61 protein-coding genes and 1 riboswitch (2 of these 62 only partly in view) are annotated in these 55,408 nt (G+C 69.8%); of the genes, 26 read left to right on the top strand and 35 right to left on the bottom strand.

Translation table 11 applies throughout. The features are described 5' to 3' along the window. From JIG36_RS40545 to JIG36_RS40515, 7 genes are all read right to left on the bottom strand, one after another. Positions 1-211: the start of a LacI family DNA-binding transcriptional regulator gene (locus JIG36_RS40545; RefSeq protein ID WP_203381820.1), read on the bottom strand. It extends 806 nt beyond the left edge of the window; 211 of the gene's 1,017 nt are visible here — the first part of the coding sequence; it begins with the start codon at positions 209-211; its stop codon lies beyond the left edge, outside the window. Continuing rightward, positions 208-678: a VOC family protein gene (locus JIG36_RS40540; protein WP_203381818.1), complete on the bottom strand. Its 471-nt coding sequence runs from the start codon at positions 676-678 to the stop codon at positions 208-210. Before JIG36_RS40540 ends, JIG36_RS40545 begins: the two co-directional genes overlap by 4 nt. After that, entirely contained in the window at positions 675-1,646 is a 972-nt protein-coding gene (locus JIG36_RS40535) for an alpha-ketoacid dehydrogenase subunit beta (RefSeq protein ID WP_203381816.1), read from the bottom strand. Before JIG36_RS40535 ends, JIG36_RS40540 begins: the two co-directional genes overlap by 4 nt. After that, positions 1,639-2,580 (bottom strand): thiamine pyrophosphate-dependent dehydrogenase E1 component subunit alpha, encoded by a 942-nt coding sequence (locus JIG36_RS40530; RefSeq protein ID WP_236049169.1) that lies wholly within the window; start codon positions 2,578-2,580, stop codon positions 1,639-1,641. The genes JIG36_RS40535 and JIG36_RS40530 overlap by 8 nt, the downstream gene beginning before the upstream one ends. Positions 2,581-2,613: 33 nt before the next feature. Beyond that, positions 2,614-3,384, bottom strand: coding sequence for an SDR family NAD(P)-dependent oxidoreductase (locus JIG36_RS40525; protein WP_203381815.1), 771 nt, complete (start codon positions 3,382-3,384; stop codon positions 2,614-2,616). A 107-nt stretch (positions 3,385-3,491) separates the two neighbouring features. After that, a complete protein-coding gene (locus tag JIG36_RS40520) occupies positions 3,492-4,145 on the bottom strand; it encodes a hypothetical protein (RefSeq protein WP_236049168.1) in 654 nt (217 codons plus the stop codon). Further along, positions 4,145-4,525, bottom strand: a complete 381-nt coding sequence (locus JIG36_RS40515) for a hypothetical protein (RefSeq protein ID WP_203381811.1) — start codon at positions 4,523-4,525, stop codon at positions 4,145-4,147. Before JIG36_RS40515 ends, JIG36_RS40520 begins: the two co-directional genes overlap by 1 nt. A gap of 76 nt (positions 4,526-4,601) precedes the next feature. On the opposite strand from JIG36_RS40515, the gene JIG36_RS40510 reads away from it, so the two are divergent. Continuing rightward, positions 4,602-8,102 (top strand): CHAT domain-containing protein, encoded by a 3,501-nt coding sequence (locus tag JIG36_RS40510; protein ID WP_203381809.1) that lies wholly within the window; start codon positions 4,602-4,604, stop codon positions 8,100-8,102. Here JIG36_RS40510 and JIG36_RS40505 read toward each other — a convergent pair. The 9 genes from JIG36_RS40505 to JIG36_RS40465 all read right to left on the bottom strand — a co-directional run bounded on the left by JIG36_RS40505 (position 8,099) and on the right by JIG36_RS40465 (position 17,700). Then, the gene (locus JIG36_RS40505; RefSeq protein WP_203381807.1) at positions 8,099-8,932 is read right to left on the bottom strand and encodes a 5'-methylthioadenosine/S-adenosylhomocysteine nucleosidase family protein; all 834 of its coding nucleotides are present in this window, start codon (positions 8,930-8,932) and stop codon (positions 8,099-8,101) included. The genes JIG36_RS40510 and JIG36_RS40505 overlap by 4 nt on opposite strands. Positions 8,933-9,062: 130 nt before the next feature. Next, positions 9,063-10,268 (bottom strand): DUF1996 domain-containing protein, encoded by a 1,206-nt coding sequence (locus tag JIG36_RS54435; protein WP_203381805.1) that lies wholly within the window; start codon positions 10,266-10,268, stop codon positions 9,063-9,065. A gap of 73 nt (positions 10,269-10,341) precedes the next feature. Continuing rightward, positions 10,342-10,818, bottom strand: coding sequence for a UPF0158 family protein (locus JIG36_RS40495; protein ID WP_203381803.1), 477 nt, complete (start codon positions 10,816-10,818; stop codon positions 10,342-10,344). Positions 10,819-10,826: 8 nt separating this feature from the next. Further along, complete coding sequence (locus JIG36_RS40490; RefSeq protein WP_203381802.1) at positions 10,827-12,020, bottom strand: ABC transporter permease; 1,194 nt, start codon at positions 12,018-12,020, stop codon at positions 10,827-10,829. Next, positions 12,017-13,510, bottom strand: a complete 1,494-nt coding sequence (locus tag JIG36_RS40485; protein WP_203381800.1) for a sugar ABC transporter ATP-binding protein — start codon at positions 13,508-13,510, stop codon at positions 12,017-12,019. The genes JIG36_RS40490 and JIG36_RS40485 overlap by 4 nt, the downstream gene beginning before the upstream one ends. Before the next feature lie 8 nt (positions 13,511-13,518). Then, on the bottom strand, positions 13,519-14,511 hold the full coding sequence (locus JIG36_RS40480; RefSeq protein ID WP_203381798.1) for a sugar ABC transporter substrate-binding protein: 993 nt from the start codon (positions 14,509-14,511) through the stop codon (positions 13,519-13,521). Between the two features lie 22 nt (positions 14,512-14,533). Further along, complete coding sequence (locus JIG36_RS40475) at positions 14,534-15,862, bottom strand: lyase family protein (RefSeq protein WP_203381796.1); 1,329 nt, start codon at positions 15,860-15,862, stop codon at positions 14,534-14,536. A 119-nt stretch (positions 15,863-15,981) separates the two neighbouring features. After that, the gene (locus JIG36_RS40470) at positions 15,982-16,572 is read right to left on the bottom strand and encodes a class I SAM-dependent methyltransferase (protein ID WP_203381794.1); all 591 of its coding nucleotides are present in this window, start codon (positions 16,570-16,572) and stop codon (positions 15,982-15,984) included. A 228-nt stretch (positions 16,573-16,800) separates the two neighbouring features. After that, positions 16,801-17,700: a zinc metalloprotease gene (locus JIG36_RS40465; RefSeq protein ID WP_203381792.1), complete on the bottom strand. Its 900-nt coding sequence runs from the start codon at positions 17,698-17,700 to the stop codon at positions 16,801-16,803. Between the two features lie 65 nt (positions 17,701-17,765). Here JIG36_RS40465 and JIG36_RS52760 point away from each other — a divergent pair, with 65 nt between their 5' ends. The 4 genes from JIG36_RS52760 to JIG36_RS40450 all read left to right on the top strand — a co-directional run bounded on the left by JIG36_RS52760 (position 17,766) and on the right by JIG36_RS40450 (position 19,569). Beyond that, the gene (locus JIG36_RS52760; RefSeq protein WP_236049167.1) at positions 17,766-17,960 is read left to right on the top strand and encodes a hypothetical protein; all 195 of its coding nucleotides are present in this window, start codon (positions 17,766-17,768) and stop codon (positions 17,958-17,960) included. Positions 17,961-18,223: 263 nt separating this feature from the next. Further along, positions 18,224-18,715: a hypothetical protein gene (locus JIG36_RS40460; protein WP_203381790.1), complete on the top strand. Its 492-nt coding sequence runs from the start codon at positions 18,224-18,226 to the stop codon at positions 18,713-18,715. Between the two features lie 4 nt (positions 18,716-18,719). Continuing rightward, positions 18,720-19,076 (top strand): hypothetical protein, encoded by a 357-nt coding sequence (locus JIG36_RS40455; protein ID WP_307873106.1) that lies wholly within the window; start codon positions 18,720-18,722, stop codon positions 19,074-19,076. A 181-nt stretch (positions 19,077-19,257) separates the two neighbouring features. Further along, complete coding sequence (locus JIG36_RS40450; RefSeq protein WP_203381788.1) at positions 19,258-19,569, top strand: hypothetical protein; 312 nt, start codon at positions 19,258-19,260, stop codon at positions 19,567-19,569. A gap of 134 nt (positions 19,570-19,703) precedes the next feature. On the opposite strand, the gene JIG36_RS40445 is transcribed toward JIG36_RS40450, so the two are convergent. From JIG36_RS40445 to JIG36_RS40385, 13 genes are all read right to left on the bottom strand, one after another. Further along, positions 19,704-20,888: a Gfo/Idh/MocA family protein gene (locus JIG36_RS40445; protein ID WP_203381787.1), complete on the bottom strand. Its 1,185-nt coding sequence runs from the start codon at positions 20,886-20,888 to the stop codon at positions 19,704-19,706. Positions 20,889-20,917: 29 nt separating this feature from the next. Then, on the bottom strand, positions 20,918-21,964 hold the full coding sequence (locus JIG36_RS40440) for a substrate-binding domain-containing protein (RefSeq protein WP_203381786.1): 1,047 nt from the start codon (positions 21,962-21,964) through the stop codon (positions 20,918-20,920). A gap of 48 nt (positions 21,965-22,012) precedes the next feature. Further along, positions 22,013-23,029 carry an ABC transporter permease gene (locus tag JIG36_RS40435; protein ID WP_203381784.1) on the bottom strand — a complete coding sequence of 339 codons (1,017 nt, stop codon included), beginning with the start codon at positions 23,027-23,029 and terminating at the stop codon, positions 22,013-22,015. Continuing rightward, a complete protein-coding gene (locus JIG36_RS40430) occupies positions 23,026-24,648 on the bottom strand; it encodes a sugar ABC transporter ATP-binding protein (protein ID WP_203381782.1) in 1,623 nt (540 codons plus the stop codon). Before JIG36_RS40430 ends, JIG36_RS40435 begins: the two co-directional genes overlap by 4 nt. A 95-nt stretch (positions 24,649-24,743) precedes the next feature. Then, entirely contained in the window at positions 24,744-25,970 is a 1,227-nt protein-coding gene (locus JIG36_RS40425) for an ROK family transcriptional regulator (protein WP_203381780.1), read from the bottom strand. A gap of 245 nt (positions 25,971-26,215) precedes the next feature. Beyond that, positions 26,216-27,370: a YihY/virulence factor BrkB family protein gene (locus JIG36_RS40420; protein ID WP_203381778.1), complete on the bottom strand. Its 1,155-nt coding sequence runs from the start codon at positions 27,368-27,370 to the stop codon at positions 26,216-26,218. Between the two features lie 283 nt (positions 27,371-27,653). Beyond that, positions 27,654-28,463, bottom strand: coding sequence for an ABC transporter permease (locus JIG36_RS40415; RefSeq protein WP_203381776.1), 810 nt, complete (start codon positions 28,461-28,463; stop codon positions 27,654-27,656). A 127-nt stretch (positions 28,464-28,590) separates the two neighbouring features. Beyond that, on the bottom strand, positions 28,591-29,349 hold the full coding sequence (locus JIG36_RS40410) for an ABC transporter permease (protein WP_203381774.1): 759 nt from the start codon (positions 29,347-29,349) through the stop codon (positions 28,591-28,593). After that, positions 29,349-30,275, bottom strand: coding sequence for an ABC transporter ATP-binding protein (locus JIG36_RS40405; protein ID WP_203381772.1), 927 nt, complete (start codon positions 30,273-30,275; stop codon positions 29,349-29,351). Before JIG36_RS40405 ends, JIG36_RS40410 begins: the two co-directional genes overlap by 1 nt. 112 nt (positions 30,276-30,387) lie before the next feature. Beyond that, positions 30,388-30,915, bottom strand: coding sequence for a hypothetical protein (locus tag JIG36_RS40400; protein ID WP_203381770.1), 528 nt, complete (start codon positions 30,913-30,915; stop codon positions 30,388-30,390). Beyond that, positions 30,912-32,771 (bottom strand): DNA primase, encoded by a 1,860-nt coding sequence (dnaG, locus tag JIG36_RS40395; protein WP_203381769.1) that lies wholly within the window; start codon positions 32,769-32,771, stop codon positions 30,912-30,914. The genes JIG36_RS40400 and dnaG overlap by 4 nt, the downstream gene beginning before the upstream one ends. 11 nt (positions 32,772-32,782) lie before the next feature. Continuing rightward, the gene (locus JIG36_RS40390; protein WP_203381767.1) at positions 32,783-33,997 is read right to left on the bottom strand and encodes a deoxyguanosinetriphosphate triphosphohydrolase; all 1,215 of its coding nucleotides are present in this window, start codon (positions 33,995-33,997) and stop codon (positions 32,783-32,785) included. A 26-nt stretch (positions 33,998-34,023) separates the two neighbouring features. Beyond that, a complete protein-coding gene (locus JIG36_RS40385; protein WP_203381765.1) occupies positions 34,024-34,380 on the bottom strand; it encodes a VOC family protein in 357 nt (118 codons plus the stop codon). Positions 34,381-34,531: 151 nt separating this feature from the next. Here JIG36_RS40385 and JIG36_RS40380 point away from each other — a divergent pair, with 151 nt between their 5' ends. The 7 genes from JIG36_RS40380 to JIG36_RS40350 all read left to right on the top strand — a co-directional run bounded on the left by JIG36_RS40380 (position 34,532) and on the right by JIG36_RS40350 (position 40,139). Further along, the gene (locus JIG36_RS40380; protein ID WP_203381763.1) at positions 34,532-35,062 is read left to right on the top strand and encodes a DUF4388 domain-containing protein; all 531 of its coding nucleotides are present in this window, start codon (positions 34,532-34,534) and stop codon (positions 35,060-35,062) included. A 179-nt stretch (positions 35,063-35,241) separates the two neighbouring features. Further along, positions 35,242-35,589: a roadblock/LC7 domain-containing protein gene (locus JIG36_RS40375; RefSeq protein WP_236049165.1), complete on the top strand. Its 348-nt coding sequence runs from the start codon at positions 35,242-35,244 to the stop codon at positions 35,587-35,589. 18 nt (positions 35,590-35,607) lie between these two features. Next, positions 35,608-36,783, top strand: a complete 1,176-nt coding sequence (locus JIG36_RS40370; RefSeq protein ID WP_203381759.1) for a DUF4388 domain-containing protein — start codon at positions 35,608-35,610, stop codon at positions 36,781-36,783. A 37-nt stretch (positions 36,784-36,820) separates the two neighbouring features. Then, entirely contained in the window at positions 36,821-37,309 is a 489-nt protein-coding gene (locus JIG36_RS40365; protein WP_203381757.1) for a roadblock/LC7 domain-containing protein, read from the top strand. 71 nt (positions 37,310-37,380) lie between these two features. Then, entirely contained in the window at positions 37,381-37,752 is a 372-nt protein-coding gene (locus tag JIG36_RS40360) for a hypothetical protein (RefSeq protein ID WP_203381755.1), read from the top strand. A 68-nt stretch (positions 37,753-37,820) separates the two neighbouring features. After that, positions 37,821-38,894 carry a DUF2786 domain-containing protein gene (locus tag JIG36_RS40355; protein WP_203381753.1) on the top strand — a complete coding sequence of 358 codons (1,074 nt, stop codon included), beginning with the start codon at positions 37,821-37,823 and terminating at the stop codon, positions 38,892-38,894. 78 nt (positions 38,895-38,972) lie between these two features. Then, on the top strand, positions 38,973-40,139 hold the full coding sequence (locus tag JIG36_RS40350; RefSeq protein WP_307873105.1) for an MFS transporter: 1,167 nt from the start codon (positions 38,973-38,975) through the stop codon (positions 40,137-40,139). Positions 40,140-40,333: 194 nt separating this feature from the next. On the opposite strand, the gene dusB is transcribed toward JIG36_RS40350, so the two are convergent. Further along, positions 40,334-41,452 (bottom strand): tRNA dihydrouridine synthase DusB, encoded by a 1,119-nt coding sequence (gene dusB, locus JIG36_RS40345; protein WP_203381880.1) that lies wholly within the window; start codon positions 41,450-41,452, stop codon positions 40,334-40,336. A 54-nt stretch (positions 41,453-41,506) separates the two neighbouring features. On the opposite strand from dusB, the gene JIG36_RS40340 reads away from it, so the two are divergent. Both JIG36_RS40340 and JIG36_RS40335 read left to right on the top strand, forming a co-directional pair. Further along, positions 41,507-41,974 (top strand): hypothetical protein, encoded by a 468-nt coding sequence (locus tag JIG36_RS40340; protein ID WP_236049164.1) that lies wholly within the window; start codon positions 41,507-41,509, stop codon positions 41,972-41,974. Positions 41,975-42,014: 40 nt separating this feature from the next. Next, positions 42,015-42,497, top strand: a complete 483-nt coding sequence (locus JIG36_RS40335) for an XdhC family protein (RefSeq protein ID WP_203381751.1) — start codon at positions 42,015-42,017, stop codon at positions 42,495-42,497. A 9-nt stretch (positions 42,498-42,506) separates the two neighbouring features. Here JIG36_RS40335 and JIG36_RS40330 read toward each other — a convergent pair whose 3' ends face one another. The 3 genes from JIG36_RS40330 to JIG36_RS40320 all read right to left on the bottom strand — a co-directional run bounded on the left by JIG36_RS40330 (position 42,507) and on the right by JIG36_RS40320 (position 44,812). Further along, complete coding sequence (locus JIG36_RS40330; protein ID WP_203381749.1) at positions 42,507-43,886, bottom strand: glycine--tRNA ligase; 1,380 nt, start codon at positions 43,884-43,886, stop codon at positions 42,507-42,509. 79 nt (positions 43,887-43,965) lie between these two features. After that, positions 43,966-44,460, bottom strand: a complete 495-nt coding sequence (locus JIG36_RS40325; RefSeq protein ID WP_203381748.1) for a hypothetical protein — start codon at positions 44,458-44,460, stop codon at positions 43,966-43,968. Positions 44,461-44,470: 10 nt separating this feature from the next. Further along, positions 44,471-44,812: an antibiotic biosynthesis monooxygenase family protein gene (locus JIG36_RS40320; protein ID WP_203381746.1), complete on the bottom strand. Its 342-nt coding sequence runs from the start codon at positions 44,810-44,812 to the stop codon at positions 44,471-44,473. Between the two features lie 34 nt (positions 44,813-44,846). Between JIG36_RS40320 and JIG36_RS40315 the strand changes: the two genes are divergently transcribed. From JIG36_RS40315 to JIG36_RS40285, 7 genes are all read left to right on the top strand, one after another. After that, positions 44,847-45,101: a DUF6703 family protein gene (locus tag JIG36_RS40315; protein ID WP_203381744.1), complete on the top strand. Its 255-nt coding sequence runs from the start codon at positions 44,847-44,849 to the stop codon at positions 45,099-45,101. 77 nt (positions 45,102-45,178) lie between these two features. Continuing rightward, a complete protein-coding gene (locus tag JIG36_RS40310; RefSeq protein WP_203381742.1) occupies positions 45,179-46,096 on the top strand; it encodes a metal ABC transporter substrate-binding protein in 918 nt (305 codons plus the stop codon). Then, on the top strand, positions 46,096-46,875 hold the full coding sequence (locus tag JIG36_RS40305; protein WP_203381741.1) for a metal ABC transporter ATP-binding protein: 780 nt from the start codon (positions 46,096-46,098) through the stop codon (positions 46,873-46,875). The genes JIG36_RS40310 and JIG36_RS40305 overlap by 1 nt, the downstream gene beginning before the upstream one ends. 2 nt (positions 46,876-46,877) lie before the next feature. Then, positions 46,878-47,756, top strand: coding sequence for a metal ABC transporter permease (locus JIG36_RS40300; protein ID WP_203381739.1), 879 nt, complete (start codon positions 46,878-46,880; stop codon positions 47,754-47,756). Further along, complete coding sequence (locus tag JIG36_RS40295; protein ID WP_133872604.1) at positions 47,753-48,055, top strand: ArsR/SmtB family transcription factor; 303 nt, start codon at positions 47,753-47,755, stop codon at positions 48,053-48,055. The genes JIG36_RS40300 and JIG36_RS40295 overlap by 4 nt, the downstream gene beginning before the upstream one ends. Then, complete coding sequence (locus JIG36_RS40290) at positions 48,052-48,483, top strand: Fur family transcriptional regulator (RefSeq protein ID WP_203381737.1); 432 nt, start codon at positions 48,052-48,054, stop codon at positions 48,481-48,483. The genes JIG36_RS40295 and JIG36_RS40290 overlap by 4 nt, the downstream gene beginning before the upstream one ends. A 37-nt stretch (positions 48,484-48,520) precedes the next feature. Beyond that, positions 48,521-49,129 carry a hypothetical protein gene (locus JIG36_RS40285; protein WP_203381735.1) on the top strand — a complete coding sequence of 203 codons (609 nt, stop codon included), beginning with the start codon at positions 48,521-48,523 and terminating at the stop codon, positions 49,127-49,129. On the opposite strand, the gene JIG36_RS40280 is transcribed toward JIG36_RS40285, so the two are convergent. Both JIG36_RS40280 and JIG36_RS40275 read right to left on the bottom strand, forming a co-directional pair. Beyond that, a complete protein-coding gene (locus JIG36_RS40280; protein ID WP_203381733.1) occupies positions 49,095-49,631 on the bottom strand; it encodes a DUF6328 family protein in 537 nt (178 codons plus the stop codon). The two genes, JIG36_RS40285 and JIG36_RS40280, sit on opposite strands and share 35 nt — an antisense overlap. A 31-nt stretch (positions 49,632-49,662) precedes the next feature. Beyond that, the gene (locus JIG36_RS40275; RefSeq protein WP_203381732.1) at positions 49,663-50,484 is read right to left on the bottom strand and encodes an alpha/beta fold hydrolase; all 822 of its coding nucleotides are present in this window, start codon (positions 50,482-50,484) and stop codon (positions 49,663-49,665) included. A 104-nt stretch (positions 50,485-50,588) separates the two neighbouring features. Beyond that, positions 50,589-50,691: riboswitch (TPP riboswitch) on the top strand. A 66-nt stretch (positions 50,692-50,757) separates the two neighbouring features. Here JIG36_RS40275 and JIG36_RS40270 point away from each other — a divergent pair. The 5 genes from JIG36_RS40270 to JIG36_RS40250 form a co-directional block, all read left to right on the top strand. Further along, complete coding sequence (locus JIG36_RS40270) at positions 50,758-51,330, top strand: ECF transporter S component (RefSeq protein ID WP_203381730.1); 573 nt, start codon at positions 50,758-50,760, stop codon at positions 51,328-51,330. Positions 51,331-51,348: 18 nt separating this feature from the next. Beyond that, positions 51,349-52,779: an ABC transporter ATP-binding protein gene (locus tag JIG36_RS40265; protein ID WP_203381728.1), complete on the top strand. Its 1,431-nt coding sequence runs from the start codon at positions 51,349-51,351 to the stop codon at positions 52,777-52,779. 43 nt (positions 52,780-52,822) lie between these two features. Continuing rightward, the gene (locus JIG36_RS40260; protein WP_203381726.1) at positions 52,823-53,623 is read left to right on the top strand and encodes an energy-coupling factor transporter transmembrane component T family protein; all 801 of its coding nucleotides are present in this window, start codon (positions 52,823-52,825) and stop codon (positions 53,621-53,623) included. A 158-nt stretch (positions 53,624-53,781) separates the two neighbouring features. Next, the gene (locus tag JIG36_RS40255) at positions 53,782-55,362 is read left to right on the top strand and encodes a sensor histidine kinase (protein ID WP_203381725.1); all 1,581 of its coding nucleotides are present in this window, start codon (positions 53,782-53,784) and stop codon (positions 55,360-55,362) included. Beyond that, on the top strand, positions 55,359-55,408 hold the start of the coding sequence (locus JIG36_RS40250; RefSeq protein ID WP_203381724.1) for a response regulator transcription factor. It continues 601 nt past the right edge of the window; the window shows 50 of its 651 coding nt (coding positions 1-50); its start codon is at positions 55,359-55,361; its stop codon lies beyond the right edge, outside the window. Before JIG36_RS40255 ends, JIG36_RS40250 begins: the two co-directional genes overlap by 4 nt.

The following is a 55,408-nucleotide window of genomic DNA, read 5'->3' as shown; positions in this document are numbered from 1 at the left end:
CCAGGCCGAGCGTGCCCGCCTTGGCCGTCCGCAGGCTGCGCGCGGCCGAGTTGGGCCGGTAACCCAGGTTCTGGATCGCCTCGAGCACCCGCTCGCGCGTGTCGGGGCGGATGACAAGGCTGGGATCCGCGTTCACGACACGCGAGACGATGGCCTTGTCGACGCCCGCTAATCGCGCGACGTCCACGAGCGTCACGCGACGCGTCGTCATCCCCCGGCCCCTTTCGGCGGTTGCACCAGTTCGAGCGTGATGTCGTCCGGGTCGACGAAATAGCACGTGTAGCCGCCCCGGTTGATGCCCGCCGTGATCTCTTGCGGCGGGCTCACGAACCGCACGCCATTATCGACGAGCCGGGCGTGCTCGGCGAGAGCGTCCTCGACGCACATCGCCAGGTGGGCGGCGCCCGGGCGGTGGCGGTGGCCGGGGCCGAACGGCTCGCCGCGCGGGGTGCGGTATTCGACCAGCTCGAGGTCGTGGGTCGAGAGCCCGCGGGGCTGGCCCGGCACCCGCAGCTGGGCGATCCGCAGGTCGGCGTCGGCATAGCCGACCAGCCGGCGGGTGTAGTCGTTGTTCTGTTCCTGCTGGTGCACGAGCTCGAAGCCGAGCAGGTCGCGGTAGAAGGTCACCGACCGGTCGATGTCGGCGACCGTGAAGCTGAAGTGCCAGACGCCCTTCACCGGGTCATCGCCTTGAGCGCGGCGGCGATCTCGTCGGTCTGCGGCAGCACTTCCCGCGCGAGCTGGACCGCGGCCGGGATGCGGGTGTCCTTCGCGCCGACCCGTTTCGGCGGGGTCTTCAGCGGCACCCCCGACTCCGTGACCCGGGCGACCACCTCGGCCCCGAAACCGCCGGTCAGGTTCGCCTCGTGCACGACCAGCAGCCGGCCGGTGCGGCGCACACTGGCCAGCACCGCCTCGGTGTCGAACGGGTTGAGCCAGACCGCCTCGATGACGTCGGCGCTGGTGCCGGTGGCATCCACCGCGGCCTCGACCGACGAGGTGATCGCGCCCCAGGTGACGACCGTGATGTCGGCGCCGGCGCGGCGCAGGCGGTGACCGCCGATCGGGGCGACCGGCCCGCCGATCTGCACCTCGGCCTTGGCCCCGGCATAGAGCGTGCGGTTCTCGATGACCACGACCGGGTCGTCGCAGGTGACGGCGGACAGGGTGAGGTCGTACGCGTCCTGTGCCTGCACCGGCATGGCGACCCGGATGCCCGGGACGTGCAGCAGCAACGCCTCGAGGTTCTGTGAGTGTTGCGCGCAGGCGCCCGGGGCGTTGCCCTGCTGGGTGCGGATCGTCATCGGCGCGGCGAGGCGGCCCTCCGAGACATACCGCACGTTCGCCGCCTGGTTCACGATCTGGTCGAACGCCACCAGCATGAAGTCGGCCCACATGATCTCGACGATCGGTCGCCGGCCCATCATCGCCGCACCCACCGCCGCACCGAGCATCGCGGTCTCGGAGATCGGCGTGTCGAAGACCCTTTCCCCGTACGCCTTCCGCAGGCCCCGCGTCACGCCGAACACCCCGCCCGGCAGCGCGACGTCTTCGCCGAACAGCAGGGTCTCGGGCATCTGGTCGAGGCAGCGGGCGAGGGCCGCGTTGATCGCGCCGCCGTACGTGAGCTTGGCCGTCTCAGACATAGAGGTGCTCCCGGGCAGTCGACGGGTCGGCGAGGGGCGCGGCCAGGGCACGCTCGGTGGCGGCGGCTATCTCTTGACGCGCTTTTTCTTCCGCTTCCTGTTGTTTGTCGGGATTCAGTGCTTTCGCCAGCCTTACGATTGGTTCGTCCTTCTCGTCGGCCTCGAGCTCGCCCGGCGGCCGGTAGGTCTGAGCGTCACCGATGTAGTGGCCGGTGATGCGGCGCGTGTGGGCCTCGATGAAGGTCGGCCCGCGGCCGTGCTCGGCGGTCGTGATGGCCAGGCCGACCGCGGCCGCCACCTGGGCCGGATCGTTGCCGTCAAGGCGGACGGCCGGGATGCCGAGCGCGTGCGCCCGGGCCGACAGGTCGGGGTTGCGGACCATGTCGTTGATCGGGGTCAGCTCCGAGTATTTGTTGTTCTCGCAGACGAACACCACCGGCAGGTCCATGGCGGCCGCCAGGTTCATGGCCTCGGTGACGCCGCCCTGGTTCATCGCGCCGTCGCCGAACACGGTGAGCGCGACCCGCCCGCTGCCGTCGAACTTGGCCGCCAGCGCCGCCCCGACGGCGATCGGGGCGCCGGCGCCGACGATCGAGTTCTCGCCGTAGAAGCCGTACTCAGGCGCCGAGAAGTGCGCCGACCCACCGCGCCCGCCGTTGACGCCGGTCCGGCGATAGAGCAGCTCGGCCAGGATCTTCTCCGGCGGTACGCCCCGGGCCAGCGCCCAGCCGTGGCCCCGATAGGTGCTGAAGACCGCGTCTTGCGGCCGCAGTTGCCGGCACGCCCCGACCGCGACCGCTTCCTGCCCGTTCTCGAGGTGCACCGACCCCACGATGTCGCCCGCAAGGCGCAGCTCGAGGATCGTCTCTTCCAGGGCCCGGATCCGCCACATGGCGTGCAGATCGGCCAGCTGCTGGTTCATCTTGGGCTCCATCAGGTCATGTCTCGTGAATCAGGCGGGCCACGCCTAATCCATCTCCAGTCCGCCGTCGACGTTCAGCGCCTGCCCCGTCACGAACGAGGCGAGATCGCTGACCAGGAAGGCGACGGCGTGGGCGAGCTCGGCCGGGTCACCGACGCGCCCCAGCGGGGTCTTCCGGCCGACGTCGTCGAGGTATTCCTGCCCCGCGCCCGGGCCGAACTCGCGGTCGCGGTCGGCCAGAATCCCCGACCACATGTCGGTGAGGAACACCCCCGGGCAGACGGCGTTGACCCGGACCTCGGGCCCGTACGCCATCGCGGCCGACTTGGTGAGCGACAGCAGCGCGGCTTTGCTGGCCGCGTAGTCCATGGCGTTGGGCCGCCCCGACCGCCCGGCGACCGAGCTGAGCGTCACGATGCTGCCGCCGCCGTTCTGTTGCATTCGCTCGGCCGCGGCCCGCAGCGTGTGAAAAACTCCGGTGAGATTGACGTCGAGCGTCCGCTGCCACTCGGAGTCGCTGATCTCGGCGGCGGGCCGGGTCTTCATGACCCCGACCGCATTGACCAGAATGCTCAGCTCACGCCCGGCCACGGCCGCCGCCTGCTCCGGGAGCGCCCGGCAGTTCCCCGGCTCGGAAAGGTCGACCCCGATGGCCGGCACCTCGAGCTCGGCGGCCGCTTTGTCGAGCCTTTCCCCCGGCAGATCAGCGATGACCACACGGGCCCCGCTGCCGACCAGCGCCGCCGCGATGGCTTGGCCGAGCCCACCGCCACCGCCGGTGACGAGCGCAGCCCGCCCGTCAAGCTCCACCCGCATGCCGCCCGCCTAGCGTCGTTCAATCGTTTGACTGACCCTAGGCCGAGTGAGGCACGGCCGTCAAGAAATCCGATGACCGGGCGAGAGCCGGCGGGGAATTGCCGGAATCAGGAGCAGGCGGCGACGACTGCCATGTTGGCGACGCTTGCCGCCGGGATGACGACCGGCGCGCCAGCACCTGACACCTTGAGGCGAATCTGACCGTCGTCGGCCGACTGCAGCTCGCCGCACGACGTCGACGATCCGTGCTCGACCTTGAGATACGCAGGAGGCCGGGCCGGCGCGGCCGGCGCCCACCAGGTGGCTACAACACCGCCGATCAGGAGGCAGAGAGCGACAGCCACAAGCTTCTGGGCCCGCCGGATGCCATCTGCGGCATCACTGGCAATCGAGACCTCGAAGGCCGCGACCGAGGCGAACCGAGCCCGGATCGTCTCGAGCGTGACGGACTTGGGAATGCCGGCCTGCACTCCCAGCACCTGCCACAGACCCAGCACGGCGAGGATCAGACCGCCGCCCAACAGCAGCGTCACTGCCAGCCGCCACTCGGTGGTCATGGCGCTGGTCGAGTCCCGGCCCTTGACCACCACACCGGCCGTCACCAGGGTGACGAAAGCGCTGAGGCCGGTACGCCAGGTCTCGGCGCTCTTGCGAGTGACGCTCAGCGATTCCGCCGCCAGCTTGGCGAAAGCGTCCCGCTCGGCCAGGTCAGCCGCGCTGGGACCACGCTCGGGCAGGGTCGGCCGGTACTCGCTGGTCATCACTCACCGATCTTGTCGGAACGGGTCAGCTCGACCCGGAAGCTGACCCCACAACCGGTGACGCCCTCGGCCGCGCCGGGATGGCCGGTGCCGCAGCCACACGTGACGTCGACCGGGATTCGCAGGGGAGCGGCGGTCGGATCCGTCTCCGAGCCGCGATCGCCCGGACCGATGATCACCGTGGCGGTGTGAACCTGCCGGTCGTCGATCGGCCCGTCGCATCGGGGGCACGGCCCCCAGACCCGCGTGCTGATCACGTCACCGGCCACGCTGACCTCGTAGCTGAGCTTCTTGGCGGTCAGGCGGTGAAAGGCCTTCTCGGTCCACTCGAAGTCGGAAAGGGCACGCCACTGGACATTCATGTGCTCGCCGTCGGCCATCGCAGCCTTTCGCGTAGGGTGCCGCCCCCGTCACCTCGGGTACTGTAACGGGCCCGGGCGAGGGAGTGCTCTGGTCATGCGTGACGATGTGGCTGGTCTCGTGAAGGCGAGAGTGGACCGTTACGAGCAGGACGGAGACTCCACCGTCCTGACCGAGGCCGCGGCCGAAGAAGAGCTCCGCGAACTTTACGGCCGGCTCGACGAGCCCGGCGCGGCTCAGGCCGCGGTTGCCATGCACATGGCCCGGCACAACGCATTGCCCGATCTCGAGTTCGGTCACATCAGCGCGGCGATACGGCTCCTGCGAATTCTGTCCACTGTCGATCCTTCGGTTCCGCCGGAATTCAACGAGGCGCTCGAACAGTGGTCCGTGCGAGCCACCGGGTTCGCCGCCGAGGGACGGCAACTTCTCGTGGAGGCCGCCGCCGGCGATGAGGACAAGCTCGCCGAGTCGGTCCGAGCGCTGCGTAAGGCGTTTCATATCACCGTGGCTGTGGGCGGGGACGCCAACGAGGTGTTGGAGTGGCTGGCCAACGCGATGCGCTTCCGGCACCTGTCGACCGGCGATGCCCATGACCTGAATGCCCTGGTCGAGTATCGGCGTCAACTGGTCGCCATCGCTTCCGCGGATCATCCGAAGCGGCCGTTGCGGCTGCAGATCCTCGGCGAGGTCCTGCGCATGCGCTACCGGCTGCACGGACAGACAGCCGACTTGGCGGAGGCTGTCTCGGTCAACCGGGAAGCGCTCGACACCACGAAATCAGACCATCACCTGCTGCGAACACGACGTGCGAACCTGGGCGCGTCCCTCCATGACCGCTATCTGCTCAACGATCTGCTGGACGACTTGGACGAGTCGATCGAACTGACTCTGACATCGCTGGAGCCAGGCGAACCACATCGCGGTGACGATCTGACCGCCCGGCTTGTCGCGCGTTATGACAGAAGCGGCTCTGTCGCCGACTTGGACAGCGCCGTGAAAGCCCAACGCCACGGCTTGGCGGCCGCGACTGACCGTAACCGGGCACCCCATCTCAACAACCTGGGCACCGCCCTGTTCCGCCACTACGAACGCCTTGGTGACCTCTCCTCCCTGGACGAGGCGATCAACGTCGAGGAGCAGGCGCTCGTTCTGTACGAGCCCGATGATCCAGAACGAGCGAGGGCGGTTGCCAATCTGACGGCCTCACTGCGGCTGCGCTACCAGCGAACGCGCACCGAGTCCGACCTTGACCGGGGTATCGACGTCGGCTCGGAACTGTTGTCCGGCGCGGAAGAAGCATCACTTCTGGCCCTGAGCACCGTCGCTGTCCTGCATGCGGCTCGCTACGAGCGGTACTACCACGAGGCTGACTTCGATCGGGCCGAGCTTCTGTCCGAACGCGCGGTCGCCCTTGTGCCCAAGGAGCATCGGCTGCGGCCGGTAGTGCTCCAGAACTCCATGGCGGTGATGCGCTGCCGCCTTGACGGCTCGGGCGCGCCGGCCAAGGCGGACGAGATCATTCGCCGTGGCCGGGAGGCGGTGCGGCTGACGTCCCCTCAGGAACTGACTCGACACGTTCTGGCGACGATCCTGGCCCAGTGCCTCATCGAGAGGTACGGCGTGTACGAACACGCGGAAGACCTGATCGAGGCGATGAGACTGCTGGAGGAGACAGTCATTCACGCCCCGGCCGCGAGCGCGGTCCGGCCCCGTGCGCTCACGAACCTTGCTGCCGCGTATCACTGGCGGGCCAGAACTGGCGGATCTGCTCGCACCGGGCCCGATCTTGATCGGGCCGTTGCCCTGAGCCGGGAAGTGCTCGGGATCGCCGGCGGAACAGACCGGGAACAGCTGGCCAGAGGAGCTCTCGCCGCCCATCTGGTGGAGCGCGGAACTCACCGCCCCGATCGGAGGGAAGACCTTGTCGAGGCCGTCGGTGAGCTGCGGATCGTGGCGGAGGACCCCGCTGCTCCGGTAGCCGGCCGGATCGACGCAAGCGGACGACTCGGCCGTGTGGCCGCCTTTCTCGGTGATCAGCAGACAAGCACGTGGGGATATGAGCGAGCCATCGAGCTGCTGCCGACGATGGTCTGGCACGGGCTGACCTGGACGGCCCGCCATCGACTGCTGAAGGAGGAACCGACCCTGGCCTGCGACGCCGCAGCCAGCCTCATCCGCTCGGGAGAAGCCGAACGCGCGATGGTGCTTCTGGAGCAGGGCCGCTCAGTCGTATGGAATCAGATCCTCCGCATGCGGAACGACTTCGCGCAGCTCTCCGAGGTTGCTCCCGACGAAGCGGTCGAACTTCTCCGCATCCGCGAGCGCCTGGATCTGACGAGTGACGACGTGACCGGCAGCTACGGCCCACTCGGCCCGTTGCCACCCGAGACTCGGCTGGAGCGCGCACGGGAACGCGCAGAACTCGCGGTCGAGTGGGATCGCCGCGTCCGGAGCATCCGACGGCGGCGACTCGTGCCGGACTTCCTCGAGCCGACCGGCTATGCCGCGCTGGCCGAGGCCGCCGCCGGCGGGACGGTCGTCGTCGTCAATGTCAGCACGCTCGGGTGCCACGCGATCCTGGTCAGAGAGGACGCTCCGCCCGAGGTTCTGGATCTCGCACCACTCACTCTGAGCGAGGTGGCGGACCAAGCGGTGTCCTTCGGCAACGCTCTGCGGGGAACGGCCCGGTCGGACCGCTCGTTCCTGGAACGCGACCGCGACCGGCACATCATGCTGGACGTGCTCGAGTGGCTGTGGGACCGGATCGCCCGGCCTGTGCTCGACCGGTTGTCCCCGCCTGCTTCCTCCGATCTCCCACGGATCTGGTGGTGCCCGACCGGCTACCTCAACCTGCTCCCCCTGCATGCCGCCGGGCGCCACCACCGCCACGCCCGGGCTCGGCCGAATCCGACCAAAGACACGGTCCTCGACCGGGTGGTCTCCTCGTACACGCCGACGTTGAGCGCACTGGTGAGGGCCAGGTCCATCGAGAAACCGTCGGCCCCTCCCCATCAGGTGGCGGTCGGCATGCCGGAGACCAGAGACCGGACTCCGCTCCCTCGCGTGAACGAGGAGCTGTCGATGCTCCGCAGGCATTTTCCATCGGCCGATCATCTGATCGGGCCGGATGCGACGATTGACCGCGTACGTGCGGCCTTACCCTCGGCCGGTTGGGCGCACTTCGCCTGCCACGCCGAACAGGACGGGAACAACCCGGGCGAGGGTGCGTTCCTGCTCTTCGACGGCCGGCTGACCATGACGGATCTGGCATCGATCAAGCTGCCGGCGGCGCAGTTCGCCTACCTGTCGGCCTGCGATACCGCCTTCGGCGGCGTTCAGCTGCTCGATGAGGCGGCTCACCTCGCGGCGGCCACCCAGCTCGCAGGCTTTCCCCACGTCGTCGCCTGCCTGTGGCGAGTCCCCGACGACGCGGCCTCGAACTTCGCCGCTCAGATCTATGACCGGCTCGCATCCGGAGGTGCGCCGGATCCGGCCGGCTCTGCTCACGCTGTGCACGAGGCGATCACCACGATTCGGGCCTCTCACCCCGGTGACCCCTGGTTATGGGCACCCTACGTGCACTTCGGCCGCTAGCGGCCGGGCACGACTCCGAAGAGGTCAGGAGGAGGGGGACTCATGGGACGCCAGGGTTCAGCGGGCTGGATGCGCTGAGCCTCGGGAGCCTCGATCGTCGCGAGCAACTCGAAGGCGAAGGCCGCAGCATGCTCGGCCGCAATCGGCTGCCGGGCACGATCCTGCTCAGGTTCCTTGTCAGCGGTCAGATCGGAGATCCCACGGACCACGATGGCCGGCACATCGCCGTTCGTGTGGGCCGCGAACAGGAAACCCCAGCCCTCCATCTCCACGGCCAGGGTATCGCCGCAGTGGGTCTGCAGAAGAGCATGCGTCTGGGTATTGCTGCCCGCGATGACCTGCTCTCCCGAAGCTATCGGCCCGACATAGGCCTTGGGCCTCTCGGACGACTGCAGGCGCTTGTGCCAGAGATCGCTGCGCCGGACGGTACGAGCGCGTTGTACCAGGGGATAACCGCATCCGAAGGTCTTGATGCGGGGTTGGAAGGTCTCCGTGACCTTGCTTGATTCGTAGCCGTAGACGTAATCCGCGGCAACCACATCACCGACGTCCACATCCTTCACACCGCCGGCGACCCCGACGAACATCGCGATACTGGGCCGAAAGGCATCCAGGGCCCGGCTGGTTTCGATCGCCGCGATGTTGTTGCCGGTGCCGGTCTCGGCCAGCACCACAGTCCAGTCGACGTCATCCGTCGCGAAGCGACCAGCCTCATACACCGTCCCGGCCGGGTGGACCAGCGTTCCCAGATCGGTGAGGAAGGATCGCACCGCCATGTACTCGACACCGATCGCCGTCAGGACAACGGCCGTTCGAACATTGGTCTGCAACCGGACCTCCCCAGCTCTGCGGCCGCGGACAGCGACGAGCCGTCTCCACTTTGCCGGTATCACGGCAGGGTCAGCAAGCCGTACGTAGCCGTATCGAGTGGATGTTCCGAGGTGGGCCGAAGCGCACGCCTCAGCGGTAGTAGCCGTCGTTGTCGCAGGTCTTGCGCTGGAGGATGCAGTTCTTGGTGCGCTTGTTCATGGCGTCGGCGTCCCACATCACGAAGGCGTCGCCGTGCATGGAGGACGCGCTCTTGCCCTGCGGGTCGGACGACAGGTAATAGCCGGCGGCTGTGCCCTTGGCCCCGTACTGGATGTCGAACGTGATGGCGGGAATGCGGACCGGGTGGCTGGACGGGCAACCCGCCTCGTCGCCGTACTTGACGTGGTCCTTGTGGTTGGGGCTGTCCAGGTTCTTGCCGTCCCAGCAGTCCGGGAACTGCATCATGAAGTGCAGCGTGGCCGGCTCGCCGCAGATGGGCCAGTTGCCGTTGGTGCTGCGGGCCACGCCGTCGAGGTCGCCGGGGCCGTAGAAGGCGCAGTAGAACTGGCCCTGGGCGCCGCGCGGGGTTGGCACCTTCTTCTTGGCGTCGCCCGCCACCATGCGCAGGCCGTTCGGCATCGGCATGATGTCCTTCGAGTTCTGGCGCAGCGAGCGGTAGTAGACGCGGAAGCCCGTGGTCTCGACCGGCTTCTTGGTCGCGTTGTCATAGAGCGTCGGCACCCAGTACGCCGAGTGGTCCACGACCGGCTTGCAGGTGGAGGCGGTGAACTTCGTCAGGTCACCGGCGGTGGTGTACGCGTCCACGGCCTTGTTGCCGACGAACGAGTGCATGTGCGAGGCCCCGGGCAGTCCGGGCAGCACGATCGGGTCGTCCGCGCGCCGGTGGCTGTATTTGCAGTCGGCCCGGAACTCCGGCAGGTCACCCACCCCGGCCGGCACCGGGTCGGTCTTGCGCGCCTTGAAGGCGTCGGCCTGCTTCTTGTACGCGGCCTGGTCAACCGGAATCCAGCCACCCTTGGCGACCGGCTGAGCGGTCGCGGGCCGGCTGGAAGCAGACGCCGAGGGTGCCGGCTTCGCGGCCGCCGAACTCGAAGCGGAACTCGAGGCAGCGCTTGAGCTGGAACTCGAGGCGGGACTCGGAACAGCGGCGGTAGCCGTCCCCGCCACCGGCGCGACAGCCGTCGACGGCGGCGCGTCCTTCGCCCCGGCCAGCGAGACAGCCGCCGCCGCCCCGACGACGGCCACCACAGCCACGCCGGCGCAGACCACGGCCGCCACCCGCGAGGGCCGCCGCCGGTGACGAGGCTGTGGCAGGTCGTTCGTCGAGTTCGACACAGGTCGCTCCTCATCCGAGGTTCTTGATCACCGGATGAGGAGACGTGAGGCCCGCGCCCCGATAACAAAAATCCTAGGGAACGGCCGGATCGGGATGGCTCTCCAGGAAGTCCATCGCCTCTTTCTCGTCGACCAGCCCGTTGTCGCTCAGCCAGTCGACGGCACGCCGGGCCGCACGGTTGTCGCGGAAGGCCCGCCACGCCGGCACGAGTTCCGGGAAGCGCTGATGGATCTCGTTGTTGAAGCGGCGGAACGCACCCCTCCCGTCGAGGGCACGCACCAGCCGATCCGAGGCGTGCTGGTCACTGACGGCCCGCGCGAAGTCGGCCATGTCACGGAACCAGACCCGTGAGGGCAGAGGATCGATCAGGATCAGGTTCGGGTCGCGATCGTCCAGGTCGACCCGGTTCTCGCCATCCAGTCCGCCGTCCGGCGTCCAGAGCGCGAGTTCCCCCGTACGGGAATCGACGAGTTGCCGCATCTCGTAAGCGCTCTGGTCCTGAAGCGCCATCGCCAGCATCTCGAGGTCGACCTGATCGATCCGCAGCATGGGCAACCCTAACTGACCAGCACCTTCTCCTCGGGTTTGGCGGAGGCGGGCGGGTCGCCCTTGCCCCGGCGCAACGCCAGGCGGAAACGCCGCCGTTCGCGGCCGCTGGTGGCTGTGTAGAGCGACGCGGCCGCGACCAGCACGGTGCCCTGGACCACATTCTGGTAGTTGGAGCCGATGTTCAGCACGTTGAAGCCGTTGCTCAGCGTGAACAGGATCAGCGTGCCGACCACGGATTTCGCGACGTAACCGGAACCGCCGAACAGGGACGTGCCGCCCAGCACCGCGGCCGCGATGACGGTGAGTTCGCCGCCGGTCAGCACCGTGGGGTCGACCGAGTTGAAACGGCCCGCGTAGAGGACGCCGACCATGGCCGCGACCGTGCCGTTCACGACGAACGCCACCATCTTGTAGCGGTCGACGGCGATGCCGGACAGCCGCGCCGCCTCGGGGTTGCCGCCGACCGCGTACAGGTTGCGGCCGACCACCGTGAAACGCAGCACCAGCGCGGTCAGGACGGCCAGCACCAGCATGATCCAGACGGGTGCGGTCTGGGTGAGCATCAACGGCCGGAACACCGCCAGCAGGATCAGCGCCAGACCCGCGAACCAGAGGCCGGCCGTCGCCACGATCGACGATCCGCGGCGCACCAGGACAACAGCGCCGGCGATCAGCAGCACGCCGATCACGATGGCGACGGCGATCGGCAGGGTCCAGCGGGCGGTCGCGAGGTCGAGCAGGGTCGTGTCGGTCGCGGTGATGCTCTGCCCGTCGAGGATCGCCTGCACCACACCGCGTACGGCGGTGAGTGTGCCGAGCGTGACGATGAACGCGTTCACCCCGAGTTTCTGGACGAGCACCGCGTTGACCAGGCCGACCAGAGCCCCGGTGACCAGGGCCGCCAGCAGCGCGACCACCGGCCCGTACGAGTCGATGGTCTTCAGAGCCACCGTGCCCGCGAGCGCCGCCGTGGACGCCACCGACAGGTCGAAGTTGCCGCTGATCAGCACCACCGTCATGAAGATGGCGAGGATCGCGATGAGCGCCGACTGGTCGAGGATGTTGCTCAGGTTGACGCTGCTCAGATAGCTCGGGCGGCCCTGCACGGCCGACGTGATGGTCAGGATCGCGACGAGCGCGATGAACGCATATACGACGCCGGCCGCCCGGGGCGCCAGCGAGCGCCGCCACGAACTGTTCATGCTGGTAACCCCTCCTTCAAGCCACTGGCGAGCGCCGTGACCTCGTGCAGATCGGTGTCGGCCGCCGTCAGGTCGGCGACGATCTCACCGCGCCGGATGACCAGGATCCGGTCACAGGCGGTGAGCAACTCCTCGAACTCGCTGGACACCATCAGCACACCGCGACCGTCGTCGGCGAGCCGCCGCACCAGCTGGAGGATGTCGGCCTTGGCGCCCACGTCCACGCCGGCCGAGGGCTCGTCGAGCAGCAGGACACGCGCCGGCCCGTACACCCATTTGGCGAACACGACCTTCTGCGCGTTGCCGCCGGACAGCTCCCCCACCGGCGAGTCGGCCGACCCGGCCACGATGCCCAGGTCGTCGACGGCCTTCAGAGCCAATTGCTTCTCCCGTACGGCCTGAGGCAGCAGCCGCCGCCACGACATGCCGCTCAAATAGGGCAGCGAGATGTTGCGCCAGATCTCCCAGTCGCGGATGAAACCCTGGCGAGCGCGGTCTTCGGGCACGAGCGCCAGACCCGCCCGTACGGCGGCACGGGGCGAATGGCGTACGGAAATGTCATCGACCCGCACCTCGCCCGTGCTCGCCGGGTCGGCCCGGTAGATCGCCTCGAGCAGTTCGGTGCGCCCGCTGCCCAGCAGCCCGGCCAGCCCGACGACCTCACCCTCGTGCACAGTGAGGTCGACCGGTCCGAAATGCCCGGGCGACGCCAGGCCGCGGACCCTCAGAACCGGCGCCCCGACGGCCCGCGCGGCGGGGGCAGCCGCCTCGAGCCGGGCCAGCCGCTTGCCGACGATCGCCGTGACCAGGCTCTCGACGGTCACGTCGGCGGTCGGCGAATCGACCACCACCAGGCCGTCGCGCAGCACGGTCAGGTGGTCGGTCAGCGCCATCACCTCGTCGAGGAAGTGTGACGTGTAGACGAACGTGGTGCCCGCGTCGCGCAGCCGCCGCACCGAACGGAACAGCACCTCGCGCTCGGCCGGCGACAGGGCCGCGGTCGGCTCGTCGAGCAGCACCACGTCGGGGTCGCGGGCCAGCGCCTGGAGGATCGCGACCATCTGCCGGGCACCCACGGAAAGCTCGGAGACCAGCTCGTCGGGGTTCAGCTCGTAGCCGACCCGTTCGCAGAGAGCCAGCAGTTCGGTGCGGCGGGCGGCGGCGTCCCACCGCTTCGTCTCGCGGCGGCCGAGGAACACGTTTTCGACCACGGTCATCGCGTCGACCAGCGGGGTGTGCTGGTGCACGGCGGCCATGCCGGCCTCGAGCGCCTGGCCGGGTTGCGACCAGTCGACCGGCTCGCCCTTCCACTCGACCGTGCCCGCGCTGGCCTGCTGCCAGCCGGACAGGATCTTGATCAGGGTGGACTTGCCGGCGCCGTTGGCGCCGATCAGGCCGTGGACCGTGCCCGGCTGCACCCGCATCGAGACGCCGCGCAGGGCCCGGGTGCCGCTCGTGTACGTCTTCTCGACGTCACGAACGGCGAGCACGGGCGACGTCACCATTGCGGCGTGCAGGAGTCGACGTTGGCCTTGGTGACTCCGGGGGTGTCGTAGAACGTGGTCTTCGGGTCGCCGGTCAGCTTGCCGGTGACCGCGTCGTGCAGCATCTGCACGGCCATCTCGCCCGAGTCGTACGGCTTGTAGCAGACCGTGCCGAGCAGCGTGCCGTCCTTGACCGCGGCGATGCCGGCCTCGGAACCGCCGACGCCGATGATCTTCGCCTGGGAGTTGGCCGACTTGACCGCGGCCGCGCAACCGACCGCCATGTCGTCGCTGATCGCATAGATCAGGGCCAGGTCGGGGGTGGCGGCCAGGATGTTCTGGCAGGCCGACTGCCCGTCCTGCTTGGTCCAGTTGCCGGGCTGCGTCGCGACCACTTGGAAGCCGCCCTTGGCGTCGAGCGCGGCCTTGAACTTCTCGACGCGCGTGGTGTTCTCGTCGAAGCCGGGAGCACCGGTGATCACGGCGACCTTGCCGCCGGTGACCTCCTTGACCGCCAGGTCACCCGCGGTCTGCCCCGCGCCCTGCTCGTTCTCGGTAACGATGAACTTCAATTTACTGTACGGGTCGGAGACGTCCCGGTCGGAGCCGACGTATCCGTGGGCGGTACCGACCGGGATGCCCGCGTTCGCGGCCTGGTCGACCAGGGCCTGGCCGGGGCCGGGCGCGAGCGGCACGAGGATGATGCCGTCGACCTTCTGGGCGATGAGGTCCTGCACCTGGCTGGCCTGCTTCTGCTGGTCACCCTGGGAGTCGAGCGCGACCAGCTTGATGCCCAGCTCGTCGGCCTTGGCCTTGGCGCCCTTGGCCAGCGCGGCCGGGAACGTGACTGATTCCTGCTGGTTGGCCAGGCCGAAGGTGAGCTGCTTGGCCGGGGCGGACGCGCCGGACGCGGCGCCTTCGGACGGGGATTCTGTGTCGCAGGCGGCGACGCCCGCGAGAAGAAGGCTCAGGCCCGCGGCGGCGGCCAGGCTCCGGGAAAAGTGCATCGGGGGTGCTCCTCTGTAAAAGTCAGGCGCGCCACTCGGTGAGGGCGGCGTCGCAGATCTTGCGGGCGGAACCGACGTAGGAGGACGGCTCGGGAAGGGTCTCCGCGATCGTGGACCAGGTGACGTCCCCGACCTTGGCGCGCACGGCATCCCGCAGCGACGACCCCTCGGACCGGGAGTCGCGGACCGCGCCGTACACCAGCTCGTGTGCTTTGTCCCGGCCCAGGGAGGCGGCCAGGGCGATCATGTAGGCCTCGGCCATCAGCCGGCCCCCGTCGGCCCGCAGGTTGGCTTGCATGCGCTCGGGGAAGACCCGCAGCCCGTGGGCGATGGTGGCGGCGGCCCGCAGGGCCCCGGCGGCGGCGGTGAGCGTGGCCGGCACGGCCTGCCACTCCACCTGCCACTCCCCCGCGGCCCGCTCGTGCCCGGCCTCGATGGCCCGCAGCACGGCCTGGGCGTTGGCCTCGGCCATCACCCCGAATCCGACCGCCAGCTCGGACGAGATCGGGTTGGCCTTCTGCGGCATCGTGGAGGACGCGCCGCGGTACATCCCGTCGGCCTCGGCGATCTCGCCGACCTCGGTGCGGGAGAGGTCGACGACCTCGCGGCCGAGCCGCACGCAGGTGGCGGCGGCCAGGGCGGCGGCCTGGGTGAGCTCGCCGATCCGGTCGCGCGCGACGTGCCACGACGCGACGGTGTCGGCCAGGCCCAGGCGGGCGGCGAGGTCGCTGCGTACGGCGTCGGCGGCCGCACCCAGCGCGGCCGAGGTGCCGCCCGCGCCGAACAGCGAGACGACCGAGACGGCATCCCGGGCGCGGGTGAGGCGCGCCCGGTGCCGGGTCATCTCGCCGAGGAAGACGGCCATCTTGGCGCCGAAGGTGGTGGGCACGGCCTGCTGGGCGTGGGTGCGGCCGGCCATCACGGTGCCGGCGTGCTCCTCGACCAGCGCGGCCAGCCCGTCGCCGACGACGCCGGCCAGGTCGAGCAGGCGGTTCGCGGCGTCGCGGACCTGCAGGGCGAGAGCACAGTCCATGATGTCCTGCGTCGTGGCGCCGTAGTGCACGAACGCGGCGTCGCCGTCCTCCAGCGCCTCGCAGATCATCCTTACGAGGGGAAAGATCGGATAGCCCACATTGGCCGACTCGGCCCAGAGCCGGGGCAGGTCGACGACGTCGAGCCGGCAGGCCTGGGCGATGCGCTCGCCGGTGGCCGCGTCGACCACCCCGGCCGTGGCCAGCGCCCGGCCCAGCTCGGCCTCGACCAGCAGCCAGTCGGAGACCGCGCGCTCCTGCGAGAAGACGGCGGCCATGGGTTCGTCTCCGCCGAGCTGGGTCAGGAGGTCAAAAGCCACGGCTGTGCTCGCTCTCGCTCAGTTGTTCAATCGTTTGAACGAGAGGAGAGTATGACGCAGCGCACGGTTCGGGCAACCGTTTGAACGAGCCGTATTTTTTCGGGCGTGTTACCGGGGTGTCACTGGGCGCTCAGCACAGCGACCAGGAACTCGGACTCCGGCGTGAACGGGCGCAGGTCCCACGTCGCCAGCAGCAGGTCGGCGGTCAGCCCCACCTTGCCCGCGTCGGCCAGGAAGTCGTCGAAGGCGTACCCGCGCCCGGCCCCGAAGCCGACGACCAGGCGGGCGCCCTCGCCCAGGTGGCGCCGGACCCGGCCGAGAATCTCGACGCGGGTGCTGGGCGCCACGAAGGTCATGACGTTGCCGGCGCAGACGATCAGGTCGAACGTGCCCGGCAGGTCGAGCTCGCTCAGATCGCCGACCAGCCACTCGGCCTTGGGGTGGTCGGCCCGCGCGGCCTCGATCAGCGCGGGGTCGAGGTCGACGCCGACAACGTCGTGCCCGGCCGCGGCGAGGTGACCACCCACCCGGCCGGTGCCGCAGCCGGCGTCGAGAACCCGGGAGCCGCGGGCCACCATGGCGTCGATGAGACGGGCCTCGCCGGCCAGATCGGCCCCCGATTCGGCCATCTTCCGGAAACGGTCGATGTACCACTGCGAATGGTTCGGGTTCTCGCCGGTCAGCTTGAGCCAGCCGTTCTGATCACTCATTTCGAAAATGCTAACCGCCAGGACTTTTCCCGTACGGCGGGTTCGCCGCCCTTCATTCCCTGCGCTCCCCACTCCGTACGGCGGGCTCGTCGCCCTTCGTTCTCTGCGCGCCCCACTCCGTACGGCGGGTTCGCCGGCCTTCGTTCTCTGCGCGCCCAGCTCCGTACGGCCTCCTGAGCGCGCCCCGTCGTGGCAGCGCGCTCTGTCCGCGTGGCCGTGGCTGTGCTTTCAGCGCAGCAGCTCGACGTTGGCCCACGGAGGCCCGTAGAGCTTCTGGGCGCCTTCCCGGTCGAGGTCGGTGATGCGCAGCTCACGGGAGCCGACGCCGCCGCAGAAATAGTGCATGACCGATTTCGGGTCGTACGCGGTGAGGTCGATCGTGTCTTTGTTGTCCTCGTTCGGGCACACCGCCGGGGCGCCACTGCTGATGTGTTCGTGGCGGAAACCGAGAACGTGCCCGAGCTCGTGGCGGAGCACTCCGACCTGGTCGAAGGAAAGGCCACCCGAGAAGTACGACGGGTCGATCAGCACCCGGCGCCGGGCCGGCGGATAGGTCGGGAAGAAAGCGGCGGCGATGAACTGCCCCTGCGCGTCGACGTAGCGGACGCTGAACACCAGCGACGGGTTGATCTCGTTGGCCGGCGTGCTCGGGTCGGGGTGCCCGTCGTGCTCCGGCATGTACTGGAAGGTGATCCCGCAGACGCCTTCCCAGGCCGCGGCCGCCGCGGCGACGCTGTCGCGGGCCTTCTCGTACTGGTCCTGCTGCGGGAAGCTGGACCGGATCACGCAGTACCGCAGCACGACGTCGGGCGCCCACCGGATGAGCTTCTTCCCCCGCGAGATCCCGATGAGCGCGGGCGGCGGTTCGATGATCGCGTTGGTCGACAGCGACATGAGCGCGTTGTCGCCGCTGCGGGCCTGCTGGAGCGAGTAGATGAGAAACTCGTCCTCGTCGTAGAGCAGGTCACCTTCGAGCAGGTGGAAGGTGCGCCCGTCGTCCAGTTTGACCTGCGGCGTGGTGCCGGTCAGGCGTGCGAATTCGTCGCTGCCTTGTGCGGCCTGCCGCAGTTGCGGTACCTGTTCCAGAATCTCAGCAGCCAGGGTCGTCGATCGGATCTCCTCGGTCACGGGGCACCTCCTCGGTGACTGTGTGCTTTGTTGTCCTTACGCTAGGACCGACCGAGGGAGGGTCCATGTCAGACCCGCAAAGCCGACAGTCGAACCGACCGGAAGACGACCCGGCGTTCCTCCGTTGGCGTGACACCGTGCGCCGTTTCACCCTGGACGGCGAAACCCTCTACCTCCCCACCGGCGACATCCCGATGACCGCCGAGGAGCTGAAAACCTACTGGCTCCACCTCAACGACAAGCCCACCCCCGGCTCGTGACAGCACGCCCGAGAGGCCACGGCTCCAGCGATTCCCCGGAACCGAACGGTCGCGGCGCCGGAGGATCGTCGGATCCGCCCGATCGAGGTGGCGGCGGGCCGCCGCGCGCACACGGTCCAGGCGATGACGACAGCGTCTCCGGCCAGCAACGACATACGGGGCTGGTCCTCCAGAACGGACGCCTGCCGGCGGCCCGCGCGAGCGGGAGCCCGCAGTCGGGTGGGACCGGCGCCACGCCCGACGACGTCGAACTGGCCGCCGCCATGCGGAGATACGACCAGCTCGGCGAGTCTCCACCGAAGTTCGAATTCGCGCAGAACGACAACACCTTCAAGAGCAAGGGTGCCCACACGCTCCTGCACCACGGACCCGACGTTCCCATGCGCCGCAGCCCGGATCCGGAGACGCTGACAATCGAGGGCAGGATCTTCGGCGACCCGCCCTGGGGCCATTCCGAGAGCCGGTCCTACCGATGGACCGACCACTCGACCATGAACCGCGAGGTCAACCGGTACGTGCGGGAGAACTGGGAGGCCATCCGCAGCGACCTCGCCCTGACTGGACGGCACAAGGATGGGTTCGACGCCCATCACCGCGTCGGCGAGGGCTTCTACAACAAGGGAATGCACGGCGCGGGGCCACGGGAAGCGGTCTACGGGGTGACCAGTCTGGTCATCGTCCGGATCAAACTTGTCGCCGGCTCGGATCCGCCGCAGGTGTTCGTCGACTCGGCTTATCCGTCCGGATTACTGTAGGCACGTGGACCAGGCGAATCTTCCGGAACCGTTGCGGGCTCGCATGGCGGAGATCGAAGCTCGCCCTTCGCTGCAGAAGGTGCGCGATCTACTGCAGAGCTACGTCATGGGTGCGGACGGCATGCCGGCGATCCGGGCCGAGTTCTCGGAAGCCGCACAGATCACCACCCGCTTCCTCCGGCAGGATCTCGAGGCTCTGGAGTTCGTTCTCACCGCCGATCTGCCGGAGGGAACGCTGCTCCGCCTGGTCGAGGACGACGCCAACCGGGGTCTCGACCATGACCCGACCGATGCCGGTGCCGCGGTGTTTCTGCGCGAGGTCGCCGACACTCTGCGATCGGTCGTCGAGACGGCGCGATAGCGGGAACCGGGCCAGGCGTTGCTGATTGTCACCGAACCAGGACGCGGGGCGGTTGCGGTGAGATGGACGAGCCGTGTGACGGTGCTGGTAGTGAGGCTGCCGCGGTGGGTGGCTGAATGTGATCACCCGGGGGTGTGAGACCGGTAATCACTTCGCCACGTAGTCGTGTCATCGTCAGCTAGTGAATGATCAGGGGCGGGTGCCCGCCTATCTGGACGAGATCCGCGTCCTGATGGACGAAGTGATCGCGGCCGGGCATCCGGCGGCACCGGCCGCTGAGATCATGGCTGCGCTGCACGACCACCTCGAGACCGAGGAATTCGCTACCAGCCTGTATCTGCTGTGGGGGCTGCTCGGCGAGAGCGAATGGCACCACGAACGGGCCGCCGATGCCGCCCGCGAGTGGCTGGCTCTCGACCATGACGACCGGGCGGCCGTTCGCCAGTACTACGACCACTGGCTCTACGACGTGTGCGGCTACCAGCGGCCCTGAAGGCCCAGACCGGCCCGGAAGGAACCCCGGGCCGGCAAAGATTCCGTCGCGGACCGGCCGGCGCGGGGCGCAACCGCGCCGTTCCCTCGCCGGCCCGCGACGGAAGACTCGTCGGACCGAGACCCGAAAGGCCGTCAGACCGGCTCGAGCGCCGGCTCCACCGAGGTCCACTGGGCCGACTCGGCCGAGCGGCTCACGGCGTCCAGCACCAGCTGCACCTGCAACGCGTCGGCGAACGACGGCGTCGGCTGCTCGCCGGCCGCGATCGCCGCGATCAGGTCGCGGACCTCGTGGGTGAAGGTGTGCTCGTAGCCGATGCCGTGACCCGGCGGCCACCAGGCCGAGATGTACGGGTGGTCGGCCTCGGTCACCAGGATGCGGCTGAACCCCTGCTCGGGTCCGGGCAGTTCGGCGTCGTAGAACTCGAGCTCGTTCTGCCGTTCGAAGTCGAAGACGAGCGAACCCAGCGACCCGTTCAGCTCGACCCGCAGCGCGTTCTTGCGGCCGGTCGCGAAGCGCGTCGCCTCGTACGTGGCCACCGCTCCCCCGTCGAGCCGGGCCAGGAACAGCGCCGCGTCGTCGACCGTCACGTCGCCCAGGCCGCTGCCGTCGCTGGACGCCGCCAGCCCGGTCGAGCCCGAGGTGAGCGGCCGCTGCTTGATGAACGTCTCGGTCAGCGCCGACACGGTGGTGATCGACTGGCCGGTGACGAACTGGGTCAGGTCGATGATGTGGGCGCCGATGTCGCCCAGCGCCCCCGAGCCGGCCAGTTCCTTGCGCAGCCGCCAGACCAGCGGGAACTGCGGGTCGATGATCCAGTCCTGGAGGTAGGAGGCGCGGACGTGCCGGATGGTGCCGATGCGTCCGTCCTGCACGAGCTGCTTCATCAGGGCCACGGCGGGCACCCGGCGGTAGTTGAAGCCGCACATCGCCCGTACGCCGTGGGAAGCGGCCTGTGCGGCCGCCGCCGCCATCTCCTTCGCCTCGGCCACCGTGTTGGCCAGGGGTTTCTCGCAGAGAACGTGCTTGCCCGCGGCGAGCGCGGCCAGGGCGATCTCGGCGTGGGTGTCACCGGGGGTGCAGATATCGATCAGGTCGATGTCGTCCCGGGCGATCAGCGACCGCCAGTCCGTGGTGTGCTCGTCCCATCCGAGTTTCGCGGCGGCGGCCGCCACCCCTTCCGGGGAGCGGCCGCTGACCGCGGTCATCCGTGCCGACAGCGGCAGGTCGAAGGCGTGGTTGACGGTACGCCACGCCGTTGAGTGCGCGGCTCCCATGAACGCGTAGCCGACCATGCCGACCCGCAGCTGTTCCGACATCGAATCTCCTTATCGAAAGCCCGGCTCGGTCAGAAGCCGAGCTTGGCGTACGCGTCCGCGTTGTCCTTGGTGATCGTCTCGGAGGCGAGGGTGATCTCCTTGGGCACCTGCAGCTCGACCAGGTCGCTCATGCCCTTGCCCTGCCCGATGAGCCGGGCGAGCGAGATGGCCGAGGACGCCATCGACGGGCTGTAGGTCACGGTCGCCTTGAGCACCGAGTTGTCGGCCTTGATCGCGTCGATGGCCGCCTTCGAGCCGGCCCCGCCGACCATGAAGAACTCGCTGCGGTTGGTCTGCTTGATCGCGGCCAGCACGCCGATGCCCTGGTCGTCGTCGTGGTTCCAGAGCGCGTCCATCTTGGGCAGCGCCTGCAGCAGCGCGGTGGCGGCGGCCTGGCCGGAGTCGGCGGTGAACTCGGCCGGGCGCCGGTTGGCCACCTTGAACCCGTACTCGGCGAGCGCGGTCTTGAAGCCCGCGCTGCGCTCCTGGGTCAGCTCGAGCGAGTCGATGCCGGGGATCTCGCCGATGATCGGGCTGGCGATGTTCTTGGCCTTCATCTGCTCGCCGATGTAGTGGCCGGCGGCCAGGCCCATGCCGTAGTTGTCGCCCTTGATCTGCAGCCGGAAAGCGGCCTGGGACGGGAACGCCCGGTCCAGGTTGATCACCGGGATGCCGGCCTTCATGGCCTCGAGACCGGCCGAGTCGAGCTCCTTGCCGTCGTGCGGCAGCATCACGATCACGGTGGGCTTCTGGGCCACCAGGGTCGAGATGGCGGCGCGCTGGGCGGCCGCGTCGGCGCCGGCCTCGACCGGCTTGAACTCCACATCGGGGTACGCGGCGGCCTGGGCCTTGGCGTTGTTGGTGATCGCGGCGATCCAGCCGTGGTCGGCGGCCGGGGCGGTGAACCCGATGACGACCTTCTCGCCGGCCGCGGCGTTGGGGTTGGCGCTGGCGTCGGTGTTGGTGTTCACCTGCGCACTGTTGTCGGGTTCGTTGCTCGTGCAGGCGGTGAGGAGGGCACCGGCACCGACGGCCGCGCCGCCGAACAGAATGCGCCTACGGGACAAAGCGGACATGATTCCTCCAAGGGGTACCCGGACCGAGCGAAGCCCGGGCGAAAGAGATCAGCGCTTGAACAGTTGAGTGAGCGATTGGAACCGGAACTGCTGGATCAGGACGGCGGCCACGATGATCCCGCCCTTGACCATGTTCTGAACCTCGGTGGGGAGGTTGTTGATCGCGAACAGGTTGGTGATGGTGGAGAACACCAGCACGCCGAAGAGCGCGCCGACGATGGTGCCGCGACCGCCGCTGAGCAGCGTGCCGCCGATGATCGCAGCCGCGATCGCGTCGAGTTCGTACAGGTTCGCCATGGCGGCCTGAGCACTGGTCGCCTGGGACGTGAGCATGATCGCGGCGATGCCGCAGCACAGGCCGGACAACGCGAACAGCAGCATGGTGTGCCGCTTGACGTTGATGCCGGCGAGCCGGGCCGCCTCGGGGTTGCCACCGACGGCCACCGTGCGCCGGCCGAACGTCGTGCGGTTGAGCAGCACCCAGCCCGCGATGACGACGACGGCCAGGATCCAGACCAGCAGCGGGATGCCGAGCGGACGGGTGCTGGCGATGTCGTTGATCGTCGAGTTGGTCGAGATCTGCGTCTGCTTGCCGGAGATCTGGGCGGCGAGTCCCCGGGCGGCGACCATCATCGCCAGTGTCGCGATGAAGGACACCAGTTTCCCGTACGCGATGAGGACGCCGTTGATGAGCCCGACGACGGTACCCACGATGATCGCCGTGAAGATCATGCCGCCGGCGCCGTAGCTCTGGGTCGCCAGCGTCGTGGACCACACCCCGGCGATGGCGACGATCGCGCCGACCGACAGGTCGATGCCGCCCCCGATGATCACGAAGGTCATGCCGACCGTGACCACGCCGATCGCCGACGCCTGCTGCAGGATCGTCAGGAAGTTGTTCTTGACCCAGGTCGGGTCGCTGTAGAGGTCGGGCTTGGTGATGATGCCGACGATGATCAGAAGGATCAGCACGCCGACGAGGCCCAGGTTGCGCAGGGCGTTCTCGTCGAGCTTGCGGCGTTCCGGCTTGGTGGGCGCCTCCGGGGGCGCCGTCTGGGTTGTCATGCTGGCTCCCCTTCCAGAATGGACTCAGTCGTGAGCGATCCCGACATGACGAGGTCGAGAACGGTGTCCTCGTCGATCTCGGGCGCGGGCGCCTCCCGGATGATCCGGCCCTCCCGCATGACCAGCACGCGGTCGGCCAGGCCGAGCACCTCGGGCACCTCGCTCGACACGAGCAGCACCCCGACGCCACGTTCGGCCAGGTCTTGGATCACCTGGTAGAGCTCGGCGCGGGCGCCGACGTCGACGCCGCGGGTGGGTTCGTCGAGCAGCAGCAGCTTGGTGTCGTCGAGCAGCCAGCGCCCGACCACGACCTTCTGCTGGTTCCCGCCCGAGAGCGTGCGCACCGGGCGGGTGACGTCGCGGGGCCGCAGCTCGAGCAGGTCGGCCGTCTTCTCGGCGGCCTTGCGCTCGCCGCCCGCGTCGGTGAAGCCCACCTTGGCGAAGCCGCTGAACGACGCGAGCGTCATGTTCTTGTAGATCGGCTCGTCGAGCAGCAGCGCCTGGCTCTTGCGTTCCTCGGGCGCCATGCCCATGCCCTTGCGGACGGCCCGTCCGACACCGGTGATGCGCTGGCCGTCGAGCGTGACCGTTCCGGAGTCCGCGCGGCGGGCGCCGAAGATGGTCTCCAGCAGTTCGGACCGGCCCGAGCCGACCAGTCCGGCGATGCCGACGATCTCGCCCGGCGCGACTGTGAGGCTGGCGTCGGCGAACTCGCCCTTGCGGCTCAGCCCTTCGACGACCAGGAGCGGTTCACGCTTCTCGGCCGGGCGGCGCGGCGGGAAGACGTACTCGATGGTCCGGCCCGTCATGCGGCTGACCAGATCGCGGGTCGGGGTGGTGCGCGCGGGCAGGTTGGCCGCGGTGGTGCGGCCGTCCTTGAGCACGGTGACCCGGTCGCCGATCTCGCGGATCTCCTCGAGCCGGTGGGAGATGTAGATGACCGCGATCCCCTGGGACGTGAGCCCCTGGATGATGCGGAACAGGTTCTCCACTTCGTCATGAGCGAGCACAGCGCTGGGCTCGTCCATGACGATCAGCTTGGCGTCGTGCGAGAGCGCACGGGCCATGCTGACGATCTGTTTGCCGGCGGCGGGCAGGTCACGCACCGCCGTCCGTGGCGGGATCTCCGGGTGGCCGAGGCGGGACAGGATCTCGCGGGTCTTCTGGGCGGTGGAGCGCCGGCGGGTGAAGCCGAACCGGGTGTCCTCGTGACCGAGGAACGCGTTTTCGGCCACCGACAGGTCGTCGACCAGGTCGAGTTCCTGATAGATGGTGGCGATGCCGGCGCGCATGGCAGCCTGCGGTGTGGCCGGCGCGAACGGCTGGCCCAGCCACGTGATCTCCCCGCCGTCGGCGTGGTGCACACCGGCCAGGGTCTTGATCAGGGTGGATTTGCCGGCGCCGTTCTGCCCGAGCAGACAGTGGACCTCACCGGCGCGCACCTCGAGCTGAACACCGTCCAGAGCCCGTACGCCGGGAAAGGTCTTCACCACGTCGGTCAGTCGCAGGACCACGTCGCCGGGGCCGTCACCGCCGTCGTCGCCGGCCGGTGGGGCGGGCACGTCGCCGCCGGTCTTGAGCGCGAGGCCGCCGTTCTCCGTGGTGTCCGACCTGGTCATGGTCTCTGCGGGAGGCGCGCTCTCCGCCGTGGCGGAACTCGCTGTCGTAGGGGGCGGATCGGCCGGAGCGTGGCCGTCGCGTGGGGTGGGAATGGTCATGATGCCTGCTCGAATGCCGTGTCGCTGGCCAGCACGGCGGCGCCCGTGACGCCGGCCCGGCTGCCCAGCTCCGAAAGGACAACGGGGAGGTTGCCGGTCGCCAGGGGAAGGGACCGGCGGTAGACCACACTGCGGATCTCGGCGAGCAGCACATGCCCGAGCTGGGCCAGGCCCCCGCCGATGACGATCATCGAAGGGTTGGAGAAGGACACGAGCGTGGCCAGCACACCGCCGACGCGGCGGCCGCCCTCGCGGATGAGACGGATGCAGGTGACGTCACCCTCGGCGGCGCCGTCGGCGACGTCGCGGGCGGTGATCGTGATGGCGGGCTCGGACTGTTCGTCGTCGTCCTGGTTCTCGGCCGCGTTCATGGCGGCGGCCAGACGCTCGGCCAGGGCCGGCGACTCACCGGAGCGGGCGGCCGCGATCGCGTCGCGGGCCAGGGCCGACCCGCTGAACAGCGCCTCGAGACAGCCGGTGTTGCCGCACGAGCAGACCGGACCGTTCGGATCGACCTGGATGTGCCCGATGTCGCCGGCGCAGCCGTCGACCCCCCGATAGACCGTGCCACCCAGGTGGATCCCGCAGCCGATGCCCGTGCCGATCTTGACGAACAGGAAGTCGTCGACCGAGTGCGCGACGCCGCCGTGCCGTTCGCCGATCGCCATGATGTTCACGTCGTTGTCGACCACGGCCGGGCACCCGTGTTCCCGGGCCAGGAGCTCCCGTACGGGATACCTGTCCCATCCCGGCATGATCGGCGGCGACACCGGCACGCCGTCACGGAAACTCACCGGGCCGGGAACGCCGATGCCCACCGCGTCGAGCTTCTCGTACGCCCCGTCGGTGCGAGCCTTGTGCAACAGCTCATTGACCCGGTGCAGTATGGTCCGCGGCCCCGAGCGGATGTCGGCGGTCTCGCGGTAGGTCGCCACCGGCTCCAGCCGCCCGTTCACCACCTCGATGTCGATCGAGCTGGCGCCCAGGTCGACCGCGGCGAAACGGAGTCGCGGGTCGAGCTCGACCAGGGTCGACCGGCGGCCGCCGCGGGAGGCGGCCATGCCGGCCTCGGCGATCAGGCCCGCCGCGACCAGTCGCTCGACCTCGGCCAGAAGCCGCGGCCGGGTCAGCTCGAGTCGGTCCCCCAGCTCGGCGCGCGACACCGGTCCTTCATCGCGCAGCAGGCGCAAAACCCGCAGGTGGGGGGCATCGGCCACGTGCACAGAGACCTCCGGAGGCGCTTAACACCGGAGTAACCCCGCGGTGTTGTGACCGTCACAGTAGGCGCGTTACGCCTCCGGAGTCCATACCTTCTTGAAGATCACCGCCAACTTTTGTCTATTGGAGCAAAAGTTGAGTTCGTTATCGGCCGTTGACCTAGGCGTGGTTCGGTTCCCGCCGATGGTTGGTTCCGGCCCCAACACAAAGACCCCGGCCGCTCCGGGCCGGGGTCCTTTCGTTCTGCCGGTCAGCCTGAGCTGAGGCCGTGCTCGCTGCCCTTCTTGAGCTTGCGGTCGTCGCGCAGCTCGAGGAAGGGCTCCTCGGACGGGTCGTGGCCGGCCGCGATGGCACGCCCACGCTCCAGCTCGGCGTCGAGCTCGGCGCCCAGCAGGATCGCGATGTTCGAGATCCACAACCAGACCAGGAAGGCGATGACACCACCCAGGGTCCCGTACGTCTTGTCGTAGTTGGCGAAGTTGCCCAGGTAGATCGCGAAGCCGCCGGAAGCGACGAGCCACAGCAGGACGGCGAAGATGCCACCCGGGCTGACCCACCGGAACCCACCGGTCTTGGCGTTCGGCGAAGCCCAGTAGAGGATCGCGAACATCAGGCTGACCAGCAGGACGAGCACCGGCCACTTGGCGATGTTCCAGGTCAGCACGGCCGCGTCACCCAGGCCGATCCGCTCGCCGACCACCCGGGCGAGGTCACCGGTGAAGATGACGATGAACGCGGAGACGATCAGCATGAGACCGATGACCGCGGTGACGCCGACCCGGATCGGCAGCGTCTTCCAGATCGGGCGCCCCTCCGGCACGTCGTAGACGGAGTTGGAGGCCCGCATGAAGGCGGCGACATAACCGGACGCCGACCAGAACGCCAGAACCAGACCGATGATGGCCGCGAACCCGGCGCCGCCGGTGCCCTTGACCTGGTTCAGCACCGTGCCGACAAGCTCTTCGATCTGGTCGTTGTTGGCGATCTCGCTGACCGTCTGCTGCACCGTCGCCTGACCGTCGTTGCTGAGCATGCCGAGGATCGACACCAGCACGACCGCACCCGGGAAGATCGACAGCACCCCGTAGTAGGTCAGCGCGGCCGCCCAGTCCGAGACGTTGTCCTCGGAGAACTGCTTGAACGTCCGCTTCAACGCGGCGAACAAGCCCTTGCCCCGCAGCTCCATCGGGCTGTCCGGCCCTTCGTCGGGCGACACCGCGTCGACGTCCTTGGGCTTGTCGCCCGGCGTCCGCGTGGTTCGGGCCGCTTCGAGGTCGTAGTCTTTCGCACCCCGAGCCCGCGCCCCGGCCGACTCCGGATCCGGCGCCGGGCGCTCCCCGGCCGCCGTCTGCCCGGCGGCCGCTTTCTGGTCGTCCTCGTCGTGCTTGCGGCGAAGCAGCTTCATCGGGTTCCTCCAGGCGCACAGCGTCCACGTCTCGGTCCGCTTCCGCGCGTCAGCCCCAGTCCCGCCACGACGTGCGACAACGTCCCAGACAGGTGATGCCCGCCACGGGCCACCCCTAACCACGATCCCCTCATTCGGGAACGCCCCCGTTCACAACCCTCGCCACCCGCGAACCGGCAGCCGCGCGCGAAGCGACCCAACCGCCGTCCGCGAACCGACCACCGTCTCCGAACCGGCAGCCGCGCGCGAAGCAACCGCCCACCATGGGTGGAGCGACGGCGCGTCACTTGCAGAGCTGTTTCTCCATGCGGCGGCCGGCGACGGTCAGGCCCAGCGCGACCAGCGCCATCAGGTAAGCCACGTCGAGCAACTGCACCCAGCCCGTGGTGCCGGTGCTCAGAGCACGGATCAGGTCGACCGAGCGGTACAGCGGCGTGGCCTCGATCAGCCAGCGGACGACCTCGGGGTAGGCCGTGGGCGGGACGAACGTGCCGGAGAACAGGAACAGGGCGAACTGGCCGGCCGCGATGAGGTCGAAATCCTGCCAGCTGCGGATGATCGTGGCCACGGCCATGCCCAGGGCGCCGAAGGCGAGGCCCACCAGCAGCGTCGCGGGCAGCATGGCCAGCGCCCGCGACCAGGTCGTCAGGCCCATCAGCGTCATGATCACCACGAAGGCGGCCGAATAGATCACGCCGCGGACCATCGCCCAGGCCAGCTCGCCCAGGGCGATCTCGATGGGGCGTACGGGGGTGGCCAGGATGCCCTCGTAGAGCCGGACGAACTTCATCTTGCCGAAGAAGTTGAATGTGGTCTCGGCCAGCGCGCCCGTCATGGCCGACGCCGCCAGCATGGCCGGGGCCACGAACTCGGCGTAACCCACCACCTCGCCCCCGGGCAGCGTGATGTCGCCGATCAGCGCGCCCACGCCGACGCCGATCGAGAACAGGTAGAGCACCGGCTCGAGGAAGCCCGAGACCATGACCACCCAGTAGGCCGAGCGCAGCGTCGAGATGTTGCGCTCGGTCACCGACGCCGCGCGGCGGGGCGTCCCCTCGAAGGCCAGCAACCGCGGCATCACCAGCGTCACCATGACCTGACCACCACCCCGCGACGGAAACGGACGAAGGGCAGCGGCCGCAGCATCACGACCTGACCACCGACCCACGACGGCGACAAACGCAGCACAGCGGCCGCGGTATCACTCGGCGTCACCATGGTCAGATCACCAACCTGCGACGGAAACGGGCGTGGGCCAGCCACCAGCCGGCGACGCACCAGGCCAGCAGCGCGCCCACGTGGACCAGGCCGAGCGCGCCCGGGTCGAGGCCGAGCATGGCGTCGCGGCTGAGCTCGACGCCGTGCCACAGCGGGAACACGTAGGCCACCCAGCGCAGCAGCAGGGGCAGCGACTCGACCGGGAAGAACACCCCGGAGAACAGCGACATCGGCAGCACCGCGAACCGCATCAGGATGATCAGATAGCTGTCGCTGGTGATGCTGGCCGCGTACGCCATCGTCGGCGCGGCCGAGGCCAGGCCGACCAGCAGCGCCACCACCAGCGTCATCGGCGCCCACCACGAGTGCAGCGTGCCGAAGGCGGCCGCCACGACCAGGAACGCGGCCGCGGTGAGCAGCACCCGGAACAGCATGAACGCGAGATGCCCGCCGACGATGTCGGCCACCCGCAGCGGCGCCGCGGCCTGGGCGAAATAGACCTTGAGCCATTCGAAATAGCTCAGCACCGGCCAGGTGGCCTCGCCGAACGCCGCCTGCATGGCCGTCGACGCGATCAGCCCCGGCACGATCCAGTCGATGTAGGGCACACCGTCGACACCACCGCGGACGTAAGCCCCCACGCCGACCCCGAAGCCCAGCAGCGTGAGCAACGGCATGACCAGCGTCGACAACGCGCTCGACCGCCAGGTGCGCCGATAGTTGACCAGATGATATTCAAGAACCGAGAGCGCGGGCGTCATCAGTCGACCAGCGTCCGGCCGGTGAGGTGCAGGAAGACGTCTTCCAGGCTGCTGCGCCGCACGAGGACGCTCGCCGGGCCCAGGGAACGGCGGTTGACCTCGTCGGTCGCGTCATCGCCGTCGGCGACGTAGAGCAGGATGCGGTCGGGCAGGACCTCGAGGCGCTCGCCGATGCCGGCCAGCTTTTCCGCGTATGCCGACTGGTCTTCGGTGTTGAAGCGCAGCTCGACGACCTCGCGCGTCGAATATTGCTCGATCAGCGCCCGCGGCGACCCCTCGGCGACGATGCGGCCGCCGTCCATCACCACCAGCCGGTCGCAGAGCTGCTCGGCCTCGTCCATGTAGTGGGTGGTGAGCACCAGCGTGACGCCCTGTTGCTTGAGCCGGAACAGCCTCTCCCACACCAGGTGACGGGCCTGCGGGTCGAGGCCGGTGGTGGGCTCGTCGAGCAGCACCATCTCGGGCTGGTTGACCATCGCCCGGGCGATCGTGAGCCGTCGTTTCATGCCGCCCGACAGCGGCTCGACCTTGCTGTCGGCCCGTTCGGAGAGCTGCACGAACTCGAGCAGCTCGTCGGCGCGGCGACGGGCCTCCTTGCGGGGGATGCCGAAGAAACGGGCGTACGTAGTCAGGTTTTCGCGCACGGTCAGCTCGATGTCGAGGTTGTCGAGCTGAGGGCAGACGCCGAGCTTGCCGCGGATCTTCGGGCCGTCACGCCGCGGGTCCATGCCCAGGATCTCGAGCACGCCACCGGTCGGCGGGGACACACACCCGATCATGCGCATGGTCGAGCTCTTGCCCGCGCCGTTGGGCCCGAGGAAGCCGAACGCCTCGCCCCGCCGCACGTCGACGTCGATGCCGTCGACCGCGGTGAAGTCGCCGAACCGCTTCACGAGGCCGCGCGCATGAATCAGAGAGTCACCCACGAGCCCGACCCTAGACAGGGGGTACGACAGAAACGACCGGATTAGCGCGCCGCTACGAAGCTGAGGCGAGTCTGCGGAACAGCCGCCGGGCGGACCCAGGAAACAGGCGCAGCTAGTCGGGCGGCGCCATCGTGCCCTGCGCGGCGGCGACCAGCTCGTCGGTCAGCTCGACCACCGCGGGCAGGTTCACCGGCGTGCCCGAGTCGTAGCGCACCGCCCAGCTCAGCCCGTTCTGCCCGGCCACCCGGCGCCCGACCACCCGCACCCCGCCCGCCCCCGAGGGCAGCGGGTGGTGCGTCGTGTAGGCCACCGACTTCGTCACCCGGGTGCGCACCTGGTCGGGCAGCTCACCCGGCGAGAGCAGCAGGAACGTGGCGATCGGCCCGTCGACCAGGACCGTGTAACCGTCGCGCTCCTCGGCCAGCTCGGCCGGTGTGAGCCGCAGCTCGCGGCCCGACCAGGCCGCCTTGTGGATCTCGTGCCAGCCCAGGAAGGCCGGGCCGGGCAGCCACAGCCCGTGGTTCGTCGCGACCACGGCGGTGTCGTCCGTGACCAGCGACCACGCCACCACCCGTTCCTCGGGCGCGAGCGCGGGCTTGAGGGCCGCCGGGAGCGACGGCTTACGCCGAAGGAAGTTCACAGTCCACCTGCCGCCTGCTCACGCAGGGCGCGTGCCTGCTGTTCGAGCGAGAAGAGCTCGCCGGCCAGGGCGAGGTACGCATCTTTGTTGGCCACCGGGTTGAGCCGCTGCACCTTGGACTTGAGGTCGCGGATGCGGGTCGTCACCGCGCCCGCCTGCAGGCGGGCCAGCGTGATCTGCACGTAGGTCGGGTCGACCTGGCCGTCGACCCGCAGCGGCTCGACCGCCAGCTGCGAGATCATCCCCTGGCCGGCGAGGTCGGTGCAGCTGTCGCGCACCTTCTCGATCCAGACCACCCCGCCGCTGGTCACCGAGGCGGCGCCGCCCGCGGCCTCGACCGCGCCGCGCACCGCCTGATAGACCGGGTCGGCGTAGTTCTCGGCCCCGACCACGTCGAACATCGGGCCGGCCAGCACCGGTTCCTGCAGCGCCAGCTTCAGCGACTCGCGCTCGACCAGCCGCTGCGGCGCCTCGGTGGCGGCCGGGGCGGGCCGCGAACCCTCGTCCGCGTTGCCGCGCATGGCCGACGCCACCGCCCGCTGCACCGGCTCGAGATCCATGCCCAGGTCGCCGGCGAGCTTACGGGCGTACTCGGGCCGCTTCTCCCGGTCTTTGATCTTGGCGACGAGCGGAGCGGTGCGGCGCATCGCCTCGACCCGGCCCTCGACCGTGTCGAGATCGAATTTGCGCAGCGTCTGCCGCAGGGCGAAGTCGACCAGCGGTTCCCGTCCGGCGATCATGTCGCGGACGGCCAGATCACCCTTGGCCAGCCGCAACTCGCACGGGTCCATGTTGTCGGGGCTGACCGCGATGAACGTGCGCCCGACGAAGCGTTGATCCTCCTCGAAGGCGCGCAACGCCGCCTTCTGGCCCGCCGCGTCGCCGTCGAACGTATAGATGATCTCGCCGGTGAAGCTGTCGCTGTCCATCAGCAGGCGGCGCAGCACCCCGATGTGGTCGATGCCGAACGCCGTGCCGCACGTGGCGACCGCGGTCGGTTCCCCGGCCTCGTGGCAGGCCATCACGTCGGTGTAGCCCTCGACGATCACCGCCCGGCCCCGCTTGGCGATCTCGCGCTTGGCGTGGTCGATGCCGTAGAGCACGTGCGACTTCTTGTAGAGCGGCGTCTCGGGCGTGTTCAGGTATTTCGGGCCGTCGTCGTCGTCGAACAGCTTGCGCGCGCCGAAGCCGATCACGTCACCGGACAGGTCGCGGATCGGCCACAGCAGCCGCCGCCGGAACCGGTCGATCATCGAGCCCGAGCGGGCCGGCTTGACCAGTCCCGCGGTGTTCAGCTCGTCGGCGGTGAAGCCCTTCTGCCGCAGGTGCTTGGCGAGCGCGTCCCACGAGTCGGGGGCGAAGCCGCAGCCGTAGCGCTCGGCCGCGTCACGCCCGAAGCCGCGCTCGGCCAGGAACTGGCGGGCCTTGCGCGCGCCCGGGGTGCCGAGCTGGTCACGGTAGAAGTCGGCGGCGGCGGTGTGCGCCGCGAGCAGCCGCTGCTTCTGCCCGGTCTGTGGCCGGGGCCCGCTGGGGGCGCCGGTCTCGTCGTAGCGCAGCTGGATGCCGGCCCGCCCGGCCAGCCGCTCGATCGACTCCATGAACGAGAGGTGTTCCGCGTCCATGAGGAACTTGATCGCGTCGCCACCCTGACCGCAGCCGTGGCAATAATAGACATTTCGGGCAGGAGCTACCGTAAAGGACGGGGTCTTCTCGTCGTGGAACGGGCACAGGCCCTTGAGGTTGCCGCCACCCGCGGGCCGCAGCGTCACCGACTCGCTGATGATGTCGGCGATCGACGTGCGGTCGCGGACCAGTGCGATGTCTTCGTCCTTGACCCTGCCCGCCACGGCATACATCCTGCCTCGTCTCAGGCGGGCGCTGCCACCAGGGTCCGGTGCCAGGTCACGGCGGCCGTGTCGGTGAGCGACGCCACCTGGTCGATCACGACCCGCAGCGCCTCGGCGTCACTCTCCGCTGCCTCGTAGAGAGGGGCAAAAACCGGGTCAAGTGCTTGCGGCGTACGGCTGAGAGCCTGCACCAGCTCGACGAGGATCACCCGCTGCTGTTCGTACCATTCCTCGGCCGCCCTGGTCCGCATCACGTAGCGCAACGCCATGCCCTTGAGCAGCGCGCACTGATTACGCACGGTTCGCGGCACGATCAGGTCGGCGGCGTACCGGCGTACGGGATCGGTGCCGAACCGACTCTGGGTCGCGCCGATCGCCGAGGCCACAAAACGGCCGGTCAGCACGCTGGTCATCCGTTTGAGGCCGACCTGCGAGCGATAGCTGCCGTCATAATCCGCGACCTCCGTCACCACCGGGTCGGCCAGCAGCTGGTCGAGCGCGGCGGCCAGCTCGTCGACCGGTTCGTCGGAGTAGGCCGCGGCGACGTCGGCGCAGAGGGCCGCGCGCTCGTCGGCGTCGTCGATGAGCGGCCGCAGCGCCAGGTAGCCGCCGTGCACCCCGTCCTCGACGTCGTGCACCGAATACGCCACGTCGTCGGCCCAGTCCATGACCTGGGCCTCCAGGCACTTCCGCTCGCCATGGCCGGCCGAGCGGATCCAGTCGAAGACGGGACGGTCGTCGGCGTACACCCCGAACTTGCGGCGTCCGGGCTGCCTCGCCCACGGATATTTGCAGCTCGCGTCGAGGGAGGCCCGGGTCAGGTTGAGCCCGGCGCCGGGCACCTTGGCCTCGAGCCGGGTCAGCACCCGCAGCGTCTGGGCGTTGCCCTCGAACCCGCCGCACGGCTCGGCCACGATGTGCAGCGCGGCCTCGCCGTTGTGGCCGAACGGCGGGTGGCCCAGGTCGTGCGCGAGCCCGGCGACGTCGACCACGTCGGGGTCGCAGCCCAGCCGCTCCCCCATCTCACGCGAGATCTGCGCCACCTCGAGCGAGTGGGTGAGACGCGTACGGAGGAAGTCGTCCGAGCCCGCGGTGTGCACCTGGGTCTTGGCGGCGAGCCGGCGGAACCCGGCCGAGTGCAGCACCCGGGCCCGGTCGCGCTGGTAGGCCGTACGTCCGTAGCCACTGTCTTTCGCCGGTTCGGAGATCCACCGCTGGGCGTCGAACGCCGTCATGAGATCACCTTAAGCGGCGTACAGACCTATTCGCGCTTGGACGACAGGACGCAGAACTCGTTGCCCTCGGGGTCGGCCAGCACCACCCAGGTGACGTCGTCGGACTGGCCGACGTCGGCGTGCCGGGCGCCCATGTCGAGCAGGCGCTCGACCTCGGCCTCCTGGTCGTCGGGGCGCAGGTCGATGTGCAGCCGGTTCTTCACGGTCTTGGCGTCCGGCACCGGGACGAAGATCAGGCCGGGGAGCTGATCGGGGGTGCGGCGGATCTCCACCTCGTCCGGCTGCTCATGCACGATCTTGTAGCCGAGCGCCTCGGCCCACCAGCGAGCGAGCCGCGCGGGGTCCTCCGCGTCGACGACGATCTGCTCCCATTGGCTCGGCATCCATGTCTCCTTCATCGAAAAGCAGCGATCATGTTACGCGCTCATAGCAATGCTTTCCCGTCGGAAACAGCGCACTGACGGTCCGCCGACACTCCTCGATGCCACTGAGGATGACGGCAGGTCCTGTCCCGCCCGCCTTTCGGGGGATGCTGTGATTCCAGGCTCACCGGCCACCGCGAACCTACGACGCCTGCTGACCGAGCTCGGTGAGTCGGCCCGCACCGGCGCGTTGCACATCGACGGACGTCCGGGTGGCGTCCTCTATCTGGTCTCCGGACGGATCGCGTACGCGGAAACGCCGGTCTGCCCCGGTCTGGGGGAACGGCTCGTCGCCTCGGGGCGGGTCTGCGTCTCGGCCTGGCAACGGGCGCTCGACGAGGGCCGGGGCGCGCACCGGGTCGGCCGGCTGCTGCTGCGCGACGGCCTGATCGGGCAGAACGAGCTGGCGCTGCGGGTGGTGGCGACGATCGCGGACGCCACGCTCGAGCTGCTGCAGTCGGCCGAGGCGCCGGTGCGCTTCGTTCCCGGCGAGCGGCACTGGCTCGGCCCGGTGACCGGGGTCGACCTGGGTGCGCTGGGCCACGTCACGGCCCGCCGATTGCGCGCGGGTCCGGGGCATAACAGCAGCCCACAGGCCCGCGCGCCGAGGCCGTCGACCATGACGCACATGGGGTGCGACTAGCGATCGCGGTGTGGTCAGAGGATGGCCCACGGTGACGACGGAGCCCCGTGATCGCGCGAGGAACCGCCGGAACCGACCGGAGGCTCGCCGGTGACCGCGGCAACGAGGCACGGCCCGGCGGGAGCAGCGCAGCGCTGAGGAGAGATGTGCCCGGCGTCGATCACTGTCTACAGGAGGCCATGGCGATCCCTGGCGCGGTCGGCGCCAGCATCGTCGACTACACCACCGGTTTCCCGGTCGCCACGACGGGAGCCGCACCCAATTCCGATCACGAGGCCGCGGCGGCCGGCACGGCCGACGTGATCCAGGCGGCGAACAGCCGATCGCTGTTCGTCTCGGCCATGCCGCACGACCTGCTCGAAGACCTGATCATCACGACCGCCGGCGGCTACCACCTGCTGCGGATGGTGCAGACCGAATTCGACAGCCGGCTGGTGCTCTACGTCTGGCTCGACCGGGTGCAAGGAAACCTCGCGGTGGCCCGCCGCCGCATGCAGAAGCTGGCCGACGAACTCGTCGCGACGTAACGGGGAATGGGAGTGACAGTGACAGCCTCGAAGACCGCCACGCCGGGGCGCCTGCTCACGCAGGTGGCCGGCGAGCGGCAGACCGGCGTCCTGGTGGTCGGTGGCCACCCGGGCGGCGCGGTCTACGTCCTCGAGGGACGCGTCATCTATGCCGAGTCACCGGCCGCCCCCGGTGTCGGCGAACTTCTCACCGCGTCCGGCCGCCTGGCCGCCCGCACCTGGCAGAACGCGCTCGACCTGGGCACCTCGACCGCCCGGGTCGGCCGGCTGCTGGTCGAACAGGGCCATCTCACCCGGGGTGAGCTGGAGCTGTGCGTGCTCGGCGCGATCTACGACGCGGCGTACTTCGCCCTCTCGGTGGACGCGGTCCCGGTCGACTTCCTGGCCGGCGCCACGCACTGGCTGGGCCCGGTGGTGCACGTCGACCCGGAGGCGATCAACCGGGAGGTCGGGCGCCGGATCCGGCTGCTCGACGAGATCTTCCCGGACCGGCGGGTCGACGTGACCGCGGTCGCCCCGGCGACCCGGCTGCCGCGGGAACGGGTCACGCTCACCTCGATGCAGTGGGAGCTGCTGGTCCACTCGGACGGGCAGCGCACACCGGCCGACCTGGCGCTGCTGCTGGGGCGGGCGGGTTACGCCTGCGTCCAGGAGTTGCGGCGGATGGCCGCGATGGGGTTGATCGAACTGCCGGAGACGCCGGTCGCGACGCCGTCGCCGGAGTTCGTGCGGATGCCCCGGGCCCGTGGCGCGGCCGCCGACGTGAAGCGCCCTTCCCCGAACTCGCGGCCCTCAACCGAAGCGCGGCCTTCCACGAACTCACGGCCGCCCACCGATCCGCGGCCTTCCACTGACCCGCGGCCGGCACCGCAGGACGCGCCGAGCGTTCCCGTCGTCGCGGGGGCCAGGGCCGCCGTGCCGGCATCCGCGCTGGCGGCGCCGCCGCTGCCGGTCCTGATCTCCGCGCCGCCCGCGCCCTCCCCGCCCACTCCTCCCCCGCCTGAGCCGGACCCGCCCCGACATGCCGTGGACGACAGCTCGACCCAGGCGCTCTACCGCCCGCCTCGCCTGGCCCGCCGCAAACCCGGGGCCAAGCTGCCCAAGGAGGTGGCCGGCGAGGCCCCGCCGGTGCATCCGGGCACCGACGAAGTCCTGCTCAAGCGCATCCGGACCGCACTGAGGGCCTTGCGGTGACACGCGCACCCCCGCCTGAGAGAAAGAGAGACCGAGGATGACGGTGGATCCGGCGGTGCTCGAGGAGCTCGACCGCCTGCGAGGCCGGTTGCACGAACTCTCCGGCAGCGTGCTGGCCACCACGGACGGGCTGGTGGTCGCGCACGACGCGCACGACATCGAGCCGGACAGCATCGCCGCCCTGGCCGCCGCGCACCTCGCGCTGGCCCGCCGGTTCGCGCACGCCGTGAACCACGGCGAGCTGCGGGAGTCGGTGGTGGAGTGCGATCGCGGCTACATCACGTCGTACACGGCCGGGCCGAACGCGCTGCTCACCTTGGTCACCTCGGGCGACGCGAACCTGGCCATGGTGCACCTCGAGGCCCGCCGGTGCGTACGCCGGCTCGTACGAATTCTGAGGTTGGACAACAAGCCGCACCCGCGGCCGGAGATCCCGCAACAGCCGGGACCGGCCGGTCCGCTGGCCCGGCGCACCCCGATGGCCACCCTGTCGACCAACGCCCGCCGTCGGCAGGCCGCGGGCTGAGAGCCCGCTTTTTCCGAACGGTTCCGCCACTGGAAGCGGACCGCCATCCCACCGCACTGGAGGAACATTCCATGGCTGACATGGACACCGCACTCAAAGAGATCATGGAGATCGACGGCGCCATCGGCGTCGCGCTGGTCGACCACACGAGCGGCATGGCCCTCGGCACCGTCGGCGGCGGCAAGGACCTCGACCTGACGGTCGCCGCGGCCGGCAACACCGACGTGGTGCGGGCCAAGCTACGGGCGATGGAGATGCTCAACATCACCGAGAAGATCGAGGACATCCTCATCACCCTGGACACCCAGTACCACCTGATCCGGCCGCTGACGAGCCGGTCCGGCAAGGGGTTGTTCCTCTATGTGGCGCTGCGCCGCGACCGGTCGAACCTGGCCATGGCCCGGCACCAGCTCAAGCGCATCGAGAACGACATGGACGTCTGATCGTCGGGCACCGCTCGCGGGGAGGGCCGGGAACGGCCCTCCCCGTTGCGTTATCTACGCTCTGACCTGTGTCGGTACCCGGAATCGTGCGCGATGTGGTCGGCGGCGCGATCGGATATGAGGCGGGTCTCGACGCGCTGACGGTGGCGCCGGCCGCCGAGGTCGACGCGGCGCTCCGCGAGGCCCTGCGCGACTCGTTCGAGCGGCTCTTCAAGGGCGGATGGCAGCCGGCCGAACTGCACCGGGTGGTGGCCCGGCTCGGTGACCCGGTGAAGGCGGCACTGGTCGCGGACGGCGCTACGGCGTACGGGAAACGCTTTGAAGGTGTTGATCCGCGCTGGCAGGAACAGATCGCGCGACTGCCGGGTCTGCGGCGCAAAACCGACAGGATCAGTCTTATCGACTCGTCGCTGGGCCTGTTGATCGAGTTGCGCCGGCTGCCGGTGATCGAGGTTCTGCTGCCGCCGCCCGGAGCTGTCGCTGCCGGTGAGACCGGCGATGATCGGATGCTGGAACGGGTGCGGGCGCTGCTGGCCAAAGCGGAGTCGACCGACTTTCCGGCCGAGGCCGAGGCATATTCGGCCAAGGCCCAGGAGCTGATCGCCCGGCACAGCATCTCCGAGGCGCTGACCAGCTCGAACCGGGCCGAAGTGGTGCCGTTCGCCCGTCGGATCGGCGTCGACCACCCGTACGAGAGCGAAAAAGCGAGCCTGCTCGACGCGGTGGCCCGGGCCAATCACTGCCACACGGTGTGGTCGCCGGAGCTGGGCTTCTCGACGGTCTTCGGCTTCGACGCGGACATCGACGGCGTCGAGCTGCTCTACACGTCGCTGCTGGTGCAGGCGAACCGGGCGATGGCGCGCGACGAGCCGGCCAAGGGGAAAGCGCGGATCAAGGCGTTCCGGCGGAGCTTCCTGGTGGCGTACGCGGTCCGGATCGGCGAACGCCTGGCCGAGGTCACCCGTCGCGAGGTCGCCGGCAATTCCGACCTTCTTCCCGTGCTGCGCAACCGCGACATCCAGGTTCGCGAGGTCATGCAAAAGGCGTTCCCGCGTACGGTGCGAGCCCGCGGAAGCCGCATCGACAGCCTGGAGGGATGGGAGTCGGGCCGGGCCGCGGCCGACGAGGCCGAACTGGGTTGACGGGTGGGGCAGACTGGGGGCATGTCTCCTCCACGTTGACGCTGAACCTTCTACGCGGTCCGTGCCTGTTCCGAGGCCGTGCCGCTCTACCCGGTGTATGCGCTGCTGTTCGCCGACACCGGTCTTTCGACGGCCCAGGTCTCGTCGCTGTTCGCGATCTGGTCGGTGGTGGCGTTCGCCGCCGAGGTCCCGTCCGGCGCGCTCGCTGACGCCTGGTCGCGCAAGCGCCTGTACGCCCTGGGCGAGCTGATCACGGCGGCGGGTTTCGCGCTGTGGATCCTCCTGCCCTCCTATCCCGGTTTTGTGCTGGGCTTCGTGCTGTGGGGGCTGGGCGGGTCGCTCTCGTCCGGGTCGTTGGAGGCCCTGGTCTACGAGGAGTTGTCCGCGGCCGGGCGGTCGTCCGACTACGCCCGGATCGTCGGGCGGGGCAACACGATCTCGATCCTGGCCATGCTGGCCGCCACCCTGGTCGCGACGCCGGCCTGGCAGTTCGGCGGGTACGCCCTGGTCGGCGGGCTGAGCGTGGCCGCCAAGGCGATCGGTGCCGTGCTGGCGATGCGCTTGCCCGAGGCTCGTGCCGCCTCTTCGCCGGCTTCGTCGTCCGCCTCTTCGCCGGCTTCGTCGTCGGCTTCTTCGCCGCCTGCGTCGTCGGCTTCGTCGTCGGCTTCGTCGTCGGCTTCGTCGTCGCTTGAAGAGGATGACGACCGCTCCTACTGGACGCTGCTGGTCGCCGGTGTCCGCGAATCCGTCGGCAGTCGCCGAATCGGACTGGCCGTGCTGGTCGCCGCCCTGGTGCCCGGTTTCACCGCGCTCGACGAGTACCTACCGCTGCTGTCCGTCGACAAGGGCGCCTCGATCGCGGCCGTACCCCTGCTCTACGCCGTGACCGCCCTCGCGATGGCCCTCGGCAGCGCCCTCGCGTCCCGCAGCTTCCCGTTGCCGGCGGCACTCGCGATCGCCGGAGCTTGTGTGGCCGTCGGCGCGCTCATCCCCCACTTGGCCGGCATGGTGGTCATCTCGGCGGCGTTCGGCCTGCTCGAATACTCGATCATCCGCGCCGAGACGCGCCTGCAAGACATGATCACCGGCCCGGCCCGTACGACCGTGCTGTCGGTGGCCGGTTTCGGGGGCGAGGTCTTCGCGGTGGCGCTGTACGGGGTGTTCGCGCTCGACCTGCCGCTGGCGACGTTGTTCGCGTTGTGCGCGGCCCCGCTGCTGATCACCGCATGGACCGCCCGCCGTTGATCACCGCTTGCCCGGCTCGCCGACGATCACCGCGTGGACGGAACCGCCGATGATCAAACAGGGCCGTGATCAACGATCAAAAACAGGGGCCCGCCCCACCGGGGGACCCCCGCCCAGCCCCATTTTAGTGGGGAATGGCGATCTTCGAGACCGTGGAGGGGCCGCCCTGTGGACAGGCGAAGATTGTGGATAACTCAGCCGCCGCTGTTTTCCATCTCGGCGCCCTCGGGGACGGAGTCGTCGTCGCGGCTGTCGAGCCACCCGTAGGGCAGCGACACCTTGCCCGGCGCGTTCACCCGGCCGCGCGGCTGGCCCAGCTCGCCCACCGGGAACGGCTCCCCCGGGTCGAGCTTGCCCAGCAGGTCGTCCAGCTCGGCCAGCGACGAGATCATCGCGAGCCGCCGCCGCAGCTCCCCGCCGATCGGGAAGCCCTTCAGATACCAGGCCACGTGCTTCCGGAAGTCGGCGCACCCATGCTTCTCGTCACCGAGCGCGTCGACCAGCAGCTCCGCGTGCCGCGACATGATCTTCGCGACCTCGCCCAGCACCGGCAGCACGGGCTTGTAGTCGGCGCCCTGCGTGAACGCGGCCTCGAGATCGGCGAACAGCCACGGCCGCCCCAGGCACCCGCGCCCGACCACCACGCCGTCGCATCCGGTGTGCTCGACCATGCGCAGCGCGTCGGAGCCTTCCCAGATGTCCCCATTTCCCAGTACGGGCACGTCCAGCGCCTGCTTCAGGGTCGCGATCGCGTCCCAGTCGGCCTTCCCCGAGTAACGCTGCTCGGCGGTCCGCGCGTGCAGCGCCACCGAGGCCACGCCCGCCTCCTGGGCGATCAGACCGGCTTCCACGTACGTGAGATGGTCGTCGTCGATCCCCTTGCGCATCTTGATCGTCAACGGGATGCCGTAGGGCCGGGCCGCCTCGACGGCCTGCTTGACGATGCGCCCGAAGAGCTTGTGCCGCCACGGCAGCGCCGAACCCCCGCCTCGGCGGGTCACCTTGGGCACCGGGCAGCCGAAGTTCAGGTCGACGTGGTCGGCCAGCCCGTCCTCGCCGATCATGCGCACGGCGGCCGCCGTCACGTCCGGGTCGACGCCGTAGAGCTGCAGGCTGCGGAAATCCTCGTCCTCGGCGAACGCGATCATCTTGAGCGTCTTGGGGATCCGCTCCACGAGCGCCCGCGTCGTGATCATCTCGCAGACGTAGACACCCCCGCCCTGTTCCCGGCAGAGGCGCCGAAAGGCCACGTTCGTGATGCCCGCCATCGGGGCGAGCACAACAGGCGGATTCACGGCGCGGTCGCCGAGCATGAGCGGTGCGGTCACGCCCCCAGCGTAGTTGGCGCGCTTCCGTACGCTGAATCCATGGAAGCCCATAAGGCGAGCACCTGGAAGAGCAAGTACGTCGTGACCGATCGTGGCCGCGAGATCGCCACGTGGGACAAGTCGACCTGGAAGAGCGGCGGCGCGTTCACGCTCGAGGGCCGGCGCTTCCGGGTTCGGTCCAACGGCTGGGGCAACAAATACACGATGGTCGACGAAGCGGACACGGTTGTCGCGTCGGCCGACCGGGTGGGACGCAAGCGCTGGACCGTCACGGCGGCCGGTCAGACCTACCACTTCCGCCGGCGGTCGTTCTGGGCCAGCGAGGAGGAACTGGTGCTGGGCGACACCCGCGTCGGCAGCGTCCGTAAGACCAGCTTCTGGCGCGGCGACATCAACGTGGAACTGCCCACCCTGCCCACGCCGTTGCAGCTGTTCGTGCTGGGCGTGGTCATCAGCAAGTGGGACGCCGAGGCCTCAGCCGCGGCCGCGTCCGGCGGCGGTGGCTAGCCGAAAGGCGGCGGCCGACTCGATCTGGCACAGTCGGGGCATGGGTGAGGTTGGTGAGGCCCGGCGGCTGGTTGTCGTGTTCGAGTCGCCGGTGGCGGAGGCCATTCTGCGGCTGACGCCGGATCTGGGGTTTCAGACCGTGCTGGTCGAGCCGGACGCGTCACGGCTCAGTGGGACGCCCCGGCCGCACGGGGACCGGTTCGTGCACGACCTGGCGGCGGCCAACCTCGACGAGCACACCGACGTCGTGCTCACCGATCACAACCGGGCCGAGATCGGGGAAATGCTCAAGCAGGCCCTGGCGGCTCGCACCCGCTATGTGGGGATCATGGGCAACCCCAAGAAGGAAGGGCCGCACGTGGCGGCCCTTCGCTCCCTGGGTGTCGCGGACGATCAGATCGCCCGGGTGCACCGGCCCATCGGGCTCAACATCCGGGCCCGCACCCCGGCCGAGATCGCCGTGGCGACCCTGGCCGGGCTGATCGCCGACCGGAACGACCGGCCAGGCGGTTTTGTGTTCTAGAGACAACAATCAACAGCCGGGCAGGCGCTTGATCAGGTAGTCCTCGATCTGGGAGAGGGCGACCCGCTCCTGCTTCATCGTGTCGCGGTCGCGAACCGTGACCGCGTCGTCGGTCAGGGTGTCGAAGTCGACCGTGACGCAGAACGGGGTGCCGATCTCGTCCTGGCGGCGGTAGCGCCGGCCGATCGCCTGCGAGTCGTCGAACTCGACGATCCAGCGCTTGCGCAGGTCGGCCGCCAAGCCCTTGGCCTTGGGCGACAGCTCGGGGTTGCGCGAGAGCGGCAGCACCGCCACCTTGACCGGCGCCAGGCGCGGGTCGAACCGCATGACCGTGCGCTTGTCGACGCCACCCTTGGTGTTGGGGGCCTCGTCCTCGTCGTACGCCTCGAGCAGGAACGCCAACACCGCGCGGGTGAGGCCGGCGGCGGGCTCGATCACGTACGGCACCCAGCGCTCCTGCTTCTCCTGGTCGAAGTACGACAGGTCGACGCCGGAGTGCTTGGAGTGGGTGGACAGGTCGAAGTCCGTACGGTTCGCGATGCCCTCGAGCTCGGCGAACTCGGTGCCGCCGAACTGGAAGCGGTACTCGATGTCGACCGTGCGCTTCGAGTAGTGCGACAGCTTCTCTTTAGGGTGCTCGTAGAAGCGCAGGTTGTTCTCCGACAGGCCGAGCCCGAGGTACCAGTTCCAGCGCTCCTGCAGCCAGTACTCGTGCCACTCCTCGTCCTTGCCGGGTTCGACGAAGAACTCCATCTCCATCTGCTCGAACTCCCGCGTACGGAAGATGAAGTTGCCCGGCGTGATCTCGTTGCGGAAGCTCTTGCCGATCTGCGCGATGCCGAACGGCGGCTTCTTGCGGGCCGCGGTCGCCACGTTGTTGTAGTTGACGAAGATGCCCTGGGCGGTCTCGGGGCGCAGGTAGTGCAGGCCCTCGGCGCTCTCGGTGGGGCCGAGGTAGGTCTTCATCAGCCCGTTGAACATCTTGGGCTCGGTGAACGTGCCCTTGTTGCCGCAGTTGGGGCAGTTCAGCTCCTGCAGCGAGGACGGCAGCGAGCCGTGCTTGGCCTCGTACGCCTCCTCGAGGTGGTCGGCGCGGAACCGCTTGTGGCAGGACTGGCACTCGGTCAGCGGGTCGACGAAGGCGTCGAGGTGACCGGAGGCGGCCCACACGTCACGCGCGAGGATGACGGCGGAGTCGAGTCCGACGATGTCGTCCCGCTGCTGGACCATCTGACGCCACCACTGGCGGCGGACGTTCTCCTTCAGCTCCACGCCCAGCGGACCGTAGTCCCAGGCCGAGCGGGTTCCTCCATAGATCTCGCTGGAGGGGAAGACGAAGCCACGGCGCTTGGCCAGGCTGACGACGGAGTCGATACGGTCGGCGGGCATGATCCTCCTACGCCGGCTGGGTGTCGGCGGGGACCTCGAAGGAAGTGATCGCTCACAGCGATCGGGACAAACAGCGAGATTACTCCCCGACCTCGCACACCTCGAACTCACCCGTCGACGTGTTCTGGTCGAGCGTGGCCCTGAGGTTGCGCACATCACCGTCGTCGTACGTGGCCTCGACGGGAACGCTCAGGGGCACGGTGACAAGCGCGCCCAGCTCCCACGACGAGATCCGCTCCTCGCCCTCGACCCGGCTGCGGAACTCGGCGGAGGTCTCGGACCGCTGGGCCCGCTCGCAGAGTTGCCGGTATGCCTGGTCGTAGCGGCCGTCCTTGAGGGCGGTCAGATAGTCGTCGACGGCGGCGTGGGCCTGCTCGTCGAGCGCGCCCGAGATCGACGTGCCGAGGCCGATCAGCGCGGCCAGCCCGCCGCCGCAGATGAGCACCAGCACGCCGGCGCCGATGCCGAGGCCCCACCCGACGCGCCGGCCCTTGCCCTCGACCGGCGGGGCGGGGAACGGCGGCTGGACGCCCGGCCCCAGTGGCGGGACGGGAACGTGAGGCGCCGTCGTCATGGCACCAACACTAGCGCCAGGGCTCGGCGGCCCGGTCACTCGTCGCGATCACGACTTCGCCGCCCGGTTCGGCGCTGGCCAGCGTCTCGAACGCGGACGGCTCGTCGATCGACTGGGAGAGCAGCGGGGCGGCGTGGACCTTGACGTCGAAACCACCCAGGGCGCGCCGGTAGGCTCCGACCGACTCCCACTCGGTGACCATGGTCCAGCAGGACTCGTCCTCGAGAGCGCGGGTCAGCCGGCCGGAAAGATAGCCGGGGCGGTCGGCCAGGGCGGCGAGCGCCGCGTGGGCCCGGGCGGCGAAGTCGTCCTGCGTGTCGACGGGCACGGCGAAGCGGTTGAGCACCAGCATGCGACGAGGGTACGCAGCAGCGAGGAGTGACCTGATGACGCCTTCCGACAACGTCCTGCGGCGGTTGACCCGGATCAACCCGACAACCGCCTTCATCGTCGCGCTCGTGGTGATGCTGGGCGGCCTGTTCCTGCCCGGCATCGTCGGCGCCGCCCTGCTCTTCGTGCTGGCGGCCGGCCTGGCCGCGCTGACGTTCACGACGTGGCCGGTGCAGTCCGCCTCGACCCGTACGCTCCGGCTCCTGATCTTGGCCCTTCTCCTGGCTGTAGTCGTGGCGAAAGCGCTCTAGAACAGCCCGAAGACCCGGCCGGAACTCGATCCATGCGTTTTTGACAATCATTATCATTGTCAGAGACAGTGGATGGTATGCGCCGCCGTCTGTTCCCCACTCTGCTCGTTCTCGCCGCCCTCGCGGGCTGCGGTGACCAGGCCGGGTCGGCGGGCCGGACCGCGGACGGGACGTTCGAGATCGTCACGGCGTTCTACCCGCTGCAGTTCCTGAGCGAGCGGATCGGAGGCGACATGGTCAGCGTCACCAACCTCACCAAGCCGGGCGCCGAGCCGCACGACATCGAGCTCACCCCGCGCCAGGTCGGCGATGTCGCCGCGGCCGGGCTCGCGGTCTACATCAAGGGCTTCCAGCCGGCCGTCGACGAGGCGATCGACCTCGAGGCCAAGGACAAGGCGTTCGACGCCGCCTCGGCCGTGACCCTGCTGCCCGCGGGCGGCGAGGACGATCACGGCCACGAGCACGAGGAGGCGGCCGGCGGTGAGGACCCGCACGTCTGGCTCGACCCGGTGCGCCTGGCCACGATCGCCGACCAGCTCGCCGAGCGCCTGGCCCAGGCCGACCCGGGCCACGCGGCCGGTTACACCGAGCGGGCCCGGGCCCTGCACACCGAACTGACCACGCTGAACACCGAGTTCGCGGACGGGCTGAAGAACTGCCAACGCCGCGAGCTGGTCACCAGCCACACCGCCTTCGCCTATCTGGCCGCCCGCTACGACCTGCACCAGGTCGGCATCACCGGCATCTCGCCCGAGGCCGAGCCCTCGCCGCAGCGCCTCGCCGCCGTGGCCAAGGAGGCCCGCGAGACCGGCACCACCACGATCTATTTCGAGACGCTGGTGAGCCCGGCGGTGGCCGAGACCATCGCCCGCGAGGTCGGTGCCAAGACAGCTGTGCTCGACCCGCTCGAGGGGCTGGTCGACCAGACCGGCGACTACTTCTCCGTGATGCGCCAGAACCTGACCGCGCTGACAAGTGGACTGGGGTGTTCCTGATGAGCGTCGTCCAAGTGCGGCACGCCGCGGTCGGATATGAAGGCCGCGAGATCCTGCACGATGTGTCGCTGACCGTGGGCGCGGGTGAGGTGGTCGCCATCCTCGGCGCCAACGGCTCCGGCAAGTCCACCCTGATCCGGACGATCCTCGGGCTGGTCCCGCTGGGCCACGGCGCCATCGAGCTGTTCGGCACGCCGCAGCGCAAGTTCCGCGACTGGGCCCGGGTCGGTTACGTGCCGCAACGGCTCGGCGCCGGCAGCGGAGTGCCCGCCACGGTCGGCGAGGTCGTCGCGTCGGGCCGGTTGGCGCGTCGCGGCATCTTCCGCCCGTCCGGGGCTGCCGACAAGGCCGCCGTACGGGACGCTCTCACCGACGTCGGCCTCCTCGACCGCATCAACGACCCGGTCACCACGCTCTCGGGCGGCCAGCAGCAGCGCACACTGATCGCCCGTGCCCTGGCCGGCAAGCCCGATCTGCTGGTGCTCGACGAGCCCACGGCCGGGGTCGACGCGGCCAGCCAGGAGGCGTTCGCCGCCGCGCTGGGCCGGTTCGCCGAGGCCGGCGGCACGATCGTGCTGGTCGCGCACGAGCTGGGCCCGCTGCGGCCGCTGATCGACCGGGCCGTGGTGGTGCACGAGGGCCGCATCGCGCACGAGGGCCCGCCCCCGGAGCCGGCCGGTCACCACGCCGAACCCGACCACGACCATGTGCACCCGCACGCCGTGCAGGCCGCCCCCGGCATCTGCGTGGCTCCCGCCGACCGGATCGCGGCGAACTGACCATGGACCTCTTCCAGTACGACTTCATGATCCGGGCCCTGCTCGGCGCGCTGATCATCGGTCTGGCCGCGCCCGCGCTCGGCATCTATCTGGTGCAGCGCCGACTGTCGCTGATCGGCGACGGCATCGGTCACGTGGCGCTGACCGGTGTCGGCGTGGGCCTGCTGCTCAACCAGTCCCCCGTGCTCAGCGCGGTGGTCGTGGCGGCGGTCGGCGCGGTCGGGGTCGAGCTGATCCGCGAGCGTGGGCGCACCTCGGGCGACCTCGCGCTGGCCCTGCTGTTCTACGGCGGCATCGCGGGTGGCGTGGTGCTGGTCTCGCTCTCGAACGACGCCAGCAGCAACAGCCTGATGCAATACCTGTTCGGCTCGCTGATCACCACCTCCCCGCAGGACGTCACGGTGATCGCGGTGCTCGGGGCGGCCGTGCTGATCGCGATGCTGGCGTTCCGGCCGGCCCTGTTCGCGGTCTGCAACGACGAGGAGTACGCCCGGGTCAGTGGGTTGCCGGTGCGCGCGCTCAACCTGCTGATGGCGGTCACCACCGCCGTGACGGTGACGATCGCCATGCGTACGGTCGGGCTGTTGCTGGTCTCGGCGCTGATGGTCATCCCGGTCGCCGCGGCCCAACAGGTGACGCGGGGCTTCCGCAGCACGATGGCCGCGGCGATGGCGATCGGGCTGGTCGCGGCCGGCGCCGGCGTGGTCGTCTCGGCCGAGGCCGACACCCCGCCCGGCGCCACCACCGTGATCCTGGCGCTGGCCGCCTTCGTCGCGATCACGGTCGGCGCCGCGGGCCTGCGGCTGGTACGCCGCCGGGCCCAGCCGCCGCGTGAGGTGGAACCGCCCGACGTCGTTCTGCAGGAGGCCGGAGTCCGATGACGACGACGAGCGGGTACGAGGCGTACGAGTCGGCCGGTGAGCTGCTGCGGGCCCTGTCGGCGCCGATCCGGGTCGCGATCGTGGCAGAGTTGGGGGTCGGCGAGCGCTGCGTCCACGAACTGGTGGAGAAGCTCGGCGCCCCGCAACCGCTGGTGTCCCAGCATCTGCGGGTGCTGCGCGGCGCCGGGGTGGTCCGCGGGGCACGGCGTGGCCGGGAGATCGCATACTCGCTCGTGGACGATCACGTTGCGCATATAGTCGCCGACGCGGTCAGTCACGCGAGGGAGGTTCGATCATGAGCGCCGACCAGAACGTCGCGCAGCGCAACACCAAGCAGCGTTCGGCCGTGAGCGCGGTGCTGTCCGAGGCCGAGGGCTTCTACAGCGCTCAGGAACTGCACGCCCGGCTGCGGGAACGCGGCGAGCGGGTGGGCCTGACCACGGTCTACCGCACGTTGCAGGGCCTGGCCGACGCCGGCGAGATCGACGTGATGCGCCCGCCCGGCGGCGAGCATCTTTACCGCCGCTGCAGCCAGGGCCACCACCATCACCTGGTGTGCCGGGAGTGCGGGCGCGCGGTCGAGGTCGAGGGCCCCGCGGTCGAGTCGTGGGCCGAGAAGGTGGCCAGCCGGCACGGCTACGTCAACGTGTCCCACACGATGGAGATCTTCGGCACCTGCCCGGACTGCGCTACCAACCCGTCCAACCACCCCGGCCACCGCCCCTGAAGCTGACTAAAGACTCAATTGCTGGGACGCTGAGCCGGTGAAGCCCTACGCCGACCGGCTGCCCACCGCCGTACGCCAGCTCCTCACCGACATCGTCGTGGTTCTCTGGATCTATCTGTGGGTCCGGGTCGCGATGTGGGTCAACGACATGGTCGAGAAACTCGGAGTCCCCGGCGCCAAGCTGGAGAGCGCGGGCGGTGGCATCGCCGACAACCTGACCGACGCCGGCAACAAGGTCGGTGGCGTGCCGCTGGTCGGTGACCAGCTGGTCAAGCCGTTCACCGGGGCGGCCGACGCGGCCCGGTCGCTGGCCGAGGCGGGCCGTCAGCAGCAGGAGGTCGTCGACACCGCGGCGATCATCGTGGCTCTCGTGGCGGTGGCCGTTCCGATGGCTCTCGTGCTCTTCCTCTGGCTCCCGCTGCGGTTGCGGTGGATGCGCCGGGCCGCGGTGGCTTCCGCCGTACGGGACCAGCCCGCCGGACGCGACCTGCTGGCTCTCCGCGCGCTCTCCTCGCAGCCGCTGAACAAGCTGGCCAAGCTCGGCCCCGACATCGCCCAGTCGTGGCGCAACGGCGACGCGTCGGCCGTGGACGCGCTGGCCGAGCTGGAGCTCAGGCGTCTCGGTCTAAAGTCGGCCCGTCGCTGACCTTCTCGTCCTCCTCCTCGGCTTCCTCGTCGATCCAGTTGCGCCGGAACCACGGGATGGCCGCCCAAAACGTCAGGAAGAAGGCGGCCGCGATGCCGGTGAAGACGAAGGCGATCCACCGGGTGAGGATGAAGTCGGTGACCAGCAGGACACAGGAGACCATCGAGACCAGAAGGAAGGCGAGGCCGCCGGTCGCCATGCGGTGGGCGTAACGCACCAGTTCGGGTTTGCGGCCCTGCCGGAACAACGCCCGGTGGAACGCGACGGGCGCGATGATCATGGCGGTGGCGGCCGCGGCGGCGAGCAGCGCCACCACGTACGTATCCTTCTGGAACTGGGTGACCTGCGGGAAACCGCTGCTGAAGGGCAGGGTCAGCAGGAACGCGAAGAGGATCTGGATGCCGGTCTGGGCGACCCGCAACTCCTGCAGCAGATCGGCGAAGTTCCGGTCCCAGCGCTGTTTTTCGGTCTCGTGCTTGATGCGCGCCTTCTCAGCCACCATGACGCGGCGGTATCCCCTGATTAAACAGAAATCAAACTAGGCCGATACGAGCGAGGGCCGCGTCGGCCAGCGCGGCCGGCGCCTGCTCGGGCACCCAGTGGCTGATCCCCCGCATCGCCACCAGCTGATAGTCGGCGTCGCCCCAGTCGCGGGTGCGCAGCGCGGCGGTCAGCCCGACCACGCCGTCGCGGTCGCTCCACACATAGGTCGTGGGCACGCGGATGATGCCGGGGCTGTCGGGTGAACCGCCGGTGGTCGCCCGGTACCAGTTGAGGCCCGCGGTGAGCCGGCCCGGCTCGGTCTGCATCGACTCGACGTACTTGTCGCCCGTGGCCCCGATCGGCTGGAACATGGCCCGCAGCGCGGCAGCGTCACGGGCCAGCAGGAACCGCTCGGCGATCCGCGACTGGAACAGCTTGAAGTACGCCATCCGGGCCCGCTGCGACGCCCGTACGCGCAGAGCCAGCCCCAGCGCCTTGGGGTGCGGCACCGAGACGGCGGTCAGCGTGCGGACCCGCTCGGGGTAGCCGGAGGCCAGCCACCAGCCCACGACCGCTCCCCAGTCGTGGCCGATCACGTGCGCGGACTCGATGCCGAGCGCGTCGAGCACGGCCACGGCGTCGGCGGTCGGCTCGGACATGCGGTAGGCCCCGACGTCGGCCGGGCGGGCGCCGGGTGAGGTGCCGCGCTGGTCGATGGCGTACGTGCGCAGGCCTTTCTCGTGCAGCTGCGGCGCGAGCCGGTCGAACTCGCGGTGGTCCTGGGGGAAGCCGTGCAGCAGGAGCACGGGATCGCCGTCGGACGGCCCACCCTCGTACACGTCGAAGGTCAGTCCGCGCGCCTTGATCTCCATGTGATCACTCCCTCGCTGTCGCCTGACCGTGACCAGTGTTAGCGTCATCGAAACACACCGCGAGGTTTGTTCACGACGGTTGCCGGACCGGCCGCGGGTGAACCTCGTTCCGACAGGGGAGCGCACAGCGCTGAGAGTGCGGGCGACCGCAGACCCTCGTACCTGATCTGGGTAATGCCAGCGCAGGAAGTTCGGTCTTCTCCAGCCGCGCCGTGCCCGGGATCCGCCCGGACATGGCGTGCGTCTCCTCCCGGTACTCACTGGGAGGTTCGTATGAACAACCGTTGGCGGACGATCGACATCGTCATAGCCTCGATCGTCGCCGTGGCCTTCGGCGTCATCTTCTGGGCGTGGGGCCTGCTCTACAACGGGCCGGCCGACGCCATCCCGCTGCCCGGCCGGGCCCTGCTCTATGGGGTGTGGCTGGTGCCGGCCGTGCTCGGCGCGCTCATCGTGCGCAAACCGGGCGCCGCCTTCTACACGCTGTCGCTGGCCGCGCTCGTCTCGGTGGCGATCGGCACCAGCTGGGGTTGGACGATCGCCGTGCAGGGCCCGCTCGAGGCGCTCGGCGCGGAACTGATCTTCGCGATCTTCGCGTACAAGGTGTACCGCCTGCCCGTGGCGCTGCTGGCGGGCGCGACGGCCGGCCTGGTCGCCGCGGTCTACGACGTCTTCGTCTGGTACCCGGACACGGCGTGGGGCTCCTTCCGCATCCCGTACGTCCTCATCACCGCCGCCTCGGCCCTGGTGATCGCCGGCCTGGGCAGTGTTCTGCTGACCCGTGCGCTGGCGCAGACCGGTGTGCTGGACCGGTTCCCGGCGGGTCGCTCGCGGGCGCTCGTCTGATTTGGTGACATTCGAAGCATGAGTGAGGTCGTCCTCCGCGGATTCGGCTGGCGGCACGCGGGCCGCCGGGCCTGGGCCGTCCGCGACGTCGACCTGCACATCGCGCACGGCGAGCGGGTGCTCCTGCTGGGTCCGTCCGGGGCCGGCAAGAGCACCCTGCTGGCGGCGCTGGCCGGGCTGCTGCCGGAGGATTCGGGCGAGGCCGAGGGCACGATCGAGATCGACGGCCTCGACCCCCGCAAGGCCCGCGATCGGGCCGGCATCGTCTTCCAAGACCCGCAGACCCAGCTGGTGATGGCCCGCAGCGGCGACGACGTGGCGTTCGGGCTGGAGAACCGCGGGGTGCCGCCGGCCCAGATCTGGCCGCGGGTCAGCGACGCGCTCGACCGGGTCGGCTTCCCCTACCCGATCACCCGTTCCACGGCGGCGCTGTCAGGTGGGGAGGCGCAGCGGCTCGCGCTGGCCGGGGTGCTGGCGTTGCGGCCCGGGGTGCTGCTGCTCGACGAGCCGACGGCCAACCTCGATCCGGCCGGGGCCACCCTCGTACGGGAATCGGTCTCGGGCCTCACCGACACCACCATGATCCTGGTCGAGCACCGGGTGGCCGAGGCGTTGCCGCTGGTCGAGAGGGTGGTGGTGCTGGAACCGGGCGGCGGCATCCGGGCCGACGGCACACCCGAGATGGTGTTCGCGGCGTACGGCGACCGGCTCGCCGACGAGGGTGTGTGGGTGCCGGGCTTCACGATCCCGCCGCTCAAGTCGGCCACGGCGGCCACCCCTGATCTCGTACGGGCGGAAGCGGTCTCGGTCCTGAATCGGCTCGCGCCGGTGACACTCGGGGTGGGCGCGGGTGAGGTGCTGGCGGTGACCGGGCCGAACGGGGCCGGCAAGTCGACGCTGGCGCTGATTATCGGTGGCCTGCTCGCACCGTCGGCGGGCCGGGTGCGCGGCTTCGGCGACGCCAAGCCCCCGCACAAGTGGCGCGCGGCCACGCTGACCGGCCGGATCGGTTCGGTCTTCCAGAACCCGGAACACCAGTTCGTCACGTCCCGCGTCGCCGACGAGCTGGCGGTGGGGCCCCGTCGCCTGGGCCGCTCCCCCACGGCGGTCGCGACCACGGTGTCGGACCTGCTGGAGCGTCTGCGCCTGACCAAACTGGCCAATGCCAACCCGTACACGCTCTCGGGCGGTGAGGCCCGTCGCCTCAGCGTGGCGACCGCCCTGGCCACCGCGCCGCGGCTGCTGGTGCTCGACGAGCCGACGTTCGGGCAGGACCGCCGGACCTGGATCGAACTGGTCACGCTGCTGGCCACCCTGCGCGACGACGGCCACGGCATCATGGCGGTCACCCACGACGACGACTTCGTGCAGACCCTGGCCGACCGTACGTTCCCGCTGGGCACGGCCCCCTTCCAAGACCCGCTCCCGCACCGGCGGCCGCGGCCATGACCCTTGCCTTCCGAGACCCGCTCCCTGACCGGCGGCCGCGGCCATGACCCTTGCCTTTCAGCCGGTCGCCGACCCGGCGGCGCCGCTGGCCCGCCGCAACCCGGTCGCGAAGCTCGCCGCGGCCCTGCTCTTCTCGTTGCCGCTGATCGCCACCCTCGACCCGCTCACCCCGGCGATCGCGCTCGCCATCGAGCTGGCCCTGGTGCCGCTGTTCGGTCTGCGCTACGCGACGCTGGCCCGGCGGGCCTGGCCCGTGCTGGTCGCCTCGCTCGGCCTGCTGGTCACGATGGTGCTGTTCTCGGCCAACCGCAGCGGAACCCTGCTGCTCGACCTGGGCCCGTTCGACGTCACCACCGGCGTGCTGATGTCGGCCCTGGGCCTGATCCTGCGCCTGTTCGCCGTGGCCGTCCCGGGCGTGCTGGTCTTCGCCACCACCGACCCCACCGACCTGGCCGACGCCCTGGTGCAGAACGCGAAGGCCCCGGCCCGTTTCGCGATCGGCGCGCTGGCCGCGTTCCGCCTGCTGCCGCTGCTGGGAGCCGAGTGGCAGATGCTCACCCTGGCCCGCCGCGCCCGGGGCGTAGACGCGGGCCGCAACCCGGTGGCGGCGTTGCGCCTGTTCGTCTCGACCGCGTTCGCCCTGCTGGTCGGCGCCCTCCGCCGGGGCGGCCGCCTGGCGGTGGCGATGGACGCGCGCGGCTTCGACTCGGGCATCCCCCGCACGTACGCCCGCCGCCAGTCCTTCCAGCGAGCCGACGCGGCCCTGGTCGCCGGGGCGGTGCTGCTCTCCGCCCTGGCCCTGACCGTGACGATCACGCTGGGCCTGTTCCGCCCGATCATCTGACGGAGCAGCCACCGCCTCCCCCGCCCACCCAGGGAAAATCGGGGCTGACGCTACCGCTTGTCAAGCCCACGCGGGGGCTTGTCCACAGGCTCAGGCGTTGTCCACAGACCTGACTTTCGTCGGTAGTGGGACTGGTCGCCCGTGGCTAGCCTGACTCGATGCGCGGACGGCGGGAATGGTGGGCCGACGGGCTGCTCGGGGCGGTGCTCATCGCGCCGGTGGCGACCCACCAGGTGATGAGCGGCAGCGTGCCGGGGATTCTGGCGGCGCTCGCGGCGGCGGCCGTCATGGTGCTCACGGCCCGGCGGTGGCCGGTGGTGGGCTGGCTCGTGGTGGTGGCGGGCACGCTGGTCGACGGGAACTTCGTCTTCGCGTTGCCGGTCGTGAGCTATCTGGTCGGGCTGCGCACCGAGAAGCTGGGGGCCGTGGCCGCGGCCTTCGGGGCGATCGCGGTGGGTGGCACGGTGCTCAACTTCGCCGTGTTCGGCACGGGGCAGGCCGAGTGGTTCTTCCTGGCCATGGCCTGGCTGGTGCTCGGCGTCTTCCCCTGGCTGGCGGGACGCTACCGGGCCCAGCACGCCCGTCTGGTCTCTGCGGGGTGGGAGCGGGCGGCCCGGCTCGAGTACGAGCGCCGGATGGTCGAGCGGGAGGCCCGGCTGCGGGAACGGGCCCGCATCGCGCAGGAGATGCACGACTCGCTCGGGCACGAGCTGAGCCTGATCGCGCTGTCGGCCGGGGCGCTGGAGACGACGCCCGCGGTGCCGGAGAAGCAGCGCGCGGCGGCGGGGCGGATCCGAGAGTCGGCGGCCACCGCGACCGACCAGCTGCGCGAGATCATCGGGGTGCTGCGGGAAGAGGGCGAAGAGGCCCCGACGACGCAGGACGACATCGGCACATTGGTCGCCCGGTCGCGCGACGCCGGCCTGCCGATCACGCTGGAGACCGGGGGCGACCTGCCCCGCAAGGTGCGGGAGACGGCGTTCCAGGTGGTGCGCGAAGGACTGACGAACGCGAGTCGGCACGCGCCGGGAGCCGCGGTCACGGTCACCCTGCGCGACGACGGCGATCGGTCGCACATCGCGGTTGTCAACGGGGCCGCCGACGAAGCGGTCGCCAACAGCCGGGCTGGCGGAGCGGTTACCAACGGGCCGACCGGCGGAGGGGTCGCCAACAGCCGGGCTGGCGGAGCGGTTACCAACGGGCCGACCGACGGAGGGGTCGCCAACAGCCGGGCTGACGGAGCGGTTGTCAACAAGGCCGTCGACGGAGCGGAGGCGACCGGGAGGACGGGTGGCCTCGGGATCGTCGGGCTGCGGGAACGCGTACGGATAAATGGCGGGAAGCTGACCGCCGAGCCCACCCCGGACGGGGGTTTCCGCCTGGTCGCGGAGATTCCGCGAGGTGCCGCGCCGGCGCCGGTGACGGGTGAGACCGAGATGCGGCGGCGAACACGGAGGAGCCTCGCGGCGGCCGTGCTGACACCGGCTGTGCTGGTGGCCGTGACCGCGCTCGGTTACTACCCGTTTGCGGTGGCCGGGTCGGTGCTCGAGGAGGCCGCGTTCGAGCGGCTGACGGCCGGCACGCCGCGCGCCGACCTGACCCTCCCGCGACGGCAGGCGCCGGGCGACAAACCCGAAGGCTGCGAGCTGTACACCGACGGCAACTTTCCGATGGCCGACGCCGCGTACCGTCTGTGCTTCACCGACGGCCGCCTGAGCAGCAAGGAACGACTGCATTGAGCGTACGGGTCCTGATCGCGGACGACGAGGCGATGATCCGGGCCGG

Source organism: Paractinoplanes ovalisporus, assembly GCF_016834655.1.
GTDB classification, from domain to species: Bacteria; Actinomycetota; Actinomycetes; order Mycobacteriales; family Micromonosporaceae; genus Actinoplanes; species Actinoplanes ovalisporus.
This window is presented reverse-complemented; position numbering and strand designations above follow the sequence as displayed.

Coding starts and splice junctions, on each gene's coding strand:
- JIG36_RS40535 (WP_203381816.1), bottom strand. CDS start 1,646: ATGTCTGAGACGGCCAAGCTCACGTACGGCGGCGCGATCAACGCGGCC.
- JIG36_RS40530 (WP_236049169.1), bottom strand. CDS start 2,580: ATGGAGCCCAAGATGAACCAGCAGCTGGCCGATCTGCACGCCATGTGG.
- JIG36_RS40525 (WP_203381815.1), bottom strand. CDS start 3,384: ATGCGGGTGGAGCTTGACGGGCGGGCTGCGCTCGTCACCGGCGGTGGC.
- JIG36_RS40520 (WP_236049168.1), bottom strand. CDS start 4,145: ATGACCAGCGAGTACCGGCCGACCCTGCCCGAGCGTGGTCCCAGCGCG.
- JIG36_RS40515 (WP_203381811.1), bottom strand. CDS start 4,525: ATGGCCGACGGCGAGCACATGAATGTCCAGTGGCGTGCCCTTTCCGAC.
- JIG36_RS40510 (WP_203381809.1), top strand. CDS start 4,602: ATGCGTGACGATGTGGCTGGTCTCGTGAAGGCGAGAGTGGACCGTTAC.
- JIG36_RS40495 (WP_203381803.1), bottom strand. CDS start 10,818: ATGCTGCGGATCGATCAGGTCGACCTCGAGATGCTGGCGATGGCGCTT.
- JIG36_RS40490 (WP_203381802.1), bottom strand. CDS start 12,020: ATGAACAGTTCGTGGCGGCGCTCGCTGGCGCCCCGGGCGGCCGGCGTC.
- JIG36_RS40480 (WP_203381798.1), bottom strand. CDS start 14,511: ATGCACTTTTCCCGGAGCCTGGCCGCCGCCGCGGGCCTGAGCCTTCTT.
- JIG36_RS40470 (WP_203381794.1), bottom strand. CDS start 16,572: ATGAGTGATCAGAACGGCTGGCTCAAGCTGACCGGCGAGAACCCGAAC.
- JIG36_RS52760 (WP_236049167.1), top strand. CDS start 17,766: ATGTCAGACCCGCAAAGCCGACAGTCGAACCGACCGGAAGACGACCCG.
- JIG36_RS40460 (WP_203381790.1), top strand. CDS start 18,224: ATGCGGAGATACGACCAGCTCGGCGAGTCTCCACCGAAGTTCGAATTC.
- JIG36_RS40445 (WP_203381787.1), bottom strand. CDS start 20,888: ATGTCGGAACAGCTGCGGGTCGGCATGGTCGGCTACGCGTTCATGGGA.
- JIG36_RS40440 (WP_203381786.1), bottom strand. CDS start 21,964: ATGTCCGCTTTGTCCCGTAGGCGCATTCTGTTCGGCGGCGCGGCCGTC.
- JIG36_RS40435 (WP_203381784.1), bottom strand. CDS start 23,029: ATGACAACCCAGACGGCGCCCCCGGAGGCGCCCACCAAGCCGGAACGC.
- JIG36_RS40430 (WP_203381782.1), bottom strand. CDS start 24,648: ATGACCAGGTCGGACACCACGGAGAACGGCGGCCTCGCGCTCAAGACC.
- JIG36_RS40420 (WP_203381778.1), bottom strand. CDS start 27,370: ATGAAGCTGCTTCGCCGCAAGCACGACGAGGACGACCAGAAAGCGGCC.
- JIG36_RS40415 (WP_203381776.1), bottom strand. CDS start 28,463: ATGGTGACGCTGGTGATGCCGCGGTTGCTGGCCTTCGAGGGGACGCCC.
- JIG36_RS40410 (WP_203381774.1), bottom strand. CDS start 29,349: ATGACGCCCGCGCTCTCGGTTCTTGAATATCATCTGGTCAACTATCGG.
- dnaG (WP_203381769.1), bottom strand. CDS start 32,771: ATGTATGCCGTGGCGGGCAGGGTCAAGGACGAAGACATCGCACTGGTC.
- JIG36_RS40390 (WP_203381767.1), bottom strand. CDS start 33,997: ATGACGGCGTTCGACGCCCAGCGGTGGATCTCCGAACCGGCGAAAGAC.
- JIG36_RS40385 (WP_203381765.1), bottom strand. CDS start 34,380: ATGCCGAGCCAATGGGAGCAGATCGTCGTCGACGCGGAGGACCCCGCG.
- JIG36_RS40375 (WP_236049165.1), top strand. CDS start 35,242: ATGGCGATCCCTGGCGCGGTCGGCGCCAGCATCGTCGACTACACCACC.
- JIG36_RS40365 (WP_203381757.1), top strand. CDS start 36,821: ATGACGGTGGATCCGGCGGTGCTCGAGGAGCTCGACCGCCTGCGAGGC.
- JIG36_RS40360 (WP_203381755.1), top strand. CDS start 37,381: ATGGCTGACATGGACACCGCACTCAAAGAGATCATGGAGATCGACGGC.
- dusB (WP_203381880.1), bottom strand. CDS start 41,452: ATGCTCGGCGACCGCGCCGTGAATCCGCCTGTTGTGCTCGCCCCGATG.
- JIG36_RS40340 (WP_236049164.1), top strand. CDS start 41,507: ATGGAAGCCCATAAGGCGAGCACCTGGAAGAGCAAGTACGTCGTGACC.
- JIG36_RS40335 (WP_203381751.1), top strand. CDS start 42,015: ATGGGTGAGGTTGGTGAGGCCCGGCGGCTGGTTGTCGTGTTCGAGTCG.
- JIG36_RS40330 (WP_203381749.1), bottom strand. CDS start 43,886: ATGCCCGCCGACCGTATCGACTCCGTCGTCAGCCTGGCCAAGCGCCGT.
- JIG36_RS40325 (WP_203381748.1), bottom strand. CDS start 44,460: ATGACGACGGCGCCTCACGTTCCCGTCCCGCCACTGGGGCCGGGCGTC.
- JIG36_RS40320 (WP_203381746.1), bottom strand. CDS start 44,812: ATGCTGGTGCTCAACCGCTTCGCCGTGCCCGTCGACACGCAGGACGAC.
- JIG36_RS40315 (WP_203381744.1), top strand. CDS start 44,847: ATGACGCCTTCCGACAACGTCCTGCGGCGGTTGACCCGGATCAACCCG.
- JIG36_RS40310 (WP_203381742.1), top strand. CDS start 45,179: ATGCGCCGCCGTCTGTTCCCCACTCTGCTCGTTCTCGCCGCCCTCGCG.
- JIG36_RS40305 (WP_203381741.1), top strand. CDS start 46,096: ATGAGCGTCGTCCAAGTGCGGCACGCCGCGGTCGGATATGAAGGCCGC.
- JIG36_RS40300 (WP_203381739.1), top strand. CDS start 46,878: ATGGACCTCTTCCAGTACGACTTCATGATCCGGGCCCTGCTCGGCGCG.
- JIG36_RS40295 (WP_133872604.1), top strand. CDS start 47,753: ATGACGACGACGAGCGGGTACGAGGCGTACGAGTCGGCCGGTGAGCTG.
- JIG36_RS40290 (WP_203381737.1), top strand. CDS start 48,052: ATGAGCGCCGACCAGAACGTCGCGCAGCGCAACACCAAGCAGCGTTCG.
- JIG36_RS40280 (WP_203381733.1), bottom strand. CDS start 49,631: ATGGTGGCTGAGAAGGCGCGCATCAAGCACGAGACCGAAAAACAGCGC.
- JIG36_RS40275 (WP_203381732.1), bottom strand. CDS start 50,484: ATGGAGATCAAGGCGCGCGGACTGACCTTCGACGTGTACGAGGGTGGG.
- JIG36_RS40270 (WP_203381730.1), top strand. CDS start 50,758: ATGAACAACCGTTGGCGGACGATCGACATCGTCATAGCCTCGATCGTC.
- JIG36_RS40265 (WP_203381728.1), top strand. CDS start 51,349: ATGAGTGAGGTCGTCCTCCGCGGATTCGGCTGGCGGCACGCGGGCCGC.
- JIG36_RS40260 (WP_203381726.1), top strand. CDS start 52,823: ATGACCCTTGCCTTTCAGCCGGTCGCCGACCCGGCGGCGCCGCTGGCC.
- JIG36_RS40255 (WP_203381725.1), top strand. CDS start 53,782: ATGCGCGGACGGCGGGAATGGTGGGCCGACGGGCTGCTCGGGGCGGTG.